This window comes from Streptomyces johnsoniae, from assembly GCF_031845565.1.
Classification (GTDB): domain Bacteria; phylum Actinomycetota; class Actinomycetes; order Streptomycetales; family Streptomycetaceae; genus Streptomyces; species Streptomyces johnsoniae.
Map to the genome: position 1 here is coordinate 1 of NZ_JAVREV010000017.1, position 57,671 is coordinate 57,671.

The following is a 57,671-nucleotide window of genomic DNA, read 5'->3' on the forward strand; positions in this document are numbered from 1 at the left end:
GGCGACCGTGGGCGCCGCGGCCTGGGGCCGCGGCGCACACGGCCCCGCCCCGCGCCCGAGCCGCGCGGGGTGTACCTCGACGGCGGCTTCGGCGTCGGCAAGACGCACCTGCTGGCCTCCCTGTGGCACGCGGCGCCCGCGCCGCCGCGGGCCAAGGCGTTCTGCACCTTCGTCGAGCTGACCAACCTGGCCGGCGCGCTCGGCTTCCAGCAGACGGTACGCACGCTCGGTGGCCACCGGCTCCTGTGCATCGACGAGTTCGAGCTGGACGACCCGGGGGACACGGTGCTGGTCTCCTCCCTGCTCGGCCGGCTGGTCACCGAGGGCGTCGCGCTGGCCGCCACGTCCAACACGCTGCCCGGCCGGCTGGGCGAGGGCCGTTTCGCCGCGGCCGACTTCCTGCGCGAAATCCAGGGCCTGGCCGCGCACTTCCGCCCGCTGCGCATCGACGGCGAGGACTACCGGCACCGCGGCCTGCCCGAGGCACCCGCCCCACCGCCGGCCGCCGAGGTGGTCCGCGTCGCGCACGCGCTGCCCGGCGCGTCCCTCGACGACTTCCCCGCGCTGCTCGACCACCTCGCCCGCGTCCACCCCAGCCGCTACGGCGCGCTGTGCGACGGTCTGAGCGCGGTCTGCCTCACCGGCGTGCGGCCGGTGCGGGACCAGGCCACCGCGCTGCGCCTCGTCGTGCTCGCGGACCGGCTCTACGACCGCGAGATACCGGTGCTCGCCGCGGGCGTGCCGTTCGACCAGTTGTTCGGCGAGGAGATGCTGAACGGCGGGTACCGCAAGAAGTACTTCCGCGCCGTCTCCCGGCTGACGGCCCTGGCGCGCGAGGCGGCGGAGCCGTCCGGCCGGGTTCCGGGAGCGTAAGTCCCGCCCGGGTGGCGCCGTTCGGGGGCCGGGACCATCATCGGGGGATGGGGACCCAGCCGCACACCGACCAGCCGTCCGTCCGCGACCTGCTGCGCCTGCCGGTCGGCGGGCCCGCCGATCTGGCCGCCCTGCCGACGGACACCACCCCCGGCTTCGACGGCGGAAAGGCCGAGGAGAAGGAGCGGGAGAAGAAGGAGAGGAAGGAGCGGGCCGCCGCCGGGACCGCCGCCCTCGGGCGCCGCCTGGCCCGGCTCCAGGAGCGGCTGTACGCGGCGGGCACGGCCGGGGACCGGCGCCGCCTGCTGCTCGTTCTCCAAGGCATGGACACCTCGGGCAAGGGCGGCACGGTCAAGCACGTCGTCGGGCACTTCAACCCGGCCGGCTGCCGCATCCGCGCGTTCAAGGCGCCGACCGAGGCCGAGCGCGCACACCATTTCCTGTGGCGGGTGGACCGGAGCCTGCCGCGGGCGGGCGAGGTCGGTATCTTCGACCGTTCGCACTACGAGGACGTGCTCGTGCCCCGCGTGCACGGGCTGGTGCCCGAGCCGGTGTGGCAGCGCCGCTACCGGGAGATCAACGCCTGGGAGCAGATGCTGGCCGACGACGGGGTCACCTTCGTCAAGGTGTTCCTGCACATCGGCTTCGACGAGCAGCGCGAACGGCTGCTCGCGCGCCTCGACCGGCCGCGCAAGCACTGGAAGTTCAGCCCCGACGACCTGACGGAACGGGCGCGGTGGCCCGACTATCAGGAGGCGTACGCCGCAGCGCTCGGCCACTGTTCGTCCGCCGCCGCGCCCTGGTACGTGGTGCCGGCCGACCGCAAGTGGTACCGCAACTGGGCGGTGAGCCGGCTCCTGCTGGAAACGCTCGAACAGCTCGATCCGCAGTACCCGTCCGGCACGTTCGACGCCGAAAGGACCCGCGCCCGCCTGCTCGCCGAATGACGCGGGCGGCCACGGGCGGCGTCGGCCGCGCCCTACCCGCGGCGCCTGGCGGCCAGGCAGACCGGCGCGACGACGGCCGCCGCGACCAGCAGTGCCGCGGCGCAGGGCCACAGCGGCCACGGGGCTTGGCCGTCCCGGGAGCCGGCGACCAGGCTGCTCACCGCCGCGTTGGCAGGGGAGGCACCCGCCGCGAGCAGCACCACGGCGGCCAGCGCCGTCACCGGCACCGACCAGGCGGGGCTGCGCAGCAGCGGGCGGTTGGCCACCACGCCGATCGCCGTGCCGACCAGGGCACAGGCGAGCACGGCGAGCAGCCCGGCCCCCGCGGCCTGCGGGAGCGGGATCTCGGTGGCCCGGTCCTGCGCGTGCGCGTCCCCGGCCAGCAGCACCGCGCCGGCGGCGGCGCAGCCGAGCACCAGTGAGGCGAGCAGCGCGGTCAGCACGCTCGCCAGGTGGGCGCGGGCGCCGCCGGCCGCGGCGGTGACACAGTCGCGGGCGGCCGGGGGCTCCACCGTGACGCAGACCCGCACCAGCCACGCGGCGGACGGCAGCAGGGCCGCGGCGGCGAAGCCGAGCCCGTCGAGCACCGGCTCCCCCGCGCGCACGCCGACGCCGAGCAGCACCGCGTACAGCAGCAGCGGCGGGAGCCAGCGGTGCGAACGCAGCAGCAGCGCGGACTGATAGCGCGTCAGCGCCAGCAGCACGGTCACGGCCGGGTCTCCAACGCCTCGATGTGCCAGGGAGGTTGAGCACCGAGCAGCGCGCGGAGCAGCTCGTCGGAGTGCTCGGCGGGCACCGTCAGGGCGTAGCCGCCCCCGTCCCGCCGCCAACGCGGCGCCCCGGGCAGGCCGTCCGGCGGCACAGCCCCCGGCGGGCCCACGGCCCGGACCAGCGTCTCGCGCCCGGCCGCGGGGGCGTCGCACAGCCGCCCGTCCTCGACGCGGTACACCCGGGCGCCCGCCCCGGCCGGGCGCGCCGGGGCGTGATCCACGACGACGACGCGCGCGCCCGCGGCCACGCGCTCCGCGACGGCCTCGTCGAGCACGCGCCGCGCCTGCCCGTCGAGGCCCGTCCACGCCTCGTCCAGCACCAGCAGTTCCGGACCGGCCAGGAACGCCTGGGCGACGGCGACCTTCTGACAGCTGCCCTTGGACAGCTCGCGCAGCGGCGTTCCGGCGTGCTCCTCGGCCGCGAAGCGGGCCAGCCAGGCGTCGGCGGCCGCCGCGGCGCCCCGCCGGCCGAGGCCGTGGATACGGCCGAGGCGGGTGAGGTAGCCGAGGGCCGTCAGCGGCAGCGCGGGCGGGAAACGGTCGGGCACGTAGGCCACGCGCCGCGGACGGCCGGTGATCCGGCCGCGGCTCGGCGCGTCGGCCCCGGCGACCAGGCGCAGCAGGGTCGACTTGCCGCAGCCGTTCGCGCCCTCGATGCGCAGCAACGCCCCCGGCGGAACGTCGAGTCCGACATCGCGCAGCACCCACCGCCCGCGCGGCCCGTAACGGCGGCCGACCCCTTGGAGCCTCATTCCGACGACCGTATCCGATGGCGCGGCGAAGGGAGCCGGGCCGGGAGCCGGAGCGGCGTTCCGCGCGCATGTCGGTCCAAGGCAGGGCAGCCATATGGCATTTGGGGACAGGTACCGGCCAGCGGACGGTATCGAGGATCGGCCGGGCATCGACCGGGTGGAGGGCCGTCGCGGAGAACGTGCCGGCGGACCGCCGACCGGCACGCCGCGCATCGAGGTGGGGCACCCGCTGCCGATGCCCCGCACCAGGGACGCGCCGGACGCGCGCCACGAGAATGTGCGGACCGCGCAGGACGCGCCGGCCGACGCGCACGTGGCGGACGACGCCAAGCCCGACGGCTCGCTCCGACCCGGCCGGTCCGGATTTTTTTCGCGCAGGACTCAACATTTCGCGGTCCTCGAACGTCACGTCACCGTCGGGACAGGCCGAGGAGGACGATGCGCGAAACCGAGTTCGCGGGCTGGTACGCGGCGCTGTGGCCGCGGGTGTACAGGACGGTGGCGCTGACCATCGGCGACCGGGACCTCGCCGAGGAGGCGGTGGCCGAGTCGTTCGCCCGTGCGCTCGCCGGATGGCCCGCCGCCGCCGAGGCCGACAACCCCGCGGCGTGGCTCCACCGGGTCGCGGTGAACGAAGTGCGTTCCCGCTGGCGCAGAGGGCGCCGACGGCGATCTCGCCGCGGTCGAGACCCGGGTCCACGGCGCCCGGGACACCGGCCTCGAAGGCGGCTGGGGACGCGCGGTGGCGCTGCCGGAGTGGGGCGAGGGCGGCACTCTGACGTTCCCGCCGACCCCCACCGGCCCGGTGCCCGGGACCACGACCCGCATGCTGTCGGCGACGCCGCCGGGCGGCGATCCCATCGCCTGGCGTTCGCACCTGCTCCGCCACCCCCGGGCGAAGCGGCGACGTCGGCGGAAACCGCATTGCTGCCCGGGAGCTACGAAGCGGGCGGGCACCACGTGCGGGCGTGGGGAAAGGCAGCCGGGGGCCCCGCGGTGTTCGCCGCCATCCGGAGCGAGCGGCTGCTGCTCCTCAACGTGGATGCCGCCGTCGGTTCGGCGTCTGGAGCTGACCGCCGCCAGGGACGCCGGCCGGTCCTCGGGCCCCGCCGAGGTCAACGCCCGCTGGTCCTTCGTCTCGCAGGCCCCGGGCCAGAACGGGGACCAGGGGATTCTGCCGCTGCCGACGCTGCGCATCGACGGCGCGTTCGACCTGGAGAACCGGGCCCCCGCCGGTGAGCCGTTCAGCCTGCGGCTCGGCCTCGACGGCTGGCAGGGCAACGCGTCGGCCCCGGTGGCGGACCTCGCCCTCCAGGCGTCGTTCGACGACGGCGAGACCTGGCAGCCGCTGGCGGTGACCGCCGACGGCGACGGACACGTCGCCGAGGTCGTCCACCCGCCCGGCGACGGATTCGTCTCGCTGCGGGCCTCGGTGACCACCGAGGACGGCACGGCCCTGGACCAGACGGTGATCCGCGGCTACGAGATCGCCGCGCGCTGAGCCGGCCGACGCCGGGCCGCGCACCGCTCCCCCTCCGCCGGGGTGCGGCGCGCGGCCCGGCCGCACGTCAGGCCAGCTGGGCGACCAGCTCGGCGACCGGTTTGCGGCGGCCGGTGAAGAAGGGGACCTCCTCGCGGACGTGGCGCCTGGCCTCCGAGCCGCGCAGGTGCCGCATGAGGTCGACGATGCGGTGCAGCTCGTCGGCCTCGAAGGCGAGAATCCACTCGTAGTCGCCGAGCGAGAAGGAAGCCACGGTGTTCGCCCTGACGTCCGGGTAGCCGCGGGCCATCCGGCCGTGGTCGGCGAGCATCGTCCGCCGGTCCTCGTCGGGCAGCAGGTACCACTCGTAAGAGCGAACGAACGGGTAGACGCTCACGTAGTTCCGCGGCGTCTCGTCCGCGAGGAACGCCGGGATGTGCGCCTTGTTGAACTCGGCGGGGCGGTGCAGCGCCATATTGGACCACACCGGCGCCAGGGCCCGGCCCAGGCGGGTGCGGCGGAAGCGGTTGTACGCCTCCTGGAGCGCGTCCGCGGTCGCCGCGTGCCACCAGATCATCACGTCGGCGTCGGCCCGCAGCCCCGACACGTCGTAGGTGCCGCGCACCGTGACGTCCTTGGCGGCCAGCTGTGCGAAAAGCTCCGTCACCTCGTCGGCATACCCGGCACGGTCGTCCGGCAGCACGTCGCGCAGCCGGAAGACCGACCACAGGGTGTAACGGATGGTGTCGTTCAGCTCCTTGGCGCGCTTGCCCACGGACTTTTCTGCTTCAGCGGTCATGCGGCTATTCTCCTGCCTCGTCCCGCGGCCCGGTCGGCAGGGTCCGCAGCAGCTCGCCGACGGCCTGCGTCGCGCCGGCGATGCAGGCGGGGATGCCGATGCCGTCGTACGCCGCGCCGCACAGGGCGAGCCCGGGAACGCCGGACAGGTAGCTGCGGACCCGCGCCACGCGGGCGTGGTGCCCGACGGTGTACTGCGGCAGGGCCCCGAGCCAGCGCGTTACCTCGGAGCCGACGGGCTCCGCGGACAGGCCCGCCGCCTCGTCGAGGTCGCCCAGCGCGGCGCGCACCAGGTCCGCGTCCTCCCAGCCGAGCGGGCCCTCCTCGCCGTGGCGGCCGATGGACGCGCGCAGCAGGAAGAGGTCGGGATCGGCCGCCGCCGCCCAGTCCCACTTGCCGCTGGTGAACGTGGCGGCCTTGATGGTGCGGCCGTCCACGGCCGGCACCAGGAAGCCGCTGCCCCGCGGCAGCCTGGCCAGGTCAGCGCGGCGGAAGGCGAGGGTGACGATGGCCATGGAGGCGTACTCGACGGCCGCCAGCTCCCCGGCGGCGGCCGGCGCCTCGGCCGCGAGCAGCCGGCCCGCGGCCCCCGCGGGCACGGCCAGCACCACACCGTCCGCGACCAGCGAACGGCCGTCGTCCAGCGCCGCGGCCCAGCCGCGTGCGGTGCGGCGCAGCCCGGTGACGGCCACGCCGGTCTCCATGCCCGCGCCCTTGCTGCGGCAGTCCTCGGCCACGGCCTCGGCCAGCGTGGCGATGCCGCCCTCGATGCCGGTGAACACCGGTCCGCCCGGCGCGCGGTCCGTGGGCTGCCGCTGGAGGGCGCGGACGGCGGCGAGCAGCGAGTCGTGCTCGCGCGCCGCCTCGTACAGCTTGGGCACGGCGGAGCGCAGCGAGATCCGGTAGGCGTCCCCCGCGTAGACGCCGCCGAGCAGCGGCTCGACCAGCCGGTCCACGACCTCGTGGCCCATGCGTTCGGCGACGAGGGTGCCGACGGCGGCGTCCTCGCCGATGTGCAGCGGCGGCAGCTCGGTGTCGCGGGCGATCTGAGCGAGCCCGGCGTCGGAGAGCACCCCGGCCAGCGCGGCGGCCGTCGAGGGCACGCCCATCACCTGGCTCTGCGGCATGGGCCGCAGGGCGCCTCTGGTCCAGATCGCGGCGCCGGCGAGCGCCGGCGGGTGCAGTGCCTCGCCGAGCCCGACGGCCCGCGCCAGCTCGATGCCCTCGGGGCGCCTGGCGAGGATCGACTCGGCCCCCAGGTCGACGCGGAGGCCGGCGACCCGTCCCGCCCGCAGCTTGCCGCCGAAGCGCTCCGAACCCTCGATCACGGTGACGCGGAGCCCGGCGGCCAGCAGCCGGTGAGCGGCAGCCAGGCCGGAGATCCCGCCGCCGACGACGATCACATGCATGGGTCCACTCTTCCAGACTCCCAACCGAGTCCTGCGCGTGACCTCATCGGAACCGGCCACCGCAACCCCGCTGCCCCCGCCTCCGTCCAACCGGCGCCTTGAGAACTTGAGTTGAGGGGGTCATGGCCATGCACGAACGACCGGGGCGGCGCGCGAGACGCGCCGCGGCACTCACGGCCCTGCCCGTGGCGGCGCTGCTCGCGCTCAGCGCGTGCACGTCGTCCGACGGGGACGGCACGGACAACGGGGGCGGCAGCGAAGCGGCGGCGGACATGGCGCCGGAGCAGGAGGCCGGCGCCGAGCCGGGGCAGGACGACGGTTCCGCGGCGGAAGCGCCGGGCGCCGGGGAGGCGGCGGAGACGGCGGAGACGGCGGAGGGGGACGAGGCACCGGCCAGGGCGGCCTCGGACCCCGCCGTGCTGCAGGCGCACCTGATACGCACCGCGCGGGTCGTCGTCGCCACCGAGGACGTGGCGGAGCAGTACGACCGCGCCGTGGACCTCGCCGCCGCTGCCGGCGGCTATGTCGCCGGCGAGAACACGGAACGGGACGCGGCGGGCAGCGAGATCTCGCACGTCACCCTGAAGGTGCCGGCCGACCGTTACGAAGAACTGCTCACGAACGTGTCCGGGCTCGGCGAGCTGGAGCACCGCGAGGTGACCACCGAGGACGTCACCGATCAGGTCGTGGACGTGGAGAGCCGCATCGCGACCCAGGAGGAGAGCGTCGAGCGGATCAGAGGGCTGCTCGAACAGGCCGGGTCGATCGACGACATCGTCGACATCGAGTCGGAGCTGAGCACCCGGCAGGCCGATCTGGAGTCGCTCCAGTCCCAGTTCGAGGCCCTTCGGGACAGGACCGGCCTGGCGACGATCGCCCTCGAACTGCGCGAGCCGGACGCGCCGGCGCGGGAGGAGGAGGACGAGGACGAGGCCGGGCCCTCCGTGCTCGGCGGGCTGAGCGGCGGCTGGGACGCGTTCGTCACCTCGCTCACCTGGCTCGCGGCCGTGCTGAGCGCGGCGCTGCCGTTCCTCGCGCTGCTCGCGCTCATCCTGCTGGGCTGGCGCCTGGCCGCCGGCCGGCTCGCCCGGCGTCCCACCACCACCCCCGCGGCCGCCCCAGGACCGGCACCGGGTGCCGGGCCGCAGGGCCCCTAGGAACGGGCGGTCCGCTCGTGTACGAAGGCGGTCAGCCGGGTGAGGGCGTCGGGATCGGTGTCGGGGAGCACCCCGTGCCCCAGGTTGAAGATGTGTCCCGGCAGCCCGGCCGCGGCGTCCAGCACCCGTCCGGCCTGCGCCTCGACCGCCTCGCGCGGGGCGAAGAGGACGGCGGGGTCGAGGTTGCCCTGGAGTGCCTTGCCGGGGCCGACCCGGCGGGCCGCCTCGTCCAGCGGTACCCGCCAGTCGACGCCGACGACGTCCGCGCCCGCCTCGCCGAGGAGGCCGAGCAGCTCGCCGGTGCCGACGCCGAAGTGGATACGCGGCACCCCGCGCCCGGCGACCGCCTCGAACACCTTGGCCGAGGCGGGCAGTACGGCGCGCCGGTAGTCGGCCGGGGCCAGCGCCCCCACCCAGGAGTCGAAGAGCTGCACCGCGGCGACACCGGCCTCGATCTGCACGCTCAGGAAGGCCGCGGTGATCCCGGCGAGCCGGTCAAGCAGGTCGGCCCACAGCTGCGGGTCGCCGTACATGAGGGCCTTGGTGTGCTCGTGGTTGCGCGAGGGGCCGCCCTCGACCAGGTAACTGGCGAGGGTGAAGGGCGCCCCGGCGAACCCGATGAGCGGAGTCGCGCCCAGCTCGGCCGTGACCAGGCCGATGGCCTCGGTCACGTATGCCACGTCGTCCGGCTCCAGCGGGCGCAGCCGGTCGAGGTCGGCTCGGCTGCGGAAGGGCCGGGCGACGACCGGTCCGACGCCGGGCTTGATGTCGAGGTCGACGCCGATGGCCTTGAGCGGCACCACGATGTCGCTGAAGTAGACGGCGGCGTCCACCCGGTGCCTGCGCACCGGTTGCAGGGTGATCTCCGCGACCAGCTCCGGCCGCATGCACGAGTCGAGCATGGGAATGCCCTCGCGCACCTTGCGGTACTCGGGAAGCGAACGCCCGGCCTGGCGCATGAACCACACGGGCGTGTGCGGCACCGGCTCGCGGCGGCAGGCCCGCAGGAAGGGGGAGTCGGTCACTGTCACACGGAGAAGTCTCGCACGCCCCGCGGATTGACCGTCACGAACGGGTGTGGCTACCGGCCCCCCGGCGCACGGCCCCCTAGTGTTACCGGCCATGGCAGCGTCTCGTACCGATCAGACGGAGGAGTCCGGAGACATGACTGACCCCGGTGCGGGGGTGCCGTCGGCCTTCCGGCAGGCGGTCGCGGCGCTCGGCGCGGCGCGGCCGCGGACCGAGGTGGCGGTTTCGCCGCTGCCGCCGCCGCGGCGGCTGGCGCCGTTCGTGCACGCGCTGGGGGCGACGGTCGCCGTGGACGGGGAGGAGCTGGCCGACGGCCGGTTCGTCCTGCTGCACGACCCGGCGGGTGACGAGAGCTGGCGGGGCGACTTCCGGGTGGTGACCCTCGCCCGCGCCGACCTCGAACCCGAGCTGGCGGGCGATCCGCTGCTGCCCGAGGTGGCCTGGTCCTGGCTGACGGAGTCGCTGCACGGCCGCGGGCTCGACCACTGGGAGCCGAACGGGACGGTCACCAGGGCCGGTTCGAGTTTCTTCGGGGGCCTGGCGGACCGTCCGGCGCGCGCCGAGCTCGAACTGCGCGCCTCATGGACGCCCGCCGGGCCGGAGGACACCGGCGGGCACCTGCTCGCGTGGTGCGATCTGCTCGCGCAGTGCGCCGGGCTTCCGCCGGAGACCCAGGGCCCGGCCGTGACGGCGCTGCCGCGGCGCCGTGGGCCGCGCCCGGTCTGAGGCGGGGACCCGGCGGTCCCGGGCGGGGCCGGGATGACGAATCACCGGTTCGTGATCATTTCCTAAAGGCGGCGCAACTTCTTGCCGAAGGATTCAGTGACCCTTCCATCCGGATCGCCCCGACTTCTCCCGAGAAGTCTGATCCGTCCTTCCCCATCCCACCCCGGGAGGCCCGGTGTCTGTTCTTCTTGAGCACCCCACAAGCCTCGTCGCCTACCGCCCCAACAAGCCCACCGCCATGGTCGTCGTGGCCGACCCCCGGGTCCGTTCCACCGTGACCCGCCACCTGTGGGCCCTCGGCGTGCGGGATGTGATCGAGGCGTCGTCCATCGCGGAGGCTCGCCCCCGAGTCGCCAACCCGCGCGACATCTGCGTAGCCGACGTTCATCTCCCCGACGGTTCGGGGCTGACCCTGCTGTCCGAGACCAGGGCCGCGGGCTGGCCCAACGGGCTCGCCCTGTCGGCGGCCGACGACATCGGCGCGGTGCGCAACGCGCTCGCCGGTGGCGTCAAGGGCTATGTCGTCACCGGGACCCGCAACAATCTGGGCCCGCCCACCCGGCACGGTGCCGCGCACATCGGCGCCGCGGCCCGGATGCACCGCCGCCAGCCGGGCGGCCCCGCGCACCCGGGCGGCTTCCGCGAACTGTCGGGCCGCGAGGTCGAGGTCCTGCGACTGGTGGCGGAGGGCCAGTCGAACAAGGCCATCGGGGTCTCCATGGGGCTTTCCGCCCTGACCGTCAAGAGCCACCTCGCGCGCATCGCCCGCAAGCTGGGCACCGGCGACCGGGCCGGCATGGTCGCCGTGGCCCTGCGCACCGGCATCATCCACTGATACGCCGATTCCTCCGCCCCCGGCGCCTCGCGATCCGCGAGGCGCCGGGGGCTTTCGCGCTCTCGGTGAGCCCGAGGTCACCCCAGGTCACATGAATGAGCCGAACAGTTACCCTTGACAGGTGACCGACGCCCAGCAGACAGCCGCAGCAGACCCAGGACTCGCCCCCTCCGAGCCGTCAGGCCCGGCGCCGGTCCCTCTGCTGGCTCCGCGGGAGGGCGTGCCGCCGGTGGTCGCGGACGAGGAGAGCCTCGCCGGTGTCGTCGCCGCGTTCGCCGCGGGCAGCGGCCCCGTCGCCGTGGACGCCGAGCGCGCCTCGGGTTACCGGTACGGGCAGCGGGCCTATCTGGTGCAGTTGCGCAGGGCCGGTGCGGGCACCGCGCTGATCGACCCGGTGGCGTGCCCCGATCTCGGGGCGCTCGGCGGGGAGCTGGCCGTCACGGAGTGGGTGCTGCACGCCGCCACCCAGGACCTGCCGTGTCTGCGGGACATAGGTATGGTGCCGACCCGGCTGTTCGACACCGAGCTGGCCGGGCGGCTGGCCGGGTTCGCCCGGGTCGGCCTCGGCGTGATGGTGGAGACGGTGCTCGGCTACTCCCTGGAGAAGGGGCACTCCGCCGTCGACTGGTCGAGCCGCCCGCTGCCCGAGCCGTGGCTGCGCTACGCGGCCCTGGACGTGGAGCTGCTGGTGGACCTGCGCGACGCACTGGAGGAGGAGCTGACGCGGCAGGGCAAGTTCGACTGGGCGCTCGAGGAGTTCGCCGCCATCGCCGCCGCTCCCCCGCCGCCGCCCCGCAAGGACCCCTGGCGGCGCACCTCTGGGGTGCACAAGGTCCGCCGCCGCCGACAGCTCGCGATCGTGCGGGAGCTGTGGACGGCGCGGGACCAGGTCGCCCAGCGGCGGGATCTGTCACCCGGCAAGGTGCTCAGCGACGCGGCGATCATCGCCGCGGCCCAGGCCGCTCCCGTGGACGCGCGGGCGCTCGCCGGGCTGCACGGCTTCGGGCACCGGATGGGCCGCCGTCAGCTCCAGCACTGGCAGACGGCCGTCGACCGGGCCAGAGCCCTGCCCGAGGCCGAGCTGCCGCAGCCGGGGCAGCAGGTGTCGGGACCGCCCCCGCCGCGGTCGTGGCCGGAGAAGGACCCGGCCGCCGCGGCCCGCCTCACCGCGGCGCGGGCGGCGGTGACCGCCCACGCGGAAGAGCTGAATCTCCCTCAGGAAAATCTGCTGGCCCCCGACGTGGTGCGCCGGCTGTGCTGGGAGCCGCCCGCCGACCGGGAGCCGGCGGCGATCGCCGGGGCGCTGCGGGCGCTCGGGGCCCGGGAGTGGCAGATCGCGAGGACCAGCGATTCGCTGGCGCAGGCGCTCGCCGCCGAGGCGTGACGCCCGCACGGCCGAGGTGACCGGAGGGGACAGGCCGGTGTGAGGTGTGACGAGGCGAGGTCCGCGCCTTGCCACCTGGTTACCGGTGGGTAGCATGGGTGGGGCCCATTGTTCTCGGCGTGGAGGAGAAGCCATCGTGCCGCGTACCGTCAGGGACGTCGTCTTCGTTGACGGCGTTCGCACCCCGTTCGGCAAGGCAGGTCCGAAGGGGATCTACCACGAGACCCGCGCCGACGACCTGGTCATCAAGTGCATCCGTGAGCTGCTGCGCCGCAACCCCCAGCTGCCGCCCGACCGCGTGGACGACGTGGCGGTCGCCGCCACGACCCAGATCGGCGATCAGGGTCTGACCTTGGGCCGTACCGCCGCGATCCTGGCCGGGCTGCCCAAGAGCGTGCCCGGCTACTCGATCGACCGCATGTGTGCCGGCGCGCTGACGGCCGTGACGACGACGGCGGGCGCGGTCGCGTTCGGCGCCGCCGACATCGCCATCGCGGGCGGCGTGGAGCACATGGGCCGCCACCCGATGGGCGAGGCCGTGGACCCCAATCCGCGCTTCGTCTCCGAACGGCTGGTGGACGAGTCCGCCCTGTTCATGGGCATGACGGCGGAAAATCTGCACGACCGCTTCCCGCACCTGTCCAAGGCGCGCGCCGACGAGTACGCGGTGCGCAGCCAGGAGAAGGCGGCCAAGGCGTACGCCGACGGGAAGATCCAGTCCGACCTGGTGCCGGTCGCGGTGCGGCGCGGGAACCCGGACGCCGGGGAGACCGGCTGGGGCCTGGCGACCGCGGACGAGCCGATGCGGCCGGGCACGACCCTGGAGGGGCTTGCCACGCTGAAGACCCCGTTCCGGCCGCACGGGCGGATCACCGCGGGCAACTCGGCGGGGCTCAACGACGGCGCGACCGCGTCGGTCATCGCGGCGGAGGACGTCGCGCGGGAGCTGGATCTGCCGGTCAAGATGCGGCTGGTCTCCTACGCGTTCGCGGGTGTCGAGCCCGAGGTGATGGGCTTCGGTCCCGTGCCGGCGACGGAGAAGGCGCTGGCCAAGGCGGGCCTGTCGATCGGGGACATCGGCCTGTTCGAGATCAACGAGGCGTTCGCGGTGCAGGTGCTCGCGTTCCTCGACCACTACGGCATCGCCGACGACGACCCGCGGGTGAACCAGTACGGCGGCGCCATCGCGTTCGGTCACCCGCTGGCGTCCTCCGGTGTGCGGCTGATGGCGCAGCTCGCCCGCCAGTTCGAGGACCACCCGCAGGTCAGGTACGGGCTGACGACGATGTGCGTCGGCTTCGGCATGGGGGCGACGGTCGTCTGGGAGAACCCGCACTGGGAGTCCAAGTGAGCGACGCACGCACGGCCACCGGACCGCACACCACCCCCAACGCCGCGCCTCGCCGTGCGGGCGGAGAAGCGAACGGAAAGGCACAGTGAGCGACGCACGCACGGCCACCGAACCGCACACCACCCCCAACGCCGCACCTCGCCGTGCGGGCGGAGAAGCGAACGGAAAGGCACAGTGAGCGACGCACGCACGGCCACCGGACCGCACACCACCATGGATGTCAAGGAGATGCAGTGAGCGACGCGCAGGGGACCGCAGAGGTGTTGAGGGGCGCCGCCGAGGCGTTCCCCGACGAGGTGGTCACCGAGGCCAGGGTGCGCCATCTGGACCTGCCGCTCGGCGGGGGGCGCTTCGCCCTCATCACCCTGGACAACGGGTTCGACCACACCAAGCCGACCACGTTCGGGCCGCGTTCGCTGGCCAATGTCGACGCGGCGATCGACCAGGTCGAGGCGGAGGCCGCGGCGGGTGAGATCGTCGGGGTCGGGCTGACGGGGAAGCCGTTCGTCTTCGCCGTGGGCGCCGACCTCAAGGGCGTGAAGGTGCTGCGGCGGCACGAGGAGGCCCTGACGATCGGGGTCGGCGGGCACGACGTGTTCCGCCGCCTCGCGGCGCTGCCGGTGCCGACGTTCGCCTACTACAACGGTGCCGCGCTCGGCGGCGGCGTCGAGGCGGGGCTGCACTGCACGTACCGGACGGTGTCGGCGGCGGTGACGGCGTTCGCACTGCCCGAGGTGTTCCTCGGCCTGGTGCCCGGGTGGGGCGGCTGCACCCTCCTGCCGAACCTGATCGGCGCGGACCGGGCGGTCACGGTCATCATCGAGAACGCGCTGAACCAGAACCGCATGCTGAACGGTCAGAAGGTGTACGAGCTGGGCATCGCCGATGCCCTGTTCGAGGCGGCGGACTTCCTGGAGCAGTCCCTGCTGTGGACCTCGGCCGTGCTGCGCGGCGAGATCGAGGTGGCCCGTCAGGACCCGGACCGCGGCGAGGCGTGGGACCGGGCCGTGGCGCGCGGCCGGGAGATCGCCGACGGCAAGGTGCACGGAGCCGCCCCGGCCGCCTACCGTGCGCTCGACATCATCGAGCAGGTGCGCAACGGGGACCTGCGGGCCGGGTTCGCGGCGGAGGACGTGGCGCTCGCCGACCTCATCATGGGCGACGAACTGCGGGCCGGACTGTACGCGTTCGATCTGGTGCAGCGCCGTGCCAAGCGCCCGGTGGGCGCGCCGGACAAGTCGCTGGCCCGGCCGGTGACGAAGGTCGGGATCGTGGGCGCGGGCCTGATGGCCTCGCAGCTCGCGCTGCTGTTCGCGCGCCGTCTGGAGGTGCCGGTGGTACTCACCGACATCGACCAGGAGCGGATCGACAAGGGCGTGGCCTGGGTTCACGAGCAGGTCGACTTCCTGCTGCTGAAGGGCCGCGTCAACCAGGACAAGGCCAACCGGCTGAAGGCCGCGGTCACGGGCTCGCTGGACAAGGCGGAGGCGTTCGCGGACGCGGACTTCGTCATCGAGGCGGTCTTTGAGGAGCCGGCCCTCAAGCGGCGGGTGTTCGCGGAGCTGGAGGCCGTGGTGCCTGAGCACGCGATCCTGGCGACCAACACCTCGTCGCTGTCGGTCACCGGGATGGCCGCGGAACTGGCCCACCCGGAGCGGGTGGTCGGGTTCCACTTCTTCAACCCGGTGGCCGTGCTGCCGCTGCTGGAGGTCGTGCGGGCCGAGCGCACCGACGAGGCGTCGCTGGCGACGGCGTTCGCGGTGGCCAAGAAGCTGAAGAAGTCCGCGGTGCTGGTGAAGGACGCGCCGGCGTTCGTCGTCAATCGCATCCTGACCCGCTTCATGGGGGAGGTCCTCGGCGCCATCGACGAGGGCACGCCCGTGGAGGTGGCCGACCGGGCGCTGGCGCCGCTCGGCCTGCCGATGTCGCCGATCGTGCTGCTCGACCTGGTGGGGCCCGCGGTGGCGCACCACGTGGCGGGCACGCTCAGCGCCGCGTTCCCGGAACGTTTCCGGGTCTCGGCCAATCTCGGCCGCGTCGTCGAGGCGGGCAAGCGCACGCTGTACGTGCACGACGCGGGCAAGCCCGAGCTCGACCCCGAGGTGGCGGCGCTGTTCGAGGTCGGCGACGCGGTGCAGAGCGAGGAGCAGGTCCGCGCGCGGGCGCTGGACGCGATCGCCGAGGAGATCGGCCTGATGCTGGAGGAGGGCGTGGTCGCGGAGGCGCAGGACATCGACCTGTGTCTGATCACCGGCGCGGGCTGGCCGTTCCACCTGGGCGGCATCACCCCGTACCTGGACAGCTCCGGGGTCTCGCGGCGCGTCCTGGGGCGGCGGCTGCTGCCCGCGGGCGTGGCGAGCGTTCCCGAGTGACGCGGGACTTCGCGGGAACGGCGGCATCCGGCCCTGGCCGGGTGCCGCCGTTCGTCGTGGACAAACTTCTGCGGATTTCCCGGCGTGGAGCGATGAGTTAGGGAAAGGGCGCGGGTCTTATTGTGTGACGGCCCACGAGGGCCGACCACGAGAGAGAAGAGACCACCGTGTCGACCAAGATCTTCATCAACCTGCCCGTGCGGGACCTGCCCCGCTCCCGGGACTTCTTCACCAAGCTGGGCTACTCCTTCGACCCGCAGTTCTCGGACGAGAACGCCGCCTCCCTGGTGATCAGCGACAACATCATCGTGATGCTGCTGGTCGAGTCGTTCTACGGGACGTTCACGAAGAAGAAGATCGCCGACGCCCACGAGACGTCGGAGGTGATGATCGCGCTGAGCGCCGACAGCCGCGAGCAGGTGGACGAGCTGGTGGACCGGGCGCTGGCCTCGGGCGGGCAGCCGACCGGCGAGACGCAGGACCACGGGTTCATGTACGGGCGGGCCTTCGAGGACCCGGACGGCCACCACTGGGAGGTCACCTGGATGGACATGTCCGCGATGCAGGAGCAGAGCTGAGCACGGCCGGAGGCCCGCGGGGGTGGCGCGGGGCCGTCCGGCCGTGCCGGGCGGTCCTGGTCAGTCGGTGGTGAGGCGCGAGGCCGCTTCGGTGTCCTCGTACCGGCTGTCGAGGCGGGACACCAGGCCGGTGATCTGGCGGGCGATGTCAGGTCCTGTGAGGCCGATTTCGGCGAGCACCTGTTCGCGGCTGCCGTGTTCGAGGAAGCGGGCCGGGATGCCGAAGTCGCGCAGGGGGATGTCGACGCCGGCGTCGCGCAGGGCCTGCGCCACGGCCGAGCCGACGCCGCCCGCGCGGCTGTTGTCCTCCACGGTGACGACGACCCGGTGGCGTTCGGCCAGGGCGGGCAGCTCCGGGTCGACCGGCTTGACCCAGCGGGGGTCGACGACGGTGGCGGTGATCCCCTGGCGGCCGAGCAGCTCGGCCGCCTCCAGGCAGACGGGGGCCAGCGCGCCGATGGACACCAGGAGCACGTCGGGCCGGTCGCTGTCGGGGTGGCGCAGGATGTCCATGCCGCCGACGGTGCCCACGGCGGGCACGGGGGCCGCGACCTTGCCGCGGGAGTAGCGCACCACGGTGGGCGCGTCCTTCACCTCGACGGCCTCGCGGAGCTGGGCGCGCAGCTGATCGGCGTCGCGGGGAGCGGCGAGGCGCAGCCCGGGCACGCACTGGAGGATGGACATGTCCCACATGCCGTGGTGCGAGGCCCCGTCGGGCCCGGTGATCCCGGCCCGGTCCAGGACGAACGTGACGCCGCAGCGGTGCAGCGCGACGTCCATCAGCAGCTGGTCGAAGGCGCGGTTGAGGAACGTCGCGTAGACGGCGAAGACGGGGTGCAGCCCGCCGGTGGCGAGCCCGGCGGCGGAGACCGCCCCGTGCTGCTCGGCGATGCCGACGTCGAAGACCCGGTCGGGGAACGCCTCGGCGAAGGCGTGCAGGCCGACGGGACGGAGCATGGCGGCGGTGATGGCCACGATGTCCTCGCGCTCGTGGCCGAGCTTGAGGATCTCCTCGCCGAAGACGGAGGTCCAGTCGGCGCCCGAGGCGGCCACGGGCAGGCCGGTGTCCGGGTGGATGACGCCGACCGAGTGGAACTGGTCGGCCTCGTCCTCGCGGGCGGGCTGGTAGCCGCGGCCCTTCTCGGTGAGACAGTGCACGATGACGGGGCCGCCGAAGCGCTTGGCGCGCTGGAGGGCGGACTCCAGGGCCGCCAGGTCGTGCCCGTCGATCGGGCCGACGTACTTCAGGCCCAGGTCCTCGAACATCCCCTGGGGGGCGATGACGTCCTTCAGCCCCTTCTTGGCGCCGTGCAGGGTCCCGTAGAGGGGGCGCCCGACGACGGGGGTGCGGTTGAGCATCTGCTTGCCGCGGGCGAGGAAGCGCTCGTAGCCGTCGGTGGTGCGCAGGGTGGCGAGGTGGTTGGCCAGACCGCCGATGGTGGGCGAGTAGGAGCGTTCGTTGTCGTTGACGACGATGACGAGCGGCCGGTCCTTGGCGGCGGCGATGTTGTTCAGCGCCTCCCAGGCCATGCCGCCGGTGAGGGCGCCGTCGCCCGTGACGGCGACCACGTGCCTGCCGTTGTCCTGGAGCTGGTTGGCCTTGGCGAGCCCGTCGGCCCAGCCCAGAACGGTCGAGGCGTGACTGTTTTCGATCACGTCGTGCTCGGATTCGGCCCGCGAAGGATATCCGGAAAGGCCGCCTTTCGCCCGAAGCGCGGAGAAGTCACGCCTGCCGGTGATCAGCTTGTGCACGTAGCTCTGGTGTCCGGTGTCCCACAGAATCCGGTCCGCGGGTGAGTCGAACACGCGGTGGAGCGCGATGGTCAGCTCGACGACGCCCAGGTTGGGGCCGAGGTGGCCACCGGTTCTGGCGACCGCGTCGATGAGGAAGGAGCGGATCTCCCCGGCGAGCCGGGTCAGTTGCTCGAAGGTGAGCCGGTCGAGATCGCGCGGTCCCGAGATACGGGTCAGCAGCGGCACCGTTCCTCCTTGCGGTCGGGGGGCTTCGACGGATGGCCGTCCGACGAGTTTAGTGTTCCCTCTTGGACCCCCATGGTCTCAGGATGCGAGATACGTCACCAACGCGCCACAGCCCGGGCCGCATGGCGCAGCCCGGGCTGGTCAGTGACCGGTCATGTTCGCCCGGCTGTTCGTTGTGTGCGCCTGGAGACCGAGTCGAGAACGACCGCGATCAGCAGGACGGCACCCGTGATCATGTACTGGATCTCGCTCGACATGCCCATGAGGTTCAGCCCGGTGGTGATGGACTGGATGACCAGCGTGCCGAGCAGGGCCGACCAGACCCAGCCGCGTCCGCCGAAGAGGCTCGTGCCGCCGATGACCGCGGCGGCGATGACGTTCATCAGCAGATTGCCGGAGCCCAGGTTCTTGGCGGCGCCGCCGGACTGGGCGGCGAAGAACAGACCGCCGAACGCCGCGAGGGTGCCCGCGATGGTGAAGACGGTCATCCGGACGCGTTCCACGTTGATCCCGGCGCGGCGCGCCGCCTCCGCGTTGCCGCCGACGGCAAAGATCTGCCGCCCGTAGGTGGTGCGGCGGACCATGAAGTCGGCGAGCAGCAGCACCGCGAGGAAGATGACCAGCGCGAGCGGGAGGCCGCGGTGCTGGTTGAGGGTGTAGGCGGTGATGAACGCCGCGGCCGCAACCAGGCCGCCGCGCAGCAGGATCTCGCTCGTCGGCCGGGTGGGCAGCCCCGCGGCCTGGCGGCGGCGCTCGTGGCGCCACAGCGCGAGGAGGTAGCCGGCGGTGATGACGGTGGCCAGCGAGTACGCGGCGGCGATATCGCTGAAGTAGAAGTCGCGGAAGTCGCGGACCAGGCTGTCGCGCGGCGTGTTGATGGTGCCCTCGTCGCCCATCACCCAGATCTGCAGGCCGCTCCAGCCGAGGAAGCCGGCCAGGGTGACGACGAAGGCGGGGACGCCGATTCTGGCGAAGAAGAAGCCGTGGATGGTGCCGACGACGGCACCCGCACCGAGCGCGAGCAGGATGGCGAGCAGGTCGTTCACGCCGTGCGTGACCGAGAGCACCGCCCAGATCGCCGCGGAGAGTCCGGCCATGGAGCCGATGGACAGGTCGATCTCGCCCAGCAGGAGGACCAGGACGATGCCCACGGCCATGATGCCGGGGCCCGCGATGTAGATGGCGATGTTGGTCAGGTTGCGCGGGGTGAGGAAGCTGCCGGTCTCGGCCTCGAAGATGATGGCGATGAGGATGACGCCGACCACGACGGGGATGGAGCCGAGTTCACCGCCTCGTATCCGGCGGCGGAAGTCCTCCAGGTAGCCGGCCAGACCCCGTTCGCGCACCAGCAGCCGCGGGTCGGGGGCGAGGTCCGCGCCCGGCGCGGTGGCGGGTGAGTCCTGTGCCGTGGCCGGCCCGGGGGACGCCTGCTTCTCGCGAGGGACGTCGCTCACGGTGCCTCCTGCGTTTCTTCCGTGCCGGTGGTGCCGGTGGCGCCGGTGGCGCCGTCGGCCCCGTCGGTGCTGTCTTCCGACGCCCGCTCCTGCTCCTGCTCCTGCTCCTGCTCCGGGGTGGTCCTGCGCTGCCTGCGCACCACGGCGTTGTCGGCCGCGCCGGTGATCGCGGAGATGATCTGCTCGCCCGTGGTGGTGGCGGCGGAGAAGACGCCGTTGTTCCGGCCGAGCCGCAGCACGATGATGTCGTCGGCGACGGCCTGGACCTCGGCCATGTTGTGGCTGATGAGGATGACGGCGAGGCCGCGGTCGCGCAGCCGTTCGACGAGATCGAGGACCTGCGCCGTCTGCTCGACGCCGAGGGCCGCGGTGGGCTCGTCGAGGATGACCACCTCGGGGGAGCCGACCAGGGCGCGGGCGATGGCGACGACCTGCCGCTGGCCGCCGGAGAGGGACGCGACGGGGATGCGCACGCTGGGGATGCGGATGGACAGGGTGTCCAGCAGTTCCTTCGCGCGCTGTTCCATGGCGACCTGGTCGAGGATGTGGCGGCTGCGTATCTCCCGGCCGAGGAAGAGGTTGGCGACGACGTCGAGGTTGTCGCACAGCGCGAGGTCCTGGTAGACGGTCGCGATGCCCAGCTCCTGGGCGTCGTGGGGGCGGGTGATACGGACGGGGTCGCCCTTCCACGTGATGGTGCCCGAATCGATGGGGTGAACCCCGGCGATCGTCTTCACGAGGGTGGATTTCCCGGCTCCGTTGTCACCCACCAGGGCGGTGACTTCGCCGGGGCGGATCTCCAGGTCGACGTCGGTGAGCGCCTGGACGGCGCCGAACCGCTTGGAGACGCCGCGCAGGGCCAGGACGGGTGCGGCGGTCAACTGAACCTCCTTGCATGAGGGTGTTCGCGCCCGGCCTGCCGCCGGCCGGTGATGGCGGCCGGCGGCGGCACGGCGGGCGCAGGGCCCGGGCCGTCCGGGTGACGGGTGACGGCCTTCGGGAGTGGTGGTGCGGTGCGGCGGCCCGGTGGCCGGGCCGGCCGGCTCAGCCGAGTCCGGCCTCCTCGCACGCCTGGGCGAAGTCGTCGGTGCAGATGTCCTCGACCGTGTAGAAGTCGTCGGCGATGACGGTGTCCGTGATGTCGTCGACGGTGACGGCGACCGGTTCGAGCAGCGCGCTGGGGACGCCCTGCTCGGTCGGGCTGTCGACGCTGTCCGGGGTCAGTTCGGAGAAGTCCTCGTCGTTGAGGAGCCGGACGGCGATCTCCGCGGTGGTCTCGGCCTCGACCCGCAGGGCCTTGTAGATGGTGAACGTCTGCTCACCGGCGACGATGCGCTGGAGGCCGGCGAGCTCCGCGTCCTGGCCGCCCACGGGGATGTCCGTGATGCCGGCCGAGTTCAGCGCGGTGATGACGCCGGCGGCCATGCCGTCGTTGGCGACGTAGACCCCGTCGATGTTCTCCTCGCCCAGGGACTCGATGGCCGCGGTCATCTCCTCGTTGGCCGTGGCGGCCTCCCAGCCGGGGATGTCCTGCTCGAAGACGACCTCGACGGTGCCGTCCAGCACGGAGTGGGCGCCGCGCTTGAACATCGGGGCGTTGGGGTCCGTGGGCGAGCCGTTGATCATGACGACGTTGGCGCCCTCGGCCTCGTCGCCCAGGGCGGCGAGCAGGGACTCGCCCTGGAGCCGGCCGACGCGCTCGTTGTCGTAGGAGACGTAGGCGCTGATCGGGCCCTCGGCGAGCCGGTCGTAGGCCACGACGGGGACGCCCTCGGCGGCCGCGTCCTCCACCCAGCTCGCGGTGGCCGAGGCGTCCACCGGGTCGAGGATGATCACGTCGACACCCTGGGTCAGCAACGCGTCGAACTGCTGCTTCTGGAGGTTGGTGTCCTCACTGGCGTTGCTGTATTGGACTTCACACTCCGCACACAGTTCGGCGATTCTGCCCTCGATATAAGGACGGTCGAAGGACTCATAACGCGTGGTGGCGTCCTCGGGCAGCAGCAGGCCGATGGTGCCGCCGGACTCACCGCCGTTGCCGTCGTTCCCCTCGTCGTCGTCGCCGCCGCCTGCCTCGCCACAGGCGGCCAGAGCAACCGTCAGGGCGATGGACGCGGCTCCCGCGGCGAGAACTCTCAGATGTTGACGCATAGTTGGCTCCGCCTCCCGGTTGGGCCGCATACCGCGGCCATGGGTCGGCTGAGAGCTAACTCCGCCTGCTTCTTGCCGTCAATACATAAACCCGGGTTCAACCAAACCGATACCTTCCTTCACGGCTGAAACGAAGGTTTCGGCAAATAATTACAGGGGTAGAAAGCGCCACTCCACATGTTCGGAAGTGACGCTTTTCTTTGTTTTTCGTTGGATTTACTTCTTAACTCTTCAACGAGGCCGGTCAGGCCGTGGCACCGACCGGTCCGAGCAGCATCCCGTCGCCCATCTCGCGCAGCACCAGCGCCAGCGCGCCGAGCACCTCCGCCCGGCCGCCGAGCGCCCCCGGCACCAGGGACAGCTGGCGGGCCGCGCTCGGTATGGCGTAACGGCCGACCGAGTCGCGGATCGGCCCGAGAGCGATCTCGCCCGCCTCGGCGAGATCCCCGCCGAGGACGATACGGCTGGGATTGAGCAGATTGCACAGCTGCGCGACGCCGGTCCCGATGTGGCGGCCGATGTCGGCGACCACCCGGCGGCAGCCGGGATCGCCCTCGCGGGCCAGCTGCACGACCCGGTGCATCGTCAGGTCCTGACCGTGGCTCGCGTGCAGCAGCGGGAGCACGTGCCGGGCCGCGGTGAACGTCTCCAGGCAGCCGCGGTTGCCGCACCGGCAGACCGGGCCCGACTCGTCCAGCGTGATGTGGCCGATCTCCCCCGCCGTTCCCCCGGGGCCGCGGTAGATCTGCCCGTTGATGACCAGGCCGGCGCCGACACCGCTGGCCACCTTGATGTACGCCAGATCGCCGGAGCCGCGCCCGCTGCCCCAGACGAACTCGCCGAGCGCGCCCAGATTGGCGTCATTGTCCACGTGGACCCGGACGCCCGTGCGCGCGGCCAGCTCCTCGCGCGGATTGGTGCCGCGCCAGCCCGGCAGGATAGCGGTGGAGCCGAGCGCCCCGGTCTCCACGTCGATCGGTCCCGGAACGCCAAGACCGATGCCGATGATCTTCGCAGGGTCGACGCCGGCCACCCCCAGCAGCCGGGCGACCAGCTTCTCGGCCCGGCCGAAGCCCTGGTCGGCGGAGGAGTCCACGTCGAACGGCTCGGCCTCCTCGGCCAGCACCTGGTGGGCCAGATTGCCCACGGCCACGCGCAGATGGGAGTGCCCGAAGTCGACGCCGACGACGATGCCCGCGTCGCTGGAGAGCGACACGCTCCGCGCCCGCCGGCCGCCGGCCGAGGTGGTGCGCACCTCGACCGTGCCGAGCTCCTTCAATTCCCGAACAATATTGGACACCGTCGCCGCGGACAGTCCCGTGGTCCTGGCGATGTCCGCCTGGGTCAGTGAACCGGCCGCCCGCACGGCGCGGACCACCCTCTCCAGGTTGGCCCGGTGCAGCGAGGACTGCGACCCCGGAGTCTCCACGGCTCACTCCACTTCCCGTCTCCGGGCGGGCGCCACGTGGGCCCGCCGGCCGCTCCGACAGCGGTAGGAGACGGCGCCGGGCCCACTATATGAACTCAAGGGCGGGCATGGGAGAACAGCAGGGAAACCGCTTGCCCTTCCGAGGTGTCGAGGTGTCCGGGAATGCCCTCGCTACCGCACCGCGCCCGCCGTCAGCCCCGTCTGCACCTGCCGCTGGAAGGTGATGTAGACGACCAGGACCGGCAGCATCGCCATGGTCACGCCCGCGTACAGCGCACCCCAGTCGCCCTCGTAGCCCTGCTGCACCATCAGCGCGGCCAGTCCCTGCGGCAGCACCGCATCGTCCGGGTCGCCGATGTTCAGCACCCTGGGCAGGACGAACTGGTTCCACTGGCCGAGGAAGTTGAAGATCCCGATGCTGATGAGTCCTGGCTGGGCCATCGGCATCATGATCTGGAAGAACGTCCTGGTGTGCGACGCGCCGTCCAGGGTGGCCGCCTCCTGCACGCCCGTGGGCAGGGTGCGGAAGAAGGAGACCAGGAAGAAGATGGTGAACGGCAGCGAGTAGGCGATGTAGACGATGATGAGGCCCTGCCGGGTGTTCAGCAGACCGAAGTTGTTGAGAATGAAGAAGAGCGGCACCAGCGCGAGGAACACCGGAAACATCATTCCGCCCACGAACAGCAGGTGGATGAGGCGGTTGCCGCGGAAGGTGAACCGCGCCAGGACGTAGGCCGCCATGGAGCCCAGGAGCATCGTGCCGGTAAGCGATCCGGCCAGGATGATCAGCGAGTTCATGGTGTAGCGGCCGATGTCCGCGTTGGTCCACGCGTTGGTGAAGTTGTCCCACTCCAGGCCCGTGGGCAGGCCGAACGGGTCCGATACCAGATCCGCGTGCGGGCGGAGGCTGGAGATCACGACCCAGATCAGCGGCCCGGCGGCCAGGATGACCCACACCACGAGGAAGGAGTGGGCGAAGACGTTGAGCACACCGCCGGTACGCTCGCCGGCTTCTCTGTGCTGCTGCTCGCTCATGCGAAGATCTCCCCAGGTGAGGCGTTCAGTACTCGATCCGATCCCGGCGGCCCACGAGCATCATCAGCACCGAGAAGACGAGGGTGACGAGGAATAGGGCCACGCCGATGGCGGTGGCGTAGCCGGCCTGGCCGTCGCGGAACGCCTTCTCGAAGAGATAGGTCGGCACGACGTCCATGCCGTGCTCCGGCACCATGACGTTCACCAGGGCGAAGGCGTCCAGGGCCTGGATGCCCATGTAGATCCAGCCGGTGCGGATCGTCTCCCAGGTCAGCGGGAACGTGATGCGGAAGAACGTCACGGTCCGCCCGGCACCGTCGAGCAGCGACGCCTCGTAGATCTCCCGGGGGATCGAGCTCATCGCGGCCGAGAACAGCACCACGTAGAAGCCGACGAAGGACCAGCACAGCACGGCCAGCACGCACCACAGCGCCAGGTCGCCGCCGAGCCAGTCCTCCTGGCGCCAGGAGTCGAGGCCGACCGCGCCGAGCCCCTCGTTGAGGATGCCGCTGCGCGGGCTGTAGATGCGGGCGAAGATCACCGCGATGATCGCCAGGGACAGCACCTGCGGGAAGAAGTAGACAATCTTGTAGAAGCGGGAGCCGAAGACCCCGGAGACCGTCTCGTTGCTCCGCTGCCTGCCGCCCGCGTTCACCATGTAGGCGAAGAACAGGCCGAGGGAGAGCGTGATGACGGGTGCCAGGACGAGCAGCACCAGGCTGTTGCCCATGGCGTCCCAGAACTTGTCGTCGTTCCAGAGGCGTTCGTAGTTCTCGAAACCGGTGAACGTGTAATTGCTGCTGAAACCCGACCAGTCCGTCATCGAGTAGTAGAACGCCTGGAGAAAGGGCGACACCACGAAGAGCAGATAGACCAGCAGCGGCAGCGAAAGGAACCAGGAGATGAACCGGTACTTGTCGAGCGTCCGGTAACGCCGGTCGTACCGCACGCGCTGGGGAGTGAGCCGGGGCGGCAGGAAGAACGCCGCCGCTAGGTGCAATCTGGTAGTGGGAGGCAGGCTCGCGGCCTCCCGTTCTTTGCGGACTTCCATACCGCCCCTCCCCCGCTCAGATGTGCTGGAACTTCGTGATCGAGTCGTCCTGAGCCGTGGCGTCGGCGGCCCGCTGGCAGCGGGTGATCGCCTCGTCGGGCTCGATCTCGCCGGCCATCATGGCCGCGATGGCGCCGCCGATCTCCTCGTTGTTGAGCTGGCGGTACCAGTCGGGCATCCGGGGGATCAGCAGATTGTCGCCCGCGGCGGCCAGGGTCTCGCTGGCGCTGGTGAGGCCGGGCGGCAGGGTGAGCCCGTCGGCGGCGCCGCGCACGCACGTCAGGGAGGAGACCAGCTCGGTGAAGTTCCGCGTGGACTCGGCGCCGAGCATGATGCGCAGGAATTCAAGTCCGCCCGGGACATTGGCCGCATCGGCGGGGACGAAGAACGGCTCGCTGCCCGACGCCCAGATCGTCTCGAACGGCATGGCGTCGGAGGAGTCCAGGCTGGTGGGCGGCCCCACCGCCATCTCGAAGTCCTCCGGGGTGTTCTGCGCGGACTCGTTCTCCACCCAGGAGCCGTTGGGGATGAACAGGGCCCGGCCCTGGTTCCACTCGTCCTGCGACTCCTCGTGGGTCAGCCCCGGGCTGCCCTGGAGGATGTAACCGCGGGCCACCAGCTCGTAATACGCCTCGAACGCGGCCCGGACCGCATCGTGGCGCCAGGCGTTGGGCTCCAGGTTGTCAATGGCACGCAGGACATCGGCGCCGCCGATCTTCCCGATGAACGGGTAGAGCGTGAAGTTGAAGTAGTAGGGATAAACACCGGGATAGGTCCAGCCGGCGATGCCCTCCTGCTTGGCCTTCTCGCATACGGTGATCATCTCGTCCCACGTGCGCGGGTACTCCACCTCCAGCCGTTCCAGCGCGGTGCGCGAGTACCACTGGCCGTAGACGGTGTAGGCGTAGTTGAACTGATAGACGGGGTCGCTGCCGAACTGGCCCATCTCGACGACGCCCGGCATCAGCGTGTCCCGGACCGTGACCGAGGGGTCGTCGAGGGACGGCGCGTCCAGCAGCTCGGTGAGGTCGTGCACCTGATCGTTGCGGAGCAGCGCGGCGATGTCCATGGCGTCCGCGCCGCTGTTGTTGATGACGTCCGGCGGGTCGCCCTGCACCATGCGGGGCTGGAGCCTGGTCCGGATCTCGGTGGTCTTGGTGTGGTCGACGGAGCCGTAGCTGCCCTGGTAGATCTCCTCGGCGTCGAGGGCGTACTGGTCGCCGAAACCGCCGTCGAAGATGACGACTTCGAGCTCGGCGTCCGGGCTGACGCCGAACGGGTTGGAGTCGGTGGCCTCCTGGCGCTCGACGCTGTCGCCGTCGTCGCCGCCACTGGCACAGGAGGAGAGGGCACCGACGGCCGGGATGGTGAACAGCCCCGCCGCTGCGGACCTCCTGATCAGCGTGCGGCGGTTGAGGTACGGACTGGAAGTCATGTTCAAGTCCTCGCCTTCACAAGGGACGCGGGCGGTGGGTCGCCGCCGGAATCCCCGACAGGTATAGTCCACTTGGCGCGGCCGCGAAAGATCGCGGACTGGATCGCCCACAGGCTTTTCCGAGTTGAGATCTCCGCGACACACAGCGAGGCCGCCCTCCTCAAGGAACGGGAGGGCGGCCCCGGTGGCGTGCGGCGATGACTCCGCGTCGCCGGTGTCCCGGCGTCGGACGGACGCCGGGACAGGCGTCGGTCAGGCGCCGATCAGCGAACGCAGCACGTACTGCATGATGCCGCCGTTGCGGTAGTAGTCGGCCTCGCCCGGGGTGTCGATCCGGACCGGCGCGTCGAACTCGACGCCGGTGTCGGTGGTCACCTTGACGGTCGCGGGGATACCGCCCTCGTTCAGCGCGGTGACGCCCGTGATGGAGTAGGTCTCCTCACCGGTGAGCCCGAGCGCGGCGGCCGTCCGCCCCTCGGGGAACTGGAGCGGCAGGACGCCCATGCCGATCAGGTTGGAGCGGTGGATGCGCTCGTAGGACTCGGCGATCACGGCCCGCACGCCGAGCAGCGCGGTGCCCTTGGCGGCCCAGTCGCGCGAGGAGCCGGAACCGTACTCCTTGCCCGCCAGGACGACCAGCGGGGTGCCGGCGGCCTCGTAGTTCCGCGCGGCGTCGTAGATGAACGAGACCGGCGCGTCCTCCTGGGTGAAGTCGCGGGTGTAGCCGCCCTCGGTGCCGGGCGCGATCTGGTTGCGCAGCCGGATGTTGGCGAACGTGCCCCGGATCATCACCTCGTGGTTGCCGCGGCGGGAACCGTAGGAGTTGAAGTCCCGGCGCTCAACGCCGTGCTCGGTCAGGTACTTCCCGGCGGGGGTGTCCGCCTTGATCGCGCCGGCGGGCGAGATGTGGTCGGTGGTCACCGAGTCGCCGAGCTTGGCCAGCGCCCGCGCGCCGGTGATGTCGGTGACGGGGGCCGGCTTCGTCGTCATGCCCTCGAAGTAGGGGGGCTTGCGGACGTAGGTGGACTCCGGGTCCCACTCGAAGGTGTCCCCGGTGGGAATCGACAGCGCGTTCCACTGGGCATCGCCCGCGAAGACGTCCGAGTAGCTCTGCCCGAACATCTCCTGGCCGATGGCCGAGGCGACGACCTCCTCGATCTCCTGCTCGGTGGGCCAGATGTCGCGCAGGTAGACCGGCCTGCCGTCCTGGTCGGCGCCCAGCGGCTCGGAGGTGATGTCCACCTTCATCGAACCGGCGATGGCGTAGGCCACCACCAGCGGCGGGGACGCCAGGTAGTTCATCTTGACGTCCGGGTTGATGCGGCCCTCGAAGTTGCGGTTGCCCGAGAGCACGGAGACGACCGCCAGGTCGTTGTCGTTGACCGCCTGCGAGACCTCCTCGGGCAGCGGGCCCGAGTTGCCGATGCAGGTGGTGCAGCCGTAGCCGACCAGGTTGAATCCGAGCTTGTCCAGGTAGGGAGTGAGGCCCGCCCGGTCGTAGTAGTCCATGACGACCTTGGAGCCGGGCGCCAGCGTGGTCTTGACCCACGGTTTGCGGCTCAGACCGCGCTCCACCGCCTTCTTGGCCAGCAGGGCGGCGCCCACCATCACGGAGGGGTTGGAGGTGTTGGTGCAGGAGGTGATCGCGGCCACCGTCACGGCGCCGTGATCCAGCTCGAAGGTGGTGCCGTCGGCCCCGGTCACGGTGACGGGGTGGCTGGGCATGCCGTTGCTGACCGCCGGGGAGTCGGAGGCGGGGAAGGACTCCTTGCCCGCCTCGTCGCCGTCGACGTCCGGCACGTAGGCACGCACGTCATCGGCGAACTTGCGCTTGGCCTCGGTGAGGGCGATGCGGTCCTGCGGACGCTTGGGGCCAGCGATGGACGGCACGACGGAGGCGAGGTCGAGCTCCAGGTACTCGGAGAAGTCCGGCTCGGCCGCAGGGTCGTGCCACAGGCCCTGCTCCTTGGTGTACGCCTCGACGAGGGCGAGCTGCTGCTCGTCGCGGCCGGTGAGCCTGAGGTAGTTGACGGTCTCGGCGTCGATGGGGAAGATCGCGGCCGTCGAGCCGAACTCGGGCGACATGTTGCCGATCGTCGCGCGGTTGGCCAGCGGAACCGCGGACACGCCCTCGCCGTAGAACTCGACGAACTTGCCGACGACGCCGTGCTTGCGCAGCATCTCGGTGATGGTCAGCACCAGGTCGGTGGCCGTGGTCCCGGTGGGCAGCTCGCCGGTCAGCTTGAAGCCGACGACCCGCGGGATGAGCATGGAGACCGGCTGGCCGAGCATGGCCGCCTCGGCCTCGATGCCGCCGACGCCCCAGCCGAGCACGCCGAGCCCGTTGACCATGGTGGTGTGCGAGTCGGTGCCGACCAGCGTGTCCGGGTACGCCTGGCCGCCGCGCACCATGACGGTGCGGGCCAGGTGCTCGATGTTGACCTGGTGGACGATGCCGGTGCCCGGCGGGACGACCTTGAACTCGTCGAACGCGGTCTGGCCCCAGCGCAGGAACTGGTAACGCTCGCGGTTGCGGCCGTACTCCAGCTCCACGTTCTGCTGGAACGCGTTGGCCGTTCCGAACTTGTCGGCGATGACCGAGTGGTCGATGACCAGCTCGGCGGGAGCGAGCGGATTGATCCGCGAGGCGTCGCCGCCCAGCTCGCGGACGGCCTCGCGCATGGTGGCGAGGTCCACCACGCAGGGCACGCCGGTGAAGTCCTGCATGATCACGCGGGCCGGCGTGAACTGGATCTCCTGGCTCGGCTGGGCGTTCGCGTCCCAGCCTGCGAGCGCCCGGATGTGAGCGGAGGTGATGTTCGCCCCGTCCTCGGTACGGAGCAGGTTCTCCAGCAGGACCTTCAGGCTGTACGGCAGGCGGGCCGACCCCTCCACCTTGTCCAGCCGGTAGATCTCGTACGACTCGTCGCCCACCCGCAGTGTGCTGCGGGCGTCGAAGCTGTTCGCCGACACGACTGTCTCCTTCAACACATGAAATTCGCGCGTACTACGCATCCTGCCGCCCGCTCCGCGCCGGGTCTCGCTGAGGTGACCCTAAGCTGGCCGCCGGGGGCGATGCGGTGGCAGCGTCGTCCTGTCACCAGATATCTCGATGTCGAGATAACCCTAACGCATGCGCGTCCGCGGATCATGCGCAAGACCGCCCGTGCCGCCGCCCCCGGCGGCCGGGACGCCGGGATGCGGCCTGATCGCGCAACCGGGCGGACCGCCGTACGGGGGTCCGCGCCGCCGCCGGCCGCCGGGACCGTTCCGTTCGGCCCCGGCGCTGCCGCCCGACACGCCGCCTGGGCCCGGAAGGGGGACGCTCCCCGCCGCCGCTCGTCCGAGTGGACCGCACGGCCGTCCGCGGGACGGCGACACGCCGACGCTCCGGCGCGCCATCACCCGAACGGCCCCCACCAACACGCCTCATCTCATATGTGAGATAGGCTCGATAGCATGATCGATGACTACCTCGCCCGGATCGGTCAGCTCATTCGGGACGCACGCCAACATCGCGGCTGGACGCAGGTACAGCTCGCGGAAGCACTCGGGACCAGCCAGAGCGCGGTCAATCGCATCGAGCGAGGCAACCAGAACATCAGCCTTGAGATGATCGCGCGCATCGGCGAAGCGCTGGACAGCGAGATCGTCTCGCTCGGCTACGCCGGCCCGATGCATCTGCGGGTGGTGGGCGGACGGCGTCTGCACGGCAGCATCGACGTCAAGACGAGTAAGAACGCCTGCGTCGCGCTGCTCTGCGCCACCCTGCTCAACTCCGGCCGTACCGTGCTGCGCCGGGTCGCCAGGATCGAGGAGGTCTTCCGCATCCTCGAGGTCCTCGGCTCGATCGGCGTCCGCAGCCGCTGGATCAACGAGGGCGCCGACCTGGAGATCATCCCCCCGGCCGAGCTTGATCTCGACGCGATCGACCAGGAGGCGGCGCGCCGCACCCGGAGCATCATCATGTTCCTCGGTCCGCTGCTGCACCGCATGGACCACTTCAAGATCCCCTACGCGGGCGGCTGCGACCTGGGCACCCGCACGGTCGAGCCGCACATGATGGCGCTGCGGCGCTTCGGGCTCGACGTCACCGCGACCGAGGGCATGTACCACGCCACGGTCAACCGGCAGATCGGGCCGGAGCGGGCCATCGTGCTGACCGAGCGCGGGGACACCGTCACGGAGAACGCGCTGCTCGCCGCCGCCCGCCACGACGGGGTCACCGTCATCAGGAACGCGTCGTCCAACTACATGGTCCAGGACCTGTGCTTCTTCCTTGAGCAGCTCGGGGTGCGGATCGACGGGGTCGGCACGACCACGCTCGCCGTGCACGGCGTGCCGGAGATCGACCGGGACGTGGACTACTCGCCCTCGGAGGACCCGGTCGAGGCGATGAGCCTGATCGCCGCCGCGGTGGTCACCGAGTCGCAGCTGACGATCCGCCGGGTGCCGCTGGAGTTCCTGGAGATCGAGCTGGCCGTTCTTGAGGGTATGGGCCTGGACCACGATCTCGGCCCCGAGTACGCGGCGGACAACGGACGCACCCGGCTGGCCGACCTGACGGTGCGGCCCTCCAAGCTCGAAGCGCCGATCGACAAGATCCACCCGATGCCGTTCCCCGGCCTCAACATCGACAATGCGCCGTTCTTCGCGGCCATCGCGGGCTCGGCGCACGGCTCGACGCTGATCCACGACTGGGTCTACGACAACCGCGCCATCTACCTCACCGACCTCAACCGCCTGGGCGGCCGGCTCCAGCTGCTCGACCCGCACCGGGTGCTGGTGGAGGGCCCGACGCGGTGGCGGGCGGCCGAGATGATGTGCCCGCCGGCGCTGCGGCCCGCGGTGGTCGTCCTGCTGGCGATGATGGCCGCCGAGGGGACCTCCGTCCTGCGGAACGTCTACGTCATCAACCGCGGCTACGAGGACCTGGCCGAGCGGCTGAACTCGGTGGGTGCGCAGATCGAGACCTTCCGGGACATCTGACGCGCCGCCCGCCCCACGGACCCCTCGCGGGGCGGAGGGTCCGTGGGGGCATACTGGAGGGAGTCACGATTCGGTCGCGTTTTCCTCACCGGACCGGCCAATTCCGCCGGGCCGCATGACCCGGGGCGTTCCGGGGGATCGTGCTCACAGGACCGGTGAACACCCGGCTGCGGTGAGGAGTTCCGTCATGGACCAGGCACTGGACAACAGGCTGGACAAGAGGCTCGACAACAAGGCGACCGGGCGGACGCTCGTTCTCTTCGGCGCCACGTTCGTGCTCGCGGTGCTCGCATCCCCGGTGTTCGTGCTCTACGAGCTGCTGCTCGGCGCCTTCGGCCTGGTCGCCACGGGCCTGCTCACCCGCGGCAGGGAGGGCACCAAGGCGCGGGCGGCCACCGTCGTCTTCGCCGGGCTGCTGGCCGGGAGCCTGCCGTACCTGGTCGCCGCGCCCTTCGTGTCATGACGGCAGGCGCAGCGCCACCCGGTCGCTGACGGGCCGGTAGCCGAGGCGCTGGTAGAGCGCGTTGGTCGTCGCGTTCGCCACATCGGTGAACAGCACGATCTCCGCCGCCCCTGCCGCCAGGGCGCGGCTGCCCGCCGCCGCGGTGACAGCCGCGGCATAGCCGCACCGGCGGTGCTCCGGTGGGGTGTAGACGAAGGCGACGCGCACGGTGCCCTCGATGCGCCGGGTCAGGGTCGCCATCGCGACCGGAGCGCCGTCCTCGTGCTCCCAGAGCACGATGCCGTCGTGGCGCAGGCGGTCCTCGACGACCCCGGCCGCCGTGGCCGTCGGCATGCCGACCTCCGCGCAGAAGGCCGTGGCCCAGGCCGTCAGCAGGGCACGGTCCGCCGCCGTGGCGCTCCTGGCCCGGCCGTGCGGGGCGGGCTCGGGCGCCGCGGGCGTGCCCAGCCGGTACAGCCGGGACCCGTAGGCGACGGCGGTTCCCTGGCCCCATGCCCGGGTGAACGCCGCGGCGGACTCCGCCGGCAGGTCGACCGCGGTGGGGGCGTGCTCCCCGACCGCTCCGGCCAGCAGTCCGGCCAGCGGCGCCACGGCTGACGCGGGCAGTCCGCTGACCTGCACGCCGCCGGGCGGCGTGTGCACCAGCGCGGCCAGGACCCGGCCGTCCGCCTCCTGCCACCAGCCGAGCCAGGGCGGCGGCGCGCCGGCGGCCCGGCCGGCCGGGCGCCGCAGCGCGTCGGTGAGCGTGAGGAGGACCGTGTGTTCGACCGGCCGGGAGGCGAGGAAGTCGCCTGCCGCCGCCACGAAGGCCCCGGCGTCATGCGTCGTGCGCCAGCTCATCGCCCCATCGTGGGCGCCCGCACGCCCGGCGCACCACTCCTTTTGTGCGCGCGCGGTCGGGCCGCGCGCCCCTACCAGGGCAAATCCCTGACCTGCTGCACGCACAGCACCAGGAAGAGCACGCCCGAGGCCAGCAGCATCACGTTGCTGAGCGGCCCGTTGCGCCACTGGCGCGGCACGCGGTCGGAGTTCAGCAGCCACAGCAGGGTCAGCGCGAGGAACGGCATGAAGAACGCGCCGAGCACGCCGTAGGTGAGGATCAGCCCGATCGGCTGGTCGAGCCACAGCAGGCCCATCGGCGGGAACGTCAGCCACAGCAGGTACGCGCGGAACGGCCGGGAGCGCTCCCTGTCCTCCTCGGGCACGGAGAGGGCGGGCTTGACGTGGCCGAGGAAGTCGGTGAACAGCAGGCTGACACCGTGCCAGACGCCGATCACCGAACTGAAAGAGGCGGAGAAGAAACCGATCAGGAACAGCTTCGCGGTGACCGTGCCGAAGCGTTCCTCCAGCACGTCGCCGATGTCGAGCAGGCCGCGGTCCCCCTGACTCAGGGCGAGGTCGGCGGCGTTCAGCAGCTCCGCGCCGATCACCAGCATGGCGACGACGAACAGGCCGGTGGTGGCGTACGCGACGCGGTTGTCCAGACGCATCATCGGCATCCACGACGGGCCCCGCCAGCCCTTGGCCGTCACCCAGTAGCCGTAGGCGGCCAGCGTGATCGTGCCGCCGACGCCGCCCATGAGGCCGAGCGTGTACAGCACCGACCCGTCCGGCAGGGTCGGCACCAGGCCCGCGGCGAGGGCGCCGGAGTCGGGGCCGACCCGGATGGCGATGCCGACGACGACCACGAACATCACGCCGACGAAGGCCATCATCAGCTTCTCGACGACGGCGTACCGGTTGAACCAGACGCACACGAGCCCGAGCAGCCCGGCGATGATGCCCCAGGTGCGCAGCGAGGGGCCGTCGGGGAAGAGGGCGACCAGCGGCAGCGCGCTGGCCGACATCGCGGTGGCGCCGTAGACGAAGCCCCAGACCACGATGTAGATGCCGAAGTAGACCGCGGTCCAGCGGCCGAGGCCGCGCCAGCCCTCGAAGATCGTTCGGCCGGTGGCCAGGTGCCACCGGCCGGTGGCCTCCGCGAGGGAGATCTTGATCAGGCAGCCGAGCACCGCGGCCCACACCAGCGTGTAGCCGTACCGTTCGCCGGCCACGGCCGTCGCGACCAGATCGCCCGCGCCCACTCCGGTCGCCGCGACCACGAGGCCCGGGCCTATCAACCGCCAGCGGCTCCTGGGCGGTTCGGTCTGCTCATGCGTCGTCTTCGCCACGCGGGACATCCTGCCCCGGCGCACGCCGTTTGATTAGCACACGCCAATAACGGATGAGCCGGTGCACGCCGGTGCACGCCCGCGCCCTTCCGCCGCGGACTCAAAGGGGTTACTTTGGGGTTATCCAATAACCCCATCGAAGGGGCGGTACTTCCATGCCCAAGATCAACGTCTATCTGCCGGACGAGCTGGCGGAGGCCGTCAAGGACACCGGCATCCCCGTCTCAGCCGTCTGCCAGCGCGCCCTGGAGCAGGCCGTGCGCCGCATCACCGCGATCCGCGAGAGCACCGCGGACACGTTCGACCCCGAAGACCCCACGGCGCTGGTCAGCTTCACCCCCCGCGCCAGGAGCGCGATCAAGCACGCCCAACGGCTGGCCGCGGCCGAGAACGGCGGGGTGATCACCACCCGCCACCTGCTCGACGGCGTCCTGGCCGAGGAGGGGAACCTCGCACTGCGCGTCCTGGACGTGCTGGAGGTCGCCCCGGCGACGGTGCGTCAGGAGCTGGCCCGCCGCGGCGGCGAGGGCGACCGCGAGCCTGGCGGGCCCGCGTTCAGCACCGCCGCGGCCAACGCCCTGGAGATGACCACCACCGAGGCGACCGGCCTCGGCCACAACTACATCGGCTGCGAGCACCTGCTGCTCGGCATGATCAGCGAGCCGGAGGGCACCGCGGGCCGCACGCTGCGCGCCCTCGGGGCCGAGTACCGGCTGGCCCGCCGCGCGGTCAACGCCGCTCTCGCCGGCTACGTGCACCTGCGCGCCCAGACCGCCGCGGCCGCCCCCGGAGCGGGCGCGGCCGGGGCCGGCGCCCTCGCGGAGGTGGTCAAACGGGAGCTGGCGCCGCTGGTCGAACGCCTGGAGCGGCTGGAGCGGCAGGTCGGCCACGAGCCGGGCGGCACACGATAATTCCGTCGGCCGCCGACCCGTTCGCGGCATACTTCGACGGGTGTTCCTGACGATATCCGCGGCCGGCGACGCCGGCCGCCCCGCCACAGACCTGGGCTTCCTGCTGCACAAACACCCGGAAAAGGCCCAGGAGTTCAGCACGTCCGCAGGCCCGGCCCACGTCTTCTACCCGGTGGCGGACGAACGGCGCTGCACCGTGGCCCTGCTGCTCGATGTCGACCCGGTCGCGCTCGTGCGCAACCGCGGGCGCGGGCGCGGGGCCGCGCCCGACGCCACGCTCGCCCAGTACGTGAACGACCGCCCCTACGCGGCTTCCTCACTGCTCGCGGTCGCGCTCGGCCAGGTGTTCCGCACCGCGCTGCGCGGCGACTGCGCGGCCCGCCCCGAGCTGCCGGGGCGGGCGCTGCCGCTGCGCATCGAGGTGCCCGCGCTCCCCGCGCGCGGCGGTGCGGACGTGGTGCGGCGGCTGTTCGAGCCGCTGGGCTGGGCGGTGACGGCGGTGCCGGTCGCGCTGGACGAGGCGTTCCCCGAATGGGGCGACTCCCGGTATCTGCGGCTGACGCTGACCGGCACGGCCACGCTGTCGGCCGCGCTGCGCCAGCTGTACGTGCTGCTGCCGGTGCTCGACGCGGCCAAGCACTACTGGATCACGGCGGAAGAGGTGGACAAGCTGCTGCGCGCCGGGGACGGCTGGCTGGCCGGGCACCCGGAGCACAGGCTGATCGTCGACCGCTACCTGGCCCACCGCACCGCCCTGACCCGGCAGGCGCTGACGCGGCTCGAACTGGCGCGGCTCGCCGAGCTGGACGACGGCGCCGTCGAGGAGCTGGACAACGCCGTCGCCGACGACCAGGACGGCGCCGCGGACGAGGACCCGGCGGCCGGGGAGGGCGCCGGGGCCCCGGTGCCGCTCGCCGTCCAGCGGCGCACCGCGGTCCTCGACGCGCTGCGGGCGAGCGGCGCGAGCCGCGTGCTCGATCTCGGCTGCGGCGGCGGGCAGTTGCTGGGGGCGCTGCTGGCCGAGAAACGGCTGACGGAGGTCGTCGGCATGGACGTCTCGGCGCGCGCCCTGGCCGCGGCCCACCGGCGGCTCGGCGTGGACCGCATGCCGGAGCGGCAGCGCGCGCGGCTCCGCCTGCTCCAGGGCTCGCTGGTGTACACCGACGCGCGGCTGGAGGGCTACGACGCGGCCGTGCTGTGCGAGGTGATCGAGCACGTGGACCCGCCGCGACTGCCCGCGCTCGCCCACGCCGTGTTCGGCGCGGCCCGGCCCGGGACGGTGATCGTCACCACGCCGAACGCCGAGTACAACGGCCGCTGGGAGACGCTGCCCGCCGGGCAGTTCCGGCACGCCGACCACCGATTCGAGTGGACCCGTGCCCAGTTCGCCGCCTGGGCCGCCGAAATCGCGGAACGGTACGGCTACACCGCCACGTTCCGGCCCGTGGGACCCGAGGACCCGGAAGCGGGGCCGCCCACCCAGCTCGCCGTGTTCACCCGCGGTTCAGGCCCCGCGGGCGCACCCGCCACCGAGCAGAAGAAGGAGGCCGCCGCATGACGGACCTCACCGTTCCCGACGCCTCGCTCGTCGTGCTCGTGGGCACCACCGGATCGGGCAAGTCCACGTTCGCCCGGCGGCACTTCGCGGCCACCCGGATCGTCTCGTCCGACGCCTGCCGCGGCATGGTCGCCGACGACGAGAACGACCAGAGCGCCACGCCCGAGGCGTTCGAGCTGCTGCACTACATCGTCGCCAAGCGCCTGGCGGCCGGCCGGCTCACCGTCGTCGACGCCACCAACGTGCAGCGCGAGGCCCGCAGGCAGCTGATCCAGGTGGCGCGCGAGCACGACGCACTGCCGGTCGCCATCGTCCTCGACGTGCCCGAGCGGCTGTGCGTGGAGCGCAACGCCGCCCGTCCCGAGCGCGCCGCGCTGCCGGGGTACGTCGTTCCCCGTCAGCGCCGCGAGCTGCGCCGCTCGCTGCGCGGCCTCGAACGCGAGGGCTTCCGGTACGTGCACGTGCTCAGCGGCGAGGCGGAGGTGGACGCGGCCGAGATCCGGCTGACCCGCCGCTACAACGATCTGCGGCACGTGACCGGCCCGTTCGACCTCATCGGCGACGTCCACGGCTGCCGCGCCGAGCTGGAGACGCTGCTGACCGGCCCGCTCGGGTACCGCCTGGAGCGCGATGCCTCGGGCCGCGCGGTCAACGCGGTGCACCCCGAAGGCCGCACCGCGGTCTTCGTCGGCGACCTCGTCGACCGCGGCCCCGACTCCCCGGGCGTGCTGCGGCTGGTGATGGGCATGGTGGCCGAGGGCACCGCGCTGTGCGTGCCGGGCAACCACGAGGAGAAGCTGGGCCGCCACCTGAAGGGCCGCAACGTCCGGCTCACGCACGGGCTGCCGGAGACCATCGAGCAGCTGGCGCGCGAGGAGGCCGCGGACCCGGGGTTCGCCGGCCGCGTGCAGGAGTTCATCGGCTCGCTGATCTCCCACTACGTGCTGGACGGCGGCCGGCTCGTCGTCAGCCACGCGGGGCTGCCGGAGAAGTACCACGGCCGGGCCTCGGGCCGGGTCCGTTCGCACGCGCTGTACGGCGAGACGACCGGCGAGACCGACGAGTACGGGCTGCCGGTGCGCTACCCGTGGGCCGAGGACTACCGCGGCTCCGCCGCCGTCGTCTACGGCCACACCCCGGTGCCGCGGGCCGCCTGGCTCAACAACACCCTCTGTCTCGACACCGGCTGCGTCTTCGGCGGCGCGCTGACCGCGCTGCGCTGGCCGGAGCGCGAGCTCGTGGACACGCCCGCGGAACGGGTCTGGTACGAGCCGGTCAGGCCGCTGTCCGCGGCAGCGCCCGGCAGCGCCGTCCGGCCCCTCGACCTCGCCGATGTGCAGGGCCGCCGCGTGGTGAGCACCCGCCACGCGGGGCGGCTGTCGGTGCGCGAGGAGAACGCGGCGGCGGCGCTCGAAGTGATGAGCCGCTTCGCTGTCGACCCGCGGCTGCTGCTCCACCTGCCGCCGACGATGGCCCCCTGCGCGGTCTCGGACCTGGACGGCTACCTGGAGCACCCGGCCGAGGCGTTCGCCGCGTACCGCGAGGCGGGCGTCCGCGACGTGCTGTGCGAGGAGAAGCACATGGGCTCGCGGGCCGTCGTCCTGGTGTGCCGCGACGCGGCGGCCGCGGCGAAGCGCTTCGAGGCGCCCGACGGCGTGCGGGGCAGCGTGCACACGAGGACCGGGCGCCCCTTCTTCACCGACCCCGCCACCACCGAGGCGGTCCTCGGCCGCATCGCGGAGGCGGTGCGGGCCGCGGGTCTGTGGGAGGAGCTGAGCACCGATTGGCTGCTGCTCGACACCGAGATCATGCCGTGGTCGCTGAAGGCCGGCGGCCTGCTGCGCGAGCAGTACGCGTCGGTCGGTGCCGCGGCGCGGGCCGTGTTCCCCGGCGCGCTGGCCGCCCTCGGCGCGGCGGCGGCGCGCGGTGTCGACGTGGCGTCCCTCACCGCGCGGCAGCGGGAACGTGCCGCGGACGCCGAGGCGTTCACGGCGGCGTACCGCATGTACTGCCGGCCCACGGGCGAGGGGCTCGACGGCGTGCGCATCGCGCCGTTCCAGCTCCTGGCCGCGGAGGGGCGTTCGCTCGCCGCGCTGCCGCACGACGAGCAGCTGGCGCTGATCGACCGCGTGGTGGCGCGGGACCCGCTGTTCGCCACGACCAGGCGGCTGGCGGTGGACACCGGGGACGAGGAGTCGGTGGCCGGGGGCGTGCGCTGGTGGCTCGGCCTGACCGCGGACGGCGGCGAGGGCATGGTCGTCAAGCCGCGCGCGGCGTATGTGCGGGGCGCGGACGGGCGGCTGGTCCAGCCGGGCATCAAGTGCCGCGGCCGGGAGTACCTGCGGATCGTCTACGGCTCCGAGTACACGCGCCCGGAGAACCTGGCGCGCCTGCGGCAGCGGAGCCTGGGCCACAAGCGGTCGCTGGCCCTGCGTGAGTACGCGCTGGGTCTTGAGGCGCTGGACCGGGTCGCGGACGGCGAGCCGGTGTGGCGCGTGCACGAGGCCGTATTCGCCGTGCTGGCGCTGGAGTCCGAGCCGGTGGACCCGCGCCTGTAGTCGCGAACGGCGGTGACTCCGGCGTGTATTGACGGGTGTGCGGCGGTTCTGACAGCGTGCCGCGGGGGGCGAGCATGAGTCTTTTCGGGCAGGACCCCTTCCTGGACGCGCTGGCGCGCGAGGACCGCCGCGCGCTCATCGCCGCGGGCGCACCCCGGAGTTACGCGCCGGGCGACGTCATGGTGCGCGAGCGTGACACCACCACCTTCGTGCTGGCGATCCTCAGCGGCTGGTCCGTCGTCTCGGTCGGCACCGAGCGCGGGACCCGGCTGATCCTCGCGCTGCGCGGCGCTGGCGAGGTGGTCGGCGACCTGGCGGCCGTGGACCAGCATCCGCGCAGCGCCACGGTCACCGCGCTCGGCCCGGTGGAGTGCGTGGTGCTGCCGGGCGAACGGTTCCGCCGGTTCCTCTCCGCCCGTCCGGCCGCGACGCAGCTGATCATGCGCCAGCTGTCGGCGCGGCTGCGCAGCGCGGACGTGGAACGGCGTTCGCTGGCCTCGGAGCCGGTGCTGCAACGGCTGGCGGCGCGCTTGGTCGAGTTGGTCGAACGGGCGGGGCGGCAGGCGCCCGAGGGGGTCGTCGTCGACCTGCCGCTCCCCCAGCACGACCTGGCCGCCGCGGTCGGCGCGACCAGGGAGGCGGTCGCCAAGGCGCTGCGGCTGCTGCGCGGCCAGGGGCTCGTGGAGACGGGCACCCGGCGGCTGGTGGTGAAGGACATCGGCGTGCTGCGCCTGCTGGCCGCGGGCCGCGACTGACCGCGCGCGGGGCGCACGAACTAGGCGGGGGCGCGCGCGACGGGGGCGCACGACGGTGGCGTGCGCCCCGAATATCACCTCAATCGGCGCCGGTTGTGTAAACGGCTACATCGCGCCCACCGCATCCGCGCCACGCTGTTCCCCGAACGCCCCACTCAGGGGGGAGAGAAGGCGGCAGGGGGACAGCGTGGCCAGTACGGAAGAACGGGCCGTGTACCGGCTCGTGGTCTGCGGGGACGTCAAGGATTCCGGACGGTTGAATCTCGGCGCGAAACTGCGGATGCGGGAAAGTCTCTACCAGGTGTTCCAGGACGCGCTCGACGCCGTCGACGTCGGACCGGAGCAGGTGGACGTCGTCGACCGGGGCGACGGGCTGCTGCTGTCGTTCGAGCCGGGGGTGCCGCCCGCGCTGATCGCGGGCGTGTGGCTTGAGGAGGTGCGGCAGGGCCTGATCGAGCGCAGGCCCGTGCTGCACGACCGGCTGCGGATGCGGCTCGCCATGCACCAGGGCCCGGTCTCGCACGACGGCAGGGGCCCCGTCGGCCGAGCCGTCGACCTCGCCTGCCGGCTGTGCGACTGCGATCCGGCGCGGCGCGTCCTCGACGCCTCCGACAGCGATCTGGTGCTGGTCGTCTCCGACCCCTTCCACGACGCGGTGATCGCGGACAGCGTCGGCGAGCGGTTCGTCGAGCCGGAGGCGTACCGGCCGTTCCGCGTCTCGGTGAAGGAGACGGACGAGATCGCCTGGTTCCGCGTTCCCGGGCTGCCGGTGCCGCCTGACCTGACGGGGGGAGGCGGCACCGGCACCGCCCCCGGCGGGGCACCGCCCGCGGCGGACGGGCGCGAGCCCGGCGCGGCGGGCGGCGATACGGAACGGGACCTGTCGCGGTACCGCATCGACGTGCACGACGGGGACAGCACCGTGGTGTCGGCCCGCACCATCGAGGGCGGGCTGACCATCAAGCACGGCAACCGCTCGCGCCGCGGCGGGCAGCAGCGGTGAGCGAGGACGGCGGACAGGACGCGGACGACGCGAAGGGCAGATCCCCCGAGGGCGGCGGTCCGAAGGGCGGCGGCAAGGACGAGGGGAAGGACGACGGCGGCCGGGAGGGCAAGGAGAACCGGTTCTCCGGTGCGCACGCCGGCCCGCGGGACGGCGCACACGGCGCGGGCGCCGTGCACGCCGTACGTCAGGCGCGCGCCAACTACACCACCGTGCACGCCGTGCGTCAGGCGCGCGCCAGCTACACCACCGTGCACGGGAGCAGCACGCTGGTCGACAGCTCCCGCATCGACCGGGTACAGGTCGGCGACACCCACCACTATCACTACGGGCCGCGCACCGCCCCCCTGGTGACCGGCGCGGTGACCACCGAGGAACTGCGGCGCCTGCGCCTGGTGTTCGCGCCGCCACCCGAGTACCCGGCGCTGCTCGACCACCTCCGCGGGCACCGCGTGCTCGCACTGTGCGGCGAGCCGGGCAGCGGGCGCGGCTGCACGGCGGTGTCCCTCCTGGACGAGGTGGCACACGGCGCGGTGGAGCGCATGGACCCGCGCACCGAGCTGGCCGCGCTGTCCGGCGACGCCATCCGGGAGGGCCACGGCTACGCCCTCGAACTGGCCGGCGGCACCGGCCGTCCCGCCGAGCTGCACCTGGACCGGCTGGGCGCCCTGCTGGCCGAGCGCGACGCCCATCTGGTCCTGGTCGTGGACGCCGGGGACCTGGGCGACGCGTTGCTGCGCGGCCGGTACGGAAGGCTGTTCCTGCCACCCCCGCCGCAGGAGGTGCTGAAGCGGCACGTGGCCTCACTGGTGAAAGGCGAGGAACGGCGCACGCACGCGCTGGGCGTCGCGGAGCGCGACGACGTGCGCGGCGCACTCGGTCTCACGCGCCTGCGCCCGCGCGAGGCGGTCGCGCTGGCCGGGCTCCTGGCCCGGCACGCCGGCGGCGACCTGGACGACGCGGGCCTGCTCGCCGAATGCACGCTCTTCGCGCCCCGGCAGGCCGCGCTGTGGTTCGCCGGCGCGGGCCGGGGCGCGACCCTGCGCGCGGCGCTGCCGACACTGCGGCCCGCGGCGCTGCGCCTGGGCCTCGCGGTGTACGACGGCGCGCCCTTCAGCGTGGCCGCCGAGGCCGCCGAAGCGCTGACCTGGGAGCTGGCCACGACCCTCGACCCGGCGCGGACGCCGGGCCGGCCGCTGTTCACCGACGATCTGCGGGCCCGGCTGACCGCGGCCCGCGCCGGGCTCGGTACGGGCGAGGTCTCCCTCGGCGACGACCAGGTGCCGGTGCGCACCGTGCGGTTCGAGGGCCGGGGCCTGCCCTGGGCGGTGCTCTCCCACGTCTGGGAGATGCACCACAACGCCCGCGGCCCGATGTGCCGGTGGCTGAGCGCCCAGTGCGACGACCCGCGCCCGCTGGCCTGGGTGCCGGCCGCGCTCGCGGCGGGCGCGCTGGCCATCCTGGACTTCCCGTTCGCGGAGGCCGAACTGCTGATACCGCTGGCCGGCTCCGAGTCCGGCACCCAGCGGCTCGCCGCCGCCACCGCCCTGGCGCAGACCGCCCGCACCCCGCCACTGCGGCCCGTCGTCGCGTCCCTGGTGCGGGGGTGGGCCGAGGACGGCAACGAACTGCTGCGCAGCACGGCCGCCCTGGTCCACGGCTACGGAACGGTGGCGGGTTCCGTGGCCCGTTCGCTGGACGCGCTCGGCCCGCTCTCCGAGCCGGGGGACGACGCGGAGCCCGAGGCCGTCTGGGCGCAGTTGCAGGACGTGTCCTACAGCGTGGTGCGGCTGGCCGCGGGGGCCGAGCCGGACACCGTGCTTCGGCGGCTCGGCCAGTGGCTCGGGGACCGGCGGATCGGCCGCAGGGACCTCGCGCTGCTGAGCATCATCCAGCTGACGGGAAGCCGCACCTGGCAGTTGTGGGGTCTGGACGAGCAGCCGGAGCTCGAAGGCCATCAGAACTGGCCGCTGATCGCCGCGCTGATCGCGGCCGGACCCGAGCGGGCACCGCTGCTCGCCGATCTGGTGTGGGCCGGGCTCGACACCGCCAGATCGCGGGACGCCGTGCTCGTGGGCTTCAGGTCGTGGATGCGCCGTTCGGCGCGGAACGCGGAGCTGCTCGACGCCCTGTGCGCGTTCCTGCCGCTGCTGGTGAGCGGCCCGGCCGACGCCGCACGACTGCGGGCCCTGGTGACGCGGCTGGCCCGCGACCCGGACGAGCCGATTCCGCCCGCGACGGTCGAACGGCTCGGCGCGGCCCTGGGCGCCGGGCCGGGGCCGCGCCCCGGCGGCCGGGACACTCCCGCCGCCCCCATACCGAGCACGCGCAGAAGGGAATCGACCGTATGAACGCGCACACCTGGAATCAGCCGCAACCGCCCCCGCACCTGCCGCAGCCGAGACCCATCCACCCACCGCAGGCCGGGCCCGGTTTCGCGGCCCAGCGGCCCGCCATGCCCGCCGCGCCCGCCGCGCCCGCGGCGCCCTCAGCACCCGCGCAGGAGCTGGCGGGCCCGTTCCTGCGGGAGTACGCGCCGACCTGGCCGTTCCGGCACCCGAGCGCGCAGGTGGCCTCGGTGCTGTTCTTCCGCGGCAGGCAGCCGCGCGTGGTCCTGCCCGAGGGGCAGGAGGGCGTCTGGCCGCTGCGGCTGCTGCGCCGCCCCTACGCGGTGTTCGAGATACAACTGGGCACGCACACCCTGTCGTTCCACATGCGGCTGCCGGCCGCGGACAGCGTCTCCTTCTTCCCGGTGCGGGTGGGGGTGGCGTGGCGCGTGGCGGACCCGCTGCGGGTGGCCAGGGAGCAGGTGTCGGACGTGGCCAAGCTGCTGGCGCCGCTCTGGGAGGAGCGGCTGAAGGACATCTCGCGGCGGTTCCCGATCACGCAGGCCGAGCAGGTGGACGCGGCGGTGCGGCAGGAGCTGAGCGGCGGTGACCTGGGCACCAGGTACGGCATCGAGCTGGAGGTGTTCGTCGACATCACGCCGGACGAGCTGACGATCAAGCACGCCGGCGAGGTGCTGAGGGCCCAGCACGGCCAGGCCATGGAACGGCTGGAACAGCAGCTCCAGCTCATGAAGAACGAGCACGAGCGCACCGTCGTCCGCGAGTGGGCGACGCACTTCCAGCAGGCGATGTCGCAGGGCGACACGGCGGTGATGGCCGAGCTGATGGCGCGCCACCGCGACGACATCCCCGGCATCAGGAGCATGCTGAAGAACGAGCAGCTGACGGCCAGACGGGACGGCATGGAGCTGCTGTCCCGGCTGATCGAGGGCGGCATGCTGGAGTCCTGGCAGCTCGGGGACCAGGCGCAGGCCGTGGTCGACTTCGTGCGGCAGGGCACGCAGCGGATGATCGACACCGCGGCGCGCCGGACGACGCCCGACCCCGGGGTGGCGGGCGGCGAGCTGCCTGAGGCGCGGCGCGAGGTGTTCTGGCAGACGCAGCAGGAGACCCAGGAGACGCAGGAGACCGAGGACCCCGCGGCCGGCGGGGGGCCGGGCCGCAGAATGGACCCATGACCTTCCATGTCGACTCCGAGACCGGGCGGCTGCGCCGAGTGATCCTCCACCGCCCCGGCCTCGAACTGAAACGGCTCACGCCGACGAACAAGGACGAGCTGCTCTTCGACGACGTGCTGTGGGTGCGGCGGGCCCAGCAGGAGCACGACATCTTCGCCGAGCTGCTGCGTTCCCGCGGCGTCGACGTGCGGCTGTTCGGGAACCTGCTGACCGAGAGCCTGGACGTGCCCGCCGCGCGGGCCCTGGTCCTCGACCGCGTCTTCGACGAGCGCGAGTACGGCCCGCTGGCCACGGACCGGCTGCGGGGGGTGTTCGACGGGCTGCCGACGGCGGAGCTGGCCGAGGTACTGATCGGCGGCATGACGAAGCGGGAGTACCTGGAGCGGTACGAGGAGCCGGCCTCGGTGCGGTTCCACGTGATGGACCTGGACGATTTCCTGCTCAATCCGCTGCCCAACCACCTCTTCGCGCGGGACACCTCGGCCTGGGTGTACGACGGGGTGGCGATCAACGCGATGCGCTGGCCCGCCAGGCACCGGGAGAGTGTGCACTTCGAGGCCGTGTACGGCCACCACCCGCTGTTCACCGGCCCCGGCGCCGGTGGCTTCCACATCTGGTCGGAGGGCCTCGGTGCCCACCCGTCCACCATCGAGGGCGGGGACGTGCTGGTCATCGGCAACGGCGCGGTGCTGGTGGGGCTGAGCGAACGGACCACGCCGCAGGCGGTGGAGCTGCTGGCCCGGCGGCTGTTCGCGGCCGGCTCGGCGCGCGTGATCGTCGCGCTGGACATGCCGAAGCGGCGGGCGTTCATGCACCTGGACACGGTGCTGACGATGGTCGACGGGGAAACGTTCACCCAGTACGCGGGGCTCGGGATGCTGCGCTCGTACACGATCCAGCCGGGCTCCGGCGACGAGGAGCTGAAGGTCACCGACCACCCGCCGGAGCACATGCACCGGGCTATCGCCGCCGCGCTCGGCCTCGGTGGTATCCGGGTGCTGGCCCCGGTCCAGGACGTGCACTCGGCCGAACGGGAGCAGTGGGACGACGGCTGCAACGTGCTGGCGGTCGAACCGGGTGTGGTGGTGGCCTACGAGCGGACCGTCACCGCGAACACGCATCTGCGCGAGCACGGCTTCGAGGTGCTGGAGATCCCGGGCAGCGAGCTGGGACGCGGCCGGGGCGGCCCGCGGTGCATGAGCTGTCCCGTGGAACGGGACGCGGTGTGAGCCCGCACCGCCGTCCGCCCCCTGGCGCGATCTGCATATTCATGTAGAATTCCGCATACTATTTCAACAAGATTCGCGCGACGTACGGAGTCGACATGGCGACAGAGCTTTCGGGCCGCCACCTGCTCAAGGAGCTCGACCTCACCCCCGAGGAGTTCCGCTCGCTCATCGCCCTGGCCGCGGAGCTGAAGGCGGCCAAGCGGTCGGGCAGCGAAACCAGGGCCCTGACGGGCAAACACATCGCGCTGGTCTTCGAGAAGAGCTCGACGCGCACGCGCTGCGCGTTCGAGGTGGCCGCCGCGGACCAGGGCGCGGCGACCACCTGCCTCGACCCCTCCGGCTCGCACATCGGCCGCAAGGAGTCGGCACGCGACACGGCCCGCGTGCTCGGCCGCATGTTCGACGCGATCCAGTACCGGGGCAGCGCCCAGCGCACCGTGGAGGAGCTGGCCGCGCACGCGGGCGTTCCCGTCTACAACGGCCTGACGGACGAGTGGCATCCGACCCAGATGCTGGCCGACGTGCTGACCATGGCCGAGCACGGGCCGGGGCCGCTGGAGCGGACGTCCTTCGCCTACCTCGGCGACGCCCGCAACAACATGGGGAACTCCTACCTGGTCACCGGCGCCCTGCTCGGCATGGACGTGCGCATCGCGGCGCCCGCGCAACTGTGGCCGGATGCCGCGGTGCAGGCGGAGGCCGGGCGCCTGGCCGGGGAGACGGGTGCGCGGATCACGCTCACCGAGGACGTGGCCGAGGGCGTACACGGCGCCGACTTCGTCGCCACCGACGTGTGGGTCTCCCTCGGCGAGCCCAAGGAGGTATGGGACGAACGGATCGCGCTGCTGCGCCCCTACGCGGTGACCGGGGACGTGCTGCGCGCCACCGGCAACCCGGACGTGAAGTTTCTGCACTGCCTCCCCGCGTTCCACGATCTGGGCACCGAGGTCGGCCGGGAGATTCACGCGCGGCACGGTCTGGACTCGCTCGAAGTCACCGACGAGGTCTTCGAGTCCGAGCGGTCGGTCGTCTTCGATCAGGCGGAGAACCGGCTGCACACCATCAAGGCCCTGATGGTCGCGACCCTCGGCTGACCGGCAAGCGACGCCCCCGCGGGCGCTGGGGTCCGTCGTCCGAACGTCCAGAGTGCACGCACACCCCTCCGGCGCATACGTCAGTTCACGTGAAGGACGCGTTCCGGTCGCACACGGGATCTACATTACCCGCGCGGGGCGGTGCTATCGTCCGAGCCATCTTCCGGGGAAGGCCACGGACTTGGGGGGCCGCGGCCGACAGAGGGCTTGGCACCGGCCGCTCCTCGTGCACACCTCGCGGGTGCGCCATGCGGCTCCCGAAGCCGCCGCCCGCCCACGAACCGACCGAACGAAGGACGTCATCCGTGCGAAGAAAAGCCGCTGTACTCCTGTCCCTCTGCGGCCTGCTGGCCGTGTCGACGCTCGGCGCCACGGCCGCCTCCGGGGCGCCGCGGACCGACGACGACGCGCCCGCGCCGGCCGGCTGGGAGCGCGTCGACACCCAGCTCCTCAACGAACTGCTCGTCGACGACGGCGCCGCCCCGCTCAACGCCTCGGCCGACGAGCCGGAGGAGCTGCCCTGGGCCGTCCAGTCCATGAACACCGGCCTGTTCGTCGCCTCGGAGCAGCGCTACGCCGAGCCCTACACGGGCGTACTGCGCGCCCGTTCCGACTCGGTCGGCGGCGGCTGGGAGCAGTTCGACATCTACTTCGACGATGCCTCGGAAACCGTCACGCTGACCTCGCGGGCGAACGGCCTGAACGTGGCCACCGAGCGCAACTTCACGGGCGCGTCGAACGGCGTACTGCGCGCCCGCTCCGAGGGCATCGGCAGCTGGGAGCGGTTCGTCCTCTACTACCACGACGACCTCCAGACCTTCGCGTTCCGCTCCGTGGTCAACGACCTCTTCGTCGCCACGGAGCAGAACAACACCGGCTCGCTCCAGAACGTACTGCGGGCCCGCTCCGACTGGATCAACGGCTCCTGGGAGCAGTTCTACCTTTACTGAGGCGGACGGCGGCCAGCGGACGGCGGAAGGCCGCGCGCGGCGGCGCCGAGGGGCGCCGCCGCGCACACGGCCCAACGGGCCGCACGGGCCGATCGGCCCGGTCACCGGGCGCCGCGGGCACTGCCCGCGGCGCCGTTCCCGTCGAACGTCACCGTTTCCGGGGCCGCGACCACCACGCCCGCCGCCCGCAGGGTCGCCTCGATCTCGCGCGGCACACCGGCTCGCAGGCTGGCGTGCGCGCCGCGCACCAGCACCACCCGGTGGCCGCGGTCGAGCGCGGCGAGCGCGGTGGCCCGCACCACCGACTCGCTGTGCATCCCGGCCACCACCACCTCGGCCCCGACCGGGACCAGGCCGGCCAGGCCGCTGCCGGCGAAGGCATTCGGCCGGGTCCTGTGCACGACGGGCTCGCCGTCGAGCGGGCGGAGGAGTGGCTCGTGCCCACCCGGAGGTTCCGCGGCGCCGGTGTCCTCCCCGGCAGCGGCCTCGCGCACATGGATGACGACCGCGCCCGCGGTGCGCGCCCGCCGCAGCAGATCCCCGATCACGGCGGAGACGGAGGAGAGGGCCGGACCACCGGGCGCGGGCGCGGGGTCCGACGGGGTCATGGATAAGTCGAGAAGAAGCAGCACAGGGGCCATCGCCGCAGGGTAGCAACCGCCCTATGGCGCCAACTTCCGCGGAGGGCCGATGCGTTGCTCCTCGCAGCGGCCTCCCGGCGGGCCCGGCGCCGGGTTTGCCCCACCCGATGGGACCGCACCGTCACGGCGCGAAGGCGGCCGCGTTCTCCCTGACCCACTGGGCGAACGTCCGCGGCGGACGTCCGGTGACCCGCTCCACCGTGGGCAGCACGGTGTACCCCCCTGCGGACGGATCGGTGCGCACGGCGAGGAAGAACGCGATGTCCCCGTCCGAGAAACCGGCACCGCGCCACTGCGCGACGGCCTCCTCCCGGGACAGCTCGATGTACCGCACCTCGCGGCCGAGGACCTCGGCGAGGGTGCGGACCTTGTCCCGAACGGTCAGCACCTCGGGGCCGGTCAGCCAGTACTCCTGGCCGCCGTGCCCGTCGGCGGTCAGCGCCGCAGCCGCGACGGCGGCGATGTCCGCCTCGTGGATCAACGCGCTGCGGGCCTCGGGGAACGCCTCGCGCACGACGCCGTCCTTCCGCACGGAATCCGCCCACTCCAGCGCGTTGGACATGAACTCCACGGGCGCGAGCCGCGTCCAGACGAAGCCACCGTCCGCCGCCCCGGAGGCCAGGGCCTCGTCCAGTGGGGTCGTCTCGGTCTCGCCCTTGAGCACGGTGATCCGCCGCACGCCGGAGTGCCGTGCGAGAGCCGCGATCTCCCGCCCGTTGGCCAGGGGCGAGAAGTCCGCGCCGTCGAAGCCGATGAGGTGCACGGCATCGACGCCCGAGAACGCCGCGGACAGCGTCGCGGTATCCGCCAGGTTGCCCCCGACGACCTCGGCGCCCGCCGGGAGCGAGGCCCGGCCCGGGTCCCTGGTGAGGGCACGGACGCGGTGCCCAGCCGCGAGGAGCTGCGTGACGAGGGGGCGTCCGACCGTGCCGGTGGCGCCGGTCACGAGAATGGTCATGGCATCTCTTTCCGTGCGTGTCCCCCGGAACGCGTCCGCGCTCCGGTCGTCGTGCCGCCCACGTTAGGAACGGTGGCGGACAGCTGCTGTCCGCCTCTCCCGGCAGACTGGGGGCGTGATCGAGACCTCCGCCCGCCTGCTCCGGCTGCTCGGGCTCCTCCAGTCCCGCCGCGCCTGGTCGGCCGCCGAACTCGCGGAACGGCTGGGCGTGAGCACCAGAACCGTCCGCCGCGACGTCGGCAGGCTGCGCGGCCTCGACTATCCGATCGACGTCGGCCTCGGGCCCGACGGCGGGTACCGGCTGGCCGCGGGCGCGACGCTGCCGCCGCTGCTGCTCGACGACGAGGAGGCCGTCGCGGTGGCCGTCGGCCTGCGGACCGCGGCGGACAGCGGCGTCGCGGGGATCGGCGAGACGGCGCTGCGCGCCTTGGTGAAGCTGCGGCAGTTGATGCCGCACCGGCTCCGGCACCGTATGGACGCGCTGCGCGTCTCCGCCGTGCGGGCGCCGGGCCCGCCGACGGTGGACGCGGGCGAGCTGACCGCCGTCGCCGCGGCCTGCCGGGACCGCGAGCGGCTCCGCTTCGACTACCGCAGCCACGACGGGACCGGGAGCGTGCGCCTCACCGAGCCGCACGAGCTGGTCACTTGGGGCGGCCGCTGGTACCTGGTGGCCTGGGACCTGGAGCGCGCGGACTGGCGGACCTTCCGCCTGGACCGGCTGCGCTGCCGGGTGCCGATCGGCCCGCGCTTCGAGCGGCGTCCGCTGCCGGAGGGCGATGCCGCCCGCTTCGTCACGGGGAGCGTCGCCCGGCTGTGGCCGTACCGCGCCACGGTGCGGCTGCATGCCCCGGCCGATGCGGAGGCCGCGCGGAGAACGGCCGTGTACGGACAGCTCGTGCCGGTGGACGATACCTCCTGTCTGCTGCACTTCACCGCGGACTCCTTGCACGGTCTCGCCTTCCTCCTCGGGGCGCTGGAGGTCGACTTCGACCTGGTGCACCCGCCGGAGCTGGCCGGTCAGCTCCTGGTCACGGCCGACCGGCTCCGGCGCGCCGCCACCGCCGAGCGGTGAACCCGCGGAGCCCCGGCCGACGCCGCGGGCGCCGTCAGGACGCCCTGACCAGAGGCCGCCAGTACTGCTTGTCCTCCCGGTCCCGCACCACGAACCCGAGCTTCTGCACCTCCTCCCTCAACTCCGCCACGTCATCGCCTTGCTTCTTCTTCAGCGCCGTCTCCCTCGCCTTCAGCACGGCGTTGACCGCGGGCGGCAGATCCGGAGTGTCCGGCACCCACCGGCGGTACAGCTCGGCGTAAGGATCGCTCTGCCCGGCCCACCGGTAGCCGTGCTCCTGAAAACCCCGCGCGAGTGCGGCCGGGCTGCTCTCGTGCTGCTCCCGCAGCAGCTCGCGCGACGCCGGGTCGAGGATCACCAGCTGCTTGCCGTCGACGAACACCACGTCCACGTCGGGACGGGCTATGCGGCGTGACATGCCGTCCTTGTCGAGCCGTATCTCCCCGTCCACAAGCGTCACCTTCAGACAGGAGGCCAGGGCGAGGGCGGCGAACCCGAGCCCGAGCAGCAGCCCCGCGGCGGCGAGCGCCACCGCCACCCACGGCCCGTCGAACGAGGCGATCAGCTCGAAGGGGCCCTGCATCGGCGCCCACGGCCGGTCGGCCAACCAGCCGGCCACCGGCGGCAGCACAGCGCCGAGCAAAGCGCCGAGCACCGGGGCGCCCACGATGATCAGCAGCCGGTCGCGGAGGGAGAGCCCCAGCACCGTAGGTCCTGTCGTCTTGCCGTACTCCATGCCGTCACCGTAAGTGACCGCAGAGCCACGGCACAGTAGTCCAAGGTCTTGTTCCCACCCGACTTTCGTCAACTTTAGTTGTAGGGTCTGCGCGTGTCCCTTCCCCTCCTCTCCCACGACTCGGCCGGAGAAGGCCCCGCATTGCTGCTGCTGCACTCCGCCGTCTGCGACCGGCGGATGTGGGACCCGCAGTGGCGGATGTTCCTCGACGCCGGATTCCGGGTGCTGTGCTGCGACTTCAGAGGCCACGGTGACACCCCCGCGCCGGACGGCCCCTACCGGGACGCCACCGACGTGTGCGACCTGCTCGACGCCCTGGGAGTGGCGGAAACCGCGGTCGTCGCCTCGTCCTCCGGCGGCGCGGTGGCACTCGAACTGGCCGCCCGCCGACCGGAACGGGTCACCGCGCTGGTCCTGCTGAACACCGGCTCACCCGCCCACCCGCCCTCGGCCGTGCTGCGCGGCATCGCCTCCCGCGAAAGGGCGCTGATCGAGGCCGGGGACGTGGCCGGCGCCGTCGAACTCGGCGTGCACACCTGGCTCGGCCCCGAAGCGGACGCCAACACCCGGGCCGTGGTGCGGCTGATGCGGCGCCGCGCCCTGGACATGCGGCCCGCCGCCGAGGACGCCGGGCGGACCGGGGCAGCGGCCTTTCGCCCCGAGGACGTCAAGGCGCCCACGCTCGCCGTGTCGGGCGCGCACGACCTGCACGACTTCCGGCAGGTCGCCGCCGGGCTGCCGGACCTCCTGCCCGCCGCCGAGCACGTGGAGCTGCCGTGGGCCGGGCACCTGCCGAATCTGGAACGCCCGGCGGAAACCGCCCTGCTCGTCCTGGACTTCGTCGAACGGCACACGGCCGGGGCGCGGGGGCGCTGACGGTCAGTCCTCCCAGACGTCCACCCGGGGCAGGCCCCTGGCCTCGCGTTCGCGGTCGATGAGGCGCTGGATCACCTCCGTCTTCCCCTTCGTGTACTCAAGGCCGCTCCGCCGCTCGGCGGCGAGCCTGCGCTTCACCGCGGCGTACTCCGCCGCGGCCTCCGGATGCGCCCGCAGATGGTCGCGCAGGAGCCGTTCGTTGCGCGTGGGCCAGGAGGCGGCGGTGACGACGTGGAGGTGGAACGCGCGCCGCCCGGCGCCGTCCGCCCGGTAGTAGAAGAAGCGGCCGGTCATGCCCGTCTCCTCGGACACGTAGCCGAGCCGTGCCAGCACGGCTGCCCGTTCCGGTGTCACCTGCTCCAGCGTGTCGACGGACGCCATCAGGTCGATGATCGGCTTGGCCGCCAGTCCGGGGACGGACGTGCTGCCCACATGCTCGATCGCGCGGAAGAGCCCGGGCAGCGCCGCGGTCAGTTCCTCGCCCGCGCGCCCGGCCAGCGCGGCCCAGGCGGGGTCGTGGTCATCTATCACCATGGTCACGGGACAAGCCTAGGACCCGGTGTCCGGTGCTCATCGTGGCCGGCCGCAGGGCAACCGGCCCGGAGGCCGCGTTCGCTCCGGGGCATCCCCGTGGCGGTGGACCGGCGCGCGGGGGCCGCGGCGCGGGCCGGCCGGAGCGGCCGGCCGGCCCGCGGCGTTCAGCGGGCCGGCCGCCTCCCCTCACCGGTGACGCGGACGAACGGATCGGCGGCGGCCGGGTCGGTCAGCGAGCCGTAGACGCCGGGGCGGCGGAAGGAGTTGCCCCAGGTCTCGCGCCTGCGGTAGGAGCGCAGGGCCCCGAGGTCGAACACCGCCGGGTAGACACCGGCGGCCTCCCCCGCCTCCACCACGAGCATGTCGCGCGTCCCTTCGGGTCCGAACGCCATGCCGTCGAAGGCCACGGAGTGTCCCCAGCCGGGCCCCGCATAGTTCGCCATGGCGACGCCGACCATGTTCTCGTACGCACGCGACTGGAATTGGGCGATCCGATTCCGTTCCAGATCACAGGCGTTGGGCGTGAGGATGATTTCCGCCCCGGCGAGCATCAGCGCCCGGGCGCTCTCGGGGAACTCGCGGTCGTAGCAGATCATCGCGCCGACCCGGACCTCGCCGACCGCGGTGTCCAGCGTGCAGGCCCCGAAGGAGTCGCCGGGTGTGAGAGCGGCTTCGGGCACGGAGAACGCGCAGGTGTGCACCTTCGCGTGGGTGAGGACCGGCCGCCCGTGCCGGTCGATGAGCGAGACGGAGTTGCGCGGCGGCCCGTCCCAGGCTTCGAGATAGGTCAGCGCGATGGCCATGTCCAACTCGGCGGCGAGGAGGCGGAAATGGGCGACGAACGGCGAGTCCGCGGCGACGGGCTCGCCGCGCCAGACCTCGCGGGGGTCCGGCACCTCGACGGGTGCCGCGCCCCGCCACAGGTCGGGGTGCCGGTACACATTCTCCGCGGCCCCGCCGAAGGGAACGGCGGTCTCGTAGCCGTTGCTCCACATTTCGGGGAACAGCGCGATGTCCGCGCCGAGCGCCTTGGCCCGGCGGCAGGCGGCCTCGCCCGCCCGGCGGTTGGCGTCGAGGTCGTGCCCCGGCGGGTCGAGCTGGAGCAGGGCGATGGTCAGTGCAGGCATGATGCAGGCTCCTTCGTGGCTGGCAGTGGCGGTCGCGAAGGAGCGGCGGGGGTCCCCTGGCGCGGGGACGGCGTCAACGCATGCGTTCACTGTAACGCCCACAGGGCAGGGACATGATCACTCGCCGGCTGACGGCGGGGGCACGGACCGCGCCCGGCCCATACGCGGGGAGGCGGGGTCGCCGCGCGCGGTCCGTCGGAGGGGATCGGGACCTCTGCCCTGCACAGCGGGGGTACCGACTCCTGCTCCCACCGGCGAGTCTGCCGGAAAGCCACTGGAACTCCAGCAGCACACAGACAATTTCAGTCGCGATGTGTGTTGACTCAGCTACCAAACGATGAATTTCTCGACTCAAGTGACGCTACTGCCACCTGGCCGCACGGACCCCCCTCCGCCACGTACCGGACAAATCAGAAGGCTTGCAACACGACCGGAAATCACGGCCGGGTGCACGTGCCGAAGCGCCAGGCCCCGGAGAACTTCGTCATGAGTCATCCGCCGCGCCGACCACGGCCGCCAGCTCCGCGATGCCGCGCGGCCCCACCCGGCAGCAGCCGCCGACCAGCCGCGCGCCCGCCGCACACCACTCCCCCGCCAGCGCGGCGGGCCCCGTGGCGGGGCCGCGCCACCTGCGGCCCGCGGCGTCCCACACCTCACCGCTGTTCGGATACGCCACGGCCGGCTTCCCCGTGACCGCGACCGCCAGCCCGACCGCCTCGGCCACCTCCCGCGGCTGACAGCAGTTGACCCCCACCGCCACCACCTGCTCCTCCCCCGCCGCCACCGCGAACGCCTCCGCCAGCGGCTGCCCCGCCCTGGTGCGGCCGTTCGCCACCGTGTACGACAGCCACACCGGCACCCCGCAGCCGCGGGCCGCCGCGAGCAGCGCCTCCGCCTCCCGCACGTCGGGCACCGTCTCAAGCGCCAGCACGTCGGGGCCGGCCGCGGCCATCGCCTCGATCCGCGGCCGGTGGAAACGCACCAGCTCCGCCCGGCTCAGCCCGTAACGGCCGCGGTACTCGCTGCCATCCGCGAGCACCGCGCCGTACGGCCCGACCGAGGCCGCGACCCAGCGCGCCCCCGCGGCCCTGGCCAGCCGCACGCTGTCGCCGAACAGCCGGACCGCGGCGGCCCGGCCGATCCCGCGGCGGGCGAAGCCCTCGAACGACGCCTGGTAACCGGCCGTCGTCACCACCTGCGCGCCGGCGCGCACGTACGCCGCGTGCGCCCGGGCGATCTGCTCCGGCTCCTCGGCGAGCACCCGCGCCGTCCAGAGCGCGTCGCGCAGGTCGCAGCCCTGGTCCTGAAGCTGGTTGGACAGGCCGCCGTCCAGGACCAGGGGGTGCGCGCCGAGCCGGGGGAACGTCACGACAGTTGCGGCTTGACCTGTCCCGCGATCAGTTCCAGATGCGCCAGGTCGTCCAGGTCGAGGATCTGGAGGTAGATCCGCGAGGCCCCGATCTCCGCGAAGCGGCCGATCTTGTCCACGACCTCGGCGGGCGAGCCCGCCAGCCCGTTGCGCCGCAGCTCGTCCACGTCCCGGCCGATGACCGCCGCCCGCCGGGCCACTTCGGCATCGTCCCGGCCGACGCACGCCACCAGCGCGTTGGAGTACACCAGGTCGTCCGGCTTGCGTCCGGCCTCCTCCGCCGCCCGGCGCACGCGGTCGAACTGCGCCGCGCTGTCCTCGGCCGAGGCGAAGGGAATGTTGAACTCGTCCGCGTACCTGGCGGCCAGGCGCGGTGTGCGCTCCTTGCCCATGCCGCCGACCAGCACCGGCACCCGCGACTGCACGGGCTTCGGCAGCGCCGGCGAGTCCTCGATCCGGTAGTACTCGCCGTCGAAGGAGAACGTCTCGCCCTCCGGGGTGCCCCACAGCCCGGTGATGATCTCCAGCTGCTCCTGGAGCCTGGGGAACTTCTCACGCGGGAACGGAATCCCGTACGCCGTGTGCTCGGCCGCGAACCAGCCCGCGCCGAGGCCGAACTCGACGCGCCCGCCGGACATGGCATCCACCTGGGCGACCTGAATGGCCAGCACGCCGGGCAGCCGGAAGGTGGCGGCCGTCATCAGCGTGCCGAGCCGGATGCGGGAGGTCTCCCTGGCGAGCCCGGCCAGCGTCAGCCAGGCGTCGGTGGGCCCGGGCAGCCCGTCGGCACCGCCCATCTGCAGATAGTGGTCGGAGCGGAAGAACGCGTCGAAGCCCAGGTCTTCCGTGGCCTTGGCGACGGACAGCAGGGTGTCGTAGCTTGCGCCCTGCTGCGGTTCGGTGAAGATACGCAGATCCATGGACCCCATTCTCCGCGCTCGGGAAAGCCGGGCCGAGGGCGGGGATCACCCGGCGCGCCGGACCGCCGCCGTCCGGCCGCCCGCCCGCCGCGCTCAGATCACCGAGTGCTTCTCGTCCGTCCGCACCCGCAGATGACTGTTCTCGCGGTGGTTCAGGTCTTCGAGCACCGCGCGCGCCTGCATCTCCTCCAGGTGGGCCGCGGACTCCCGGCCAAGGCCCCGTAGCGCCGCCGCGAGCCAGGTGCGCTGCTGCGCCACCACGAACGGGTCGAACGGCTGCTCGGCCGCATGCCCGAGCGCCCGGTCCACCCAGCGGGCGGCCTCCTCGAACTCGCCGACCTCCAGGTGGTATTCGGCGAGCACCCCGGCGGCGATGGTCCGCTCGTAGGGCAGCGGCGCCGTCTCGTAGTTGCGCGACAGCAAGCGGTGCGCCGCCGCGTGATTGCCGAGGAACAGCTGGCAGCGGCCCAGATTGTTGATGATCTGCGGCTGGAACTCGCCGATGCCCGCCGCCCGCACCTCCGCGAGCGTCCGTTCCGCCACCTCCACCGCCTCGGCGATCCGCCCGGCCGAGCCGAGGCAGGGCACCAGGTTCAGCGTTGTGGCCAGCGCCTCCGCCCGCTCGCCGACGGAACGGAAGAGACCGATGCTGCGCCGCAGCAACTCCCCGCCCTCGTTGCCGCGGCCCTGCTGCCCCGCGGCCTTGCCCAGCTGCCCGAACGCCACCGCCTGGGCGAACCGGTCGCCCCCGCGCCGCCCCACCTCCAATGCCAGCTCGCACAGCTGCCGCTGGGCGCGCCAGCACAGCCGCATCCCGAAGTAGCTCTCCAGCGCCCGCACGCTCTCCAGGGCGAACGTCGACAGCGGGCGCCCGCCCAGCTCGCCGCCGCCGTCGTACTCGGGGGCGGCCAGCTGGCGGGCCAGCGACAGGACGTCGTCCAGGGCCTCGTCCGCCCACGGCAGCGACTCGTCCACCGACGTGAACAGCCGCCCCTGCGGATAGCGGTCCGCGCCCGCCTGGTAGCGCCTGCGGTAGTGCTCGGCCAGCGCCAGCGGCCCGTTCACCCGGTGCAGCGAGCCCAGGTACCAGCGCGCGAGCTCCGCGAGCCGCGCGGTGGCCCGGTCCCGCGGCACCCGCGCCGCCTGCCACGCCGCCGCGGCGCGCACCAGGTCGTGCAGCGCGTACACGCCGGGCCGCGGACTCCCCGCGATCTGCGCATCGGCCAGCCGGTCGA

47 protein-coding genes and 2 pseudogenes (1 of these 49 running past the window's edge) are annotated in these 57,671 nt (G+C 72.7%); 25 read left to right on the top strand and 24 right to left on the bottom strand.

All coding sequences use genetic code 11. The annotated features are described in order from the left end of the window. Nucleotides 1–873, top strand: an 873-nt coding sequence (gene zapE / locus RM779_RS26235) for a cell division protein ZapE (protein WP_311620232.1), incomplete at its 5' end; no start/stop codon positions are given. Between the two features lie 47 nt (nt 874–920). Next, nucleotides 921–1,820 (top strand): PPK2 family polyphosphate kinase, encoded by a 900-nt coding sequence (locus tag RM779_RS26240; RefSeq protein ID WP_311620233.1) that lies wholly within the window; start codon nt 921–923, stop codon nt 1,818–1,820. A 32-nt stretch (nt 1,821–1,852) separates the two neighbouring features. On the opposite strand, the gene RM779_RS26245 is transcribed toward RM779_RS26240, so the two are convergent. Both RM779_RS26245 and RM779_RS26250 read right to left on the bottom strand, forming a co-directional pair. Continuing rightward, a complete protein-coding gene (locus RM779_RS26245) occupies nt 1,853–2,521 on the bottom strand; it encodes an ABC transporter (protein ID WP_311620358.1) in 669 nt (222 codons plus the stop codon). A 5-nt stretch (nt 2,522–2,526) separates the two neighbouring features. Next, on the bottom strand, nt 2,527–3,342 hold the full coding sequence (locus RM779_RS26250; RefSeq protein WP_311620234.1) for an ABC transporter ATP-binding protein: 816 nt from the start codon (nt 3,340–3,342) through the stop codon (nt 2,527–2,529). Between the two features lie 438 nt (nt 3,343–3,780). Between RM779_RS26250 and RM779_RS33780 the strand changes: the two are divergent. Next, a pseudogene (locus RM779_RS33780) lies at nt 3,781–3,999 on the top strand (RNA polymerase sigma factor); the annotation flags it as partial. A gap of 385 nt (nt 4,000–4,384) precedes the next feature. Further along, complete coding sequence (locus RM779_RS26255; protein ID WP_311620235.1) at nt 4,385–4,843, top strand: hypothetical protein; 459 nt, start codon at nt 4,385–4,387, stop codon at nt 4,841–4,843. Nucleotides 4,844–4,910: 67 nt separating this feature from the next. Here the strand turns inward: RM779_RS26255 and hemQ are convergent, their stop codons facing one another. Together hemQ and hemG are read right to left on the bottom strand one after the other, a co-directional pair. Then, on the bottom strand, nt 4,911–5,621 hold the full coding sequence (gene hemQ / locus RM779_RS26260) for a hydrogen peroxide-dependent heme synthase (RefSeq protein ID WP_077058378.1): 711 nt from the start codon (nt 5,619–5,621) through the stop codon (nt 4,911–4,913). A gap of 4 nt (nt 5,622–5,625) precedes the next feature. Then, on the bottom strand, nt 5,626–7,029 hold the full coding sequence (gene hemG, locus RM779_RS26265; protein ID WP_311620236.1) for a protoporphyrinogen oxidase: 1,404 nt from the start codon (nt 7,027–7,029) through the stop codon (nt 5,626–5,628). A gap of 128 nt (nt 7,030–7,157) precedes the next feature. On the opposite strand from hemG, the gene RM779_RS26270 reads away from it, so the two are divergent. After that, complete coding sequence (locus RM779_RS26270) at nt 7,158–8,186, top strand: DUF4349 domain-containing protein (RefSeq protein WP_311620237.1); 1,029 nt, start codon at nt 7,158–7,160, stop codon at nt 8,184–8,186. On the opposite strand, the gene hemE is transcribed toward RM779_RS26270, so the two are convergent. After that, the gene (gene hemE / locus RM779_RS26275; RefSeq protein ID WP_394813392.1) at nt 8,183–9,310 is read right to left on the bottom strand and encodes a uroporphyrinogen decarboxylase; all 1,128 of its coding nucleotides are present in this window, start codon (nt 9,308–9,310) and stop codon (nt 8,183–8,185) included. The genes RM779_RS26270 and hemE overlap by 4 nt on opposite strands. A gap of 40 nt (nt 9,311–9,350) precedes the next feature. Between hemE and RM779_RS26280 the strand changes: the two genes are divergently transcribed. The 6 genes from RM779_RS26280 to RM779_RS26305 all read left to right on the top strand — a co-directional run bounded on the left by RM779_RS26280 (nt 9,351) and on the right by RM779_RS26305 (nt 16,461). Next, complete coding sequence (locus RM779_RS26280) at nt 9,351–9,941, top strand: DUF3000 domain-containing protein (protein WP_311620239.1); 591 nt, start codon at nt 9,351–9,353, stop codon at nt 9,939–9,941. Between the two features lie 175 nt (nt 9,942–10,116). Further along, nucleotides 10,117–10,776 carry a response regulator transcription factor gene (locus RM779_RS26285; protein WP_077058382.1) on the top strand — a complete coding sequence of 220 codons (660 nt, stop codon included), beginning with the start codon at nt 10,117–10,119 and terminating at the stop codon, nt 10,774–10,776. Between the two features lie 121 nt (nt 10,777–10,897). Further along, entirely contained in the window at nt 10,898–12,160 is a 1,263-nt protein-coding gene (locus tag RM779_RS26290; RefSeq protein ID WP_311620240.1) for an HRDC domain-containing protein, read from the top strand. Between the two features lie 136 nt (nt 12,161–12,296). Then, nucleotides 12,297–13,511, top strand: a complete 1,215-nt coding sequence (locus RM779_RS26295) for a thiolase family protein (protein ID WP_311620241.1) — start codon at nt 12,297–12,299, stop codon at nt 13,509–13,511. Nucleotides 13,512–13,744: 233 nt separating this feature from the next. Continuing rightward, on the top strand, nt 13,745–15,883 hold the full coding sequence (locus RM779_RS26300; RefSeq protein WP_311620243.1) for a 3-hydroxyacyl-CoA dehydrogenase NAD-binding domain-containing protein: 2,139 nt from the start codon (nt 13,745–13,747) through the stop codon (nt 15,881–15,883). 167 nt (nt 15,884–16,050) lie between these two features. Beyond that, nucleotides 16,051–16,461, top strand: a complete 411-nt coding sequence (locus RM779_RS26305) for a VOC family protein (protein ID WP_311620244.1) — start codon at nt 16,051–16,053, stop codon at nt 16,459–16,461. A gap of 60 nt (nt 16,462–16,521) precedes the next feature. On the opposite strand, the gene dxs is transcribed toward RM779_RS26305, so the two are convergent. From dxs to acnA, 9 genes and pseudogenes are all read right to left on the bottom strand, one after another. After that, the gene (gene dxs, locus RM779_RS26310; protein ID WP_311620245.1) at nt 16,522–18,441 is read right to left on the bottom strand and encodes a 1-deoxy-D-xylulose-5-phosphate synthase; all 1,920 of its coding nucleotides are present in this window, start codon (nt 18,439–18,441) and stop codon (nt 16,522–16,524) included. Between the two features lie 152 nt (nt 18,442–18,593). Then, nucleotides 18,594–19,895, bottom strand: a complete 1,302-nt coding sequence (locus RM779_RS26315) for a sugar ABC transporter permease (protein ID WP_311620246.1) — start codon at nt 19,893–19,895, stop codon at nt 18,594–18,596. Between the two features lie 116 nt (nt 19,896–20,011). Next, nucleotides 20,012–20,776 (bottom strand): annotated as a pseudogene (locus tag RM779_RS26320) (ATP-binding cassette domain-containing protein); the annotation flags it as partial. A 163-nt stretch (nt 20,777–20,939) separates the two neighbouring features. Next, nucleotides 20,940–22,046 (bottom strand): sugar ABC transporter substrate-binding protein, encoded by a 1,107-nt coding sequence (locus RM779_RS26325; RefSeq protein ID WP_311620247.1) that lies wholly within the window; start codon nt 22,044–22,046, stop codon nt 20,940–20,942. A gap of 244 nt (nt 22,047–22,290) precedes the next feature. Further along, nucleotides 22,291–23,475 carry an ROK family transcriptional regulator gene (locus tag RM779_RS26330; protein WP_311620248.1) on the bottom strand — a complete coding sequence of 395 codons (1,185 nt, stop codon included), beginning with the start codon at nt 23,473–23,475 and terminating at the stop codon, nt 22,291–22,293. A 171-nt stretch (nt 23,476–23,646) separates the two neighbouring features. Beyond that, nucleotides 23,647–24,510: a carbohydrate ABC transporter permease gene (locus RM779_RS26335; protein WP_077058391.1), complete on the bottom strand. Its 864-nt coding sequence runs from the start codon at nt 24,508–24,510 to the stop codon at nt 23,647–23,649. 25 nt (nt 24,511–24,535) lie between these two features. Next, nucleotides 24,536–25,561: a carbohydrate ABC transporter permease gene (locus RM779_RS26340; RefSeq protein ID WP_311620249.1), complete on the bottom strand. Its 1,026-nt coding sequence runs from the start codon at nt 25,559–25,561 to the stop codon at nt 24,536–24,538. Between the two features lie 16 nt (nt 25,562–25,577). Continuing rightward, nucleotides 25,578–26,996 (bottom strand): N-acetylglucosamine/diacetylchitobiose ABC transporter substrate-binding protein, encoded by a 1,419-nt coding sequence (gene ngcE / locus RM779_RS26345; protein ID WP_311620250.1) that lies wholly within the window; start codon nt 26,994–26,996, stop codon nt 25,578–25,580. Between the two features lie 252 nt (nt 26,997–27,248). After that, on the bottom strand, nt 27,249–29,969 hold the full coding sequence (gene acnA / locus RM779_RS26350) for an aconitate hydratase AcnA (RefSeq protein WP_311620251.1): 2,721 nt from the start codon (nt 29,967–29,969) through the stop codon (nt 27,249–27,251). Between the two features lie 486 nt (nt 29,970–30,455). Between acnA and RM779_RS26355 the strand changes: the two genes are divergently transcribed. Both RM779_RS26355 and RM779_RS26360 read left to right on the top strand, forming a co-directional pair. Then, a complete protein-coding gene (locus RM779_RS26355) occupies nt 30,456–31,985 on the top strand; it encodes a helix-turn-helix domain-containing protein (protein WP_311620252.1) in 1,530 nt (509 codons plus the stop codon). Nucleotides 31,986–32,172: 187 nt separating this feature from the next. Next, on the top strand, nt 32,173–32,448 hold the full coding sequence (locus RM779_RS26360) for a hypothetical protein (RefSeq protein ID WP_311620253.1): 276 nt from the start codon (nt 32,173–32,175) through the stop codon (nt 32,446–32,448). Here the strand turns inward: RM779_RS26360 and RM779_RS26365 are convergent. Then, on the bottom strand, nt 32,443–33,288 hold the full coding sequence (locus RM779_RS26365) for a GNAT family N-acetyltransferase (protein ID WP_311620254.1): 846 nt from the start codon (nt 33,286–33,288) through the stop codon (nt 32,443–32,445). The two genes, RM779_RS26360 and RM779_RS26365, sit on opposite strands and share 6 nt — an antisense overlap. 71 nt (nt 33,289–33,359) lie before the next feature. Further along, on the bottom strand, nt 33,360–34,619 hold the full coding sequence (locus tag RM779_RS26370; protein WP_311620255.1) for an Nramp family divalent metal transporter: 1,260 nt from the start codon (nt 34,617–34,619) through the stop codon (nt 33,360–33,362). 155 nt (nt 34,620–34,774) lie between these two features. On the opposite strand from RM779_RS26370, the gene RM779_RS26375 reads away from it, so the two are divergent. From RM779_RS26375 to RM779_RS26420, 10 genes are all read left to right on the top strand, one after another. Beyond that, a complete protein-coding gene (locus tag RM779_RS26375) occupies nt 34,775–35,530 on the top strand; it encodes a Clp protease N-terminal domain-containing protein (protein WP_311620256.1) in 756 nt (251 codons plus the stop codon). A 40-nt stretch (nt 35,531–35,570) separates the two neighbouring features. Beyond that, nucleotides 35,571–37,088, top strand: coding sequence for a 3' terminal RNA ribose 2'-O-methyltransferase Hen1 (locus tag RM779_RS26380; protein WP_311620257.1), 1,518 nt, complete (start codon nt 35,571–35,573; stop codon nt 37,086–37,088). Next, a complete protein-coding gene (locus tag RM779_RS26385; protein WP_311620258.1) occupies nt 37,085–39,646 on the top strand; it encodes a polynucleotide kinase-phosphatase in 2,562 nt (853 codons plus the stop codon). Before RM779_RS26380 ends, RM779_RS26385 begins: the two co-directional genes overlap by 4 nt. Nucleotides 39,647–39,720: 74 nt before the next feature. Continuing rightward, nucleotides 39,721–40,401: a Crp/Fnr family transcriptional regulator gene (locus RM779_RS26390; protein ID WP_311620259.1), complete on the top strand. Its 681-nt coding sequence runs from the start codon at nt 39,721–39,723 to the stop codon at nt 40,399–40,401. Between the two features lie 187 nt (nt 40,402–40,588). Next, the gene (locus RM779_RS26395) at nt 40,589–41,404 is read left to right on the top strand and encodes a hypothetical protein (protein WP_311620260.1); all 816 of its coding nucleotides are present in this window, start codon (nt 40,589–40,591) and stop codon (nt 41,402–41,404) included. Beyond that, a complete protein-coding gene (locus RM779_RS26400) occupies nt 41,401–43,755 on the top strand; it encodes a hypothetical protein (protein WP_311620261.1) in 2,355 nt (784 codons plus the stop codon). The genes RM779_RS26395 and RM779_RS26400 overlap by 4 nt, the downstream gene beginning before the upstream one ends. Continuing rightward, complete coding sequence (locus tag RM779_RS26405) at nt 43,752–44,930, top strand: hypothetical protein (protein ID WP_311620262.1); 1,179 nt, start codon at nt 43,752–43,754, stop codon at nt 44,928–44,930. The genes RM779_RS26400 and RM779_RS26405 overlap by 4 nt, the downstream gene beginning before the upstream one ends. Continuing rightward, nucleotides 44,927–46,159 (top strand): arginine deiminase, encoded by a 1,233-nt coding sequence (locus RM779_RS26410; protein ID WP_311620263.1) that lies wholly within the window; start codon nt 44,927–44,929, stop codon nt 46,157–46,159. The genes RM779_RS26405 and RM779_RS26410 overlap by 4 nt, the downstream gene beginning before the upstream one ends. A 95-nt stretch (nt 46,160–46,254) precedes the next feature. Next, nucleotides 46,255–47,253 carry an ornithine carbamoyltransferase gene (argF, locus tag RM779_RS26415; RefSeq protein WP_311620264.1) on the top strand — a complete coding sequence of 333 codons (999 nt, stop codon included), beginning with the start codon at nt 46,255–46,257 and terminating at the stop codon, nt 47,251–47,253. Nucleotides 47,254–47,558: 305 nt separating this feature from the next. Continuing rightward, the gene (locus RM779_RS26420) at nt 47,559–48,203 is read left to right on the top strand and encodes a fascin domain-containing protein (protein ID WP_311620265.1); all 645 of its coding nucleotides are present in this window, start codon (nt 47,559–47,561) and stop codon (nt 48,201–48,203) included. 101 nt (nt 48,204–48,304) lie between these two features. On the opposite strand, the gene RM779_RS26425 is transcribed toward RM779_RS26420, so the two are convergent. Together RM779_RS26425 and RM779_RS26430 are read right to left on the bottom strand one after the other, a co-directional pair. Beyond that, the gene (locus RM779_RS26425) at nt 48,305–48,844 is read right to left on the bottom strand and encodes an isochorismatase family protein (protein ID WP_311620266.1); all 540 of its coding nucleotides are present in this window, start codon (nt 48,842–48,844) and stop codon (nt 48,305–48,307) included. Between the two features lie 121 nt (nt 48,845–48,965). Then, nucleotides 48,966–49,802, bottom strand: coding sequence for an NmrA family NAD(P)-binding protein (locus RM779_RS26430; RefSeq protein ID WP_311620267.1), 837 nt, complete (start codon nt 49,800–49,802; stop codon nt 48,966–48,968). Between the two features lie 115 nt (nt 49,803–49,917). On the opposite strand from RM779_RS26430, the gene RM779_RS26435 reads away from it, so the two are divergent. Then, on the top strand, nt 49,918–50,874 hold the full coding sequence (locus RM779_RS26435) for a helix-turn-helix transcriptional regulator (protein WP_311620268.1): 957 nt from the start codon (nt 49,918–49,920) through the stop codon (nt 50,872–50,874). Nucleotides 50,875–50,908: 34 nt separating this feature from the next. Here RM779_RS26435 and RM779_RS26440 read toward each other — a convergent pair whose 3' ends face one another. Next, complete coding sequence (locus RM779_RS26440) at nt 50,909–51,610, bottom strand: YqeB family protein (protein WP_311620269.1); 702 nt, start codon at nt 51,608–51,610, stop codon at nt 50,909–50,911. Between the two features lie 93 nt (nt 51,611–51,703). Between RM779_RS26440 and RM779_RS26445 the strand changes: the two genes are divergently transcribed. Then, the gene (locus RM779_RS26445; protein ID WP_311620270.1) at nt 51,704–52,486 is read left to right on the top strand and encodes an alpha/beta fold hydrolase; all 783 of its coding nucleotides are present in this window, start codon (nt 51,704–51,706) and stop codon (nt 52,484–52,486) included. A gap of 3 nt (nt 52,487–52,489) precedes the next feature. On the opposite strand, the gene RM779_RS26450 is transcribed toward RM779_RS26445, so the two are convergent. The 5 genes from RM779_RS26450 to RM779_RS26470 all read right to left on the bottom strand — a co-directional run. Beyond that, complete coding sequence (locus RM779_RS26450) at nt 52,490–53,020, bottom strand: GrpB family protein (protein WP_311620359.1); 531 nt, start codon at nt 53,018–53,020, stop codon at nt 52,490–52,492. Nucleotides 53,021–53,184: 164 nt separating this feature from the next. Then, nucleotides 53,185–54,147: a carbon-nitrogen hydrolase family protein gene (locus RM779_RS26455; protein WP_311620271.1), complete on the bottom strand. Its 963-nt coding sequence runs from the start codon at nt 54,145–54,147 to the stop codon at nt 53,185–53,187. 484 nt (nt 54,148–54,631) lie between these two features. After that, nucleotides 54,632–55,486: a homocysteine S-methyltransferase gene (mmuM, locus tag RM779_RS26460; protein WP_311620360.1), complete on the bottom strand. Its 855-nt coding sequence runs from the start codon at nt 55,484–55,486 to the stop codon at nt 54,632–54,634. Nucleotides 55,487–55,512: 26 nt separating this feature from the next. Further along, nucleotides 55,513–56,436: an LLM class F420-dependent oxidoreductase gene (locus tag RM779_RS26465; RefSeq protein WP_311620272.1), complete on the bottom strand. Its 924-nt coding sequence runs from the start codon at nt 56,434–56,436 to the stop codon at nt 55,513–55,515. Nucleotides 56,437–56,529: 93 nt separating this feature from the next. Further along, nucleotides 56,530–57,671, bottom strand: the final stretch of a protein-coding gene (locus RM779_RS26470) for an AfsR/SARP family transcriptional regulator (protein WP_311620273.1). It continues 1,543 nt past the right edge of the window; the window shows 1,142 of its 2,685 coding nt (coding positions 1,544–2,685); its start codon lies off the right edge, out of view — the gene reads right to left on this strand; it ends in the stop codon at nt 56,530–56,532.

Coding starts and splice junctions, on each gene's coding strand:
- RM779_RS26240 (WP_311620233.1), top strand. CDS start 921: ATGGGGACCCAGCCGCACACCGACCAGCCGTCCGTCCGCGACCTGCTG.
- RM779_RS26250 (WP_311620234.1), bottom strand. CDS start 3,342: ATGAGGCTCCAAGGGGTCGGCCGCCGTTACGGGCCGCGCGGGCGGTGG.
- RM779_RS26255 (WP_311620235.1), top strand. CDS start 4,385: ATGCCGCCGTCGGTTCGGCGTCTGGAGCTGACCGCCGCCAGGGACGCC.
- hemQ (WP_077058378.1), bottom strand. CDS start 5,621: ATGACCGCTGAAGCAGAAAAGTCCGTGGGCAAGCGCGCCAAGGAGCTG.
- hemG (WP_311620236.1), bottom strand. CDS start 7,029: ATGCATGTGATCGTCGTCGGCGGCGGGATCTCCGGCCTGGCTGCCGCT.
- RM779_RS26270 (WP_311620237.1), top strand. CDS start 7,158: ATGCACGAACGACCGGGGCGGCGCGCGAGACGCGCCGCGGCACTCACG.
- hemE (WP_394813392.1), bottom strand. CDS start 9,310: ATGGCCGGTAACACTAGGGGGCCGTGCGCCGGGGGGCCGGTAGCCACA.
- RM779_RS26280 (WP_311620239.1), top strand. CDS start 9,351: ATGACTGACCCCGGTGCGGGGGTGCCGTCGGCCTTCCGGCAGGCGGTC.
- RM779_RS26325 (WP_311620247.1), bottom strand. CDS start 22,046: ATGCGTCAACATCTGAGAGTTCTCGCCGCGGGAGCCGCGTCCATCGCC.
- RM779_RS26335 (WP_077058391.1), bottom strand. CDS start 24,510: ATGAGCGAGCAGCAGCACAGAGAAGCCGGCGAGCGTACCGGCGGTGTG.
- RM779_RS26340 (WP_311620249.1), bottom strand. CDS start 25,561: ATGGAAGTCCGCAAAGAACGGGAGGCCGCGAGCCTGCCTCCCACTACC.
- ngcE (WP_311620250.1), bottom strand. CDS start 26,996: ATGACTTCCAGTCCGTACCTCAACCGCCGCACGCTGATCAGGAGGTCC.
- RM779_RS26355 (WP_311620252.1), top strand. CDS start 30,456: ATGATCGATGACTACCTCGCCCGGATCGGTCAGCTCATTCGGGACGCA.
- RM779_RS26360 (WP_311620253.1), top strand. CDS start 32,173: ATGGACCAGGCACTGGACAACAGGCTGGACAAGAGGCTCGACAACAAG.
- RM779_RS26365 (WP_311620254.1), bottom strand. CDS start 33,288: ATGAGCTGGCGCACGACGCATGACGCCGGGGCCTTCGTGGCGGCGGCA.
- RM779_RS26375 (WP_311620256.1), top strand. CDS start 34,775: ATGCCCAAGATCAACGTCTATCTGCCGGACGAGCTGGCGGAGGCCGTC.
- RM779_RS26385 (WP_311620258.1), top strand. CDS start 37,085: ATGACGGACCTCACCGTTCCCGACGCCTCGCTCGTCGTGCTCGTGGGC.
- RM779_RS26390 (WP_311620259.1), top strand. CDS start 39,721: ATGAGTCTTTTCGGGCAGGACCCCTTCCTGGACGCGCTGGCGCGCGAG.
- RM779_RS26405 (WP_311620262.1), top strand. CDS start 43,752: ATGAACGCGCACACCTGGAATCAGCCGCAACCGCCCCCGCACCTGCCG.
- RM779_RS26410 (WP_311620263.1), top strand. CDS start 44,927: ATGACCTTCCATGTCGACTCCGAGACCGGGCGGCTGCGCCGAGTGATC.
- argF (WP_311620264.1), top strand. CDS start 46,255: ATGGCGACAGAGCTTTCGGGCCGCCACCTGCTCAAGGAGCTCGACCTC.
- RM779_RS26425 (WP_311620266.1), bottom strand. CDS start 48,844: ATGGCCCCTGTGCTGCTTCTTCTCGACTTATCCATGACCCCGTCGGAC.
- RM779_RS26430 (WP_311620267.1), bottom strand. CDS start 49,802: ATGACCATTCTCGTGACCGGCGCCACCGGCACGGTCGGACGCCCCCTC.
- RM779_RS26440 (WP_311620269.1), bottom strand. CDS start 51,610: ATGGAGTACGGCAAGACGACAGGACCTACGGTGCTGGGGCTCTCCCTC.
- RM779_RS26450 (WP_311620359.1), bottom strand. CDS start 53,020: ATGGTGATAGATGACCACGACCCCGCCTGGGCCGCGCTGGCCGGGCGC.
- RM779_RS26455 (WP_311620271.1), bottom strand. CDS start 54,147: ATGCCTGCACTGACCATCGCCCTGCTCCAGCTCGACCCGCCGGGGCAC.
- RM779_RS26465 (WP_311620272.1), bottom strand. CDS start 56,436: ATGGATCTGCGTATCTTCACCGAACCGCAGCAGGGCGCAAGCTACGAC.